Origin of the sequence: Pseudovibrio sp. WM33, assembly GCF_001623165.1 — a bacterium.
Lineage (GTDB): Bacteria > Pseudomonadota > Alphaproteobacteria > Rhizobiales > Stappiaceae > Pseudovibrio.
The window spans coordinates 1-42,333 of the sequence record NZ_LMCK01000092.1; the positions used below are offsets into that span (position 1 = coordinate 1).

The 42,333-nt window shown below is 52.2% G+C and carries 29 protein-coding genes, 1 pseudogene and 1 riboswitch; of the genes and pseudogenes, 5 read left to right on the forward strand and 25 right to left on the reverse strand.

Annotation, left to right across the window (positions count from 1 at the left end):
* Window positions 1-305 precede the first annotated feature (305 nt).
* From PsWM33_RS18150 to PsWM33_RS18210, 15 genes and pseudogenes are all read right to left on the reverse strand, one after another.
* On the reverse strand, window positions 306-719 hold the full coding sequence (locus tag PsWM33_RS18150; protein ID WP_342585937.1) for a thioredoxin family protein: 414 nt from the start codon (window positions 717-719) through the stop codon (window positions 306-308).
* Window positions 720-827: 108 nt separating this feature from the next.
* Window positions 828-1,229: a Cu(I)-responsive transcriptional regulator gene (cueR, locus tag PsWM33_RS18155; protein WP_063292212.1), complete on the reverse strand. Its 402-nt coding sequence runs from the start codon at window positions 1,227-1,229 to the stop codon at window positions 828-830.
* Window positions 1,230-1,245: 16 nt separating this feature from the next.
* Window positions 1,246-3,705, reverse strand: coding sequence for a heavy metal translocating P-type ATPase (locus PsWM33_RS18160; protein ID WP_208994625.1), 2,460 nt, complete (start codon window positions 3,703-3,705; stop codon window positions 1,246-1,248).
* Between the two features lie 120 nt (window positions 3,706-3,825).
* Complete coding sequence (locus PsWM33_RS18165; RefSeq protein WP_063301150.1) at window positions 3,826-7,005, reverse strand: efflux RND transporter permease subunit; 3,180 nt, start codon at window positions 7,003-7,005, stop codon at window positions 3,826-3,828.
* Complete coding sequence (locus tag PsWM33_RS28685) at window positions 7,002-7,301, reverse strand: copper-binding protein (protein ID WP_275078565.1); 300 nt, start codon at window positions 7,299-7,301, stop codon at window positions 7,002-7,004. The genes PsWM33_RS18165 and PsWM33_RS28685 overlap by 4 nt, the downstream gene beginning before the upstream one ends.
* Before the next feature lie 48 nt (window positions 7,302-7,349).
* Window positions 7,350-8,123 (reverse strand): annotated as a pseudogene (locus PsWM33_RS18170) (efflux RND transporter periplasmic adaptor subunit); the annotation flags it as partial.
* 12 nt (window positions 8,124-8,135) lie between these two features.
* Window positions 8,136-8,510 carry a heavy metal-binding domain-containing protein gene (locus tag PsWM33_RS28065; protein ID WP_208991774.1) on the reverse strand — a complete coding sequence of 125 codons (375 nt, stop codon included), beginning with the start codon at window positions 8,508-8,510 and terminating at the stop codon, window positions 8,136-8,138.
* A 276-nt stretch (window positions 8,511-8,786) separates the two neighbouring features.
* On the reverse strand, window positions 8,787-9,164 hold the full coding sequence (locus PsWM33_RS18175) for a carboxymuconolactone decarboxylase family protein (protein ID WP_063295772.1): 378 nt from the start codon (window positions 9,162-9,164) through the stop codon (window positions 8,787-8,789).
* Window positions 9,165-9,178: 14 nt separating this feature from the next.
* Complete coding sequence (locus PsWM33_RS18180; RefSeq protein ID WP_063301151.1) at window positions 9,179-10,630, reverse strand: NAD-dependent succinate-semialdehyde dehydrogenase; 1,452 nt, start codon at window positions 10,628-10,630, stop codon at window positions 9,179-9,181.
* A 108-nt stretch (window positions 10,631-10,738) separates the two neighbouring features.
* The gene (locus tag PsWM33_RS18185) at window positions 10,739-12,412 is read right to left on the reverse strand and encodes a BCCT family transporter (protein WP_063295770.1); all 1,674 of its coding nucleotides are present in this window, start codon (window positions 12,410-12,412) and stop codon (window positions 10,739-10,741) included.
* Between the two features lie 110 nt (window positions 12,413-12,522).
* Window positions 12,523-13,989: an aldehyde dehydrogenase gene (locus PsWM33_RS18190; protein WP_063301174.1), complete on the reverse strand. Its 1,467-nt coding sequence runs from the start codon at window positions 13,987-13,989 to the stop codon at window positions 12,523-12,525.
* Window positions 13,989-15,035, reverse strand: a complete 1,047-nt coding sequence (locus tag PsWM33_RS18195) for an LLM class flavin-dependent oxidoreductase (RefSeq protein ID WP_063301152.1) — start codon at window positions 15,033-15,035, stop codon at window positions 13,989-13,991. The genes PsWM33_RS18190 and PsWM33_RS18195 overlap by 1 nt, the downstream gene beginning before the upstream one ends.
* A gap of 3 nt (window positions 15,036-15,038) precedes the next feature.
* Window positions 15,039-15,956, reverse strand: coding sequence for a flavin reductase family protein (locus PsWM33_RS18200; protein WP_063301153.1), 918 nt, complete (start codon window positions 15,954-15,956; stop codon window positions 15,039-15,041).
* A gap of 17 nt (window positions 15,957-15,973) precedes the next feature.
* Complete coding sequence (locus tag PsWM33_RS18205) at window positions 15,974-16,780, reverse strand: alpha/beta fold hydrolase (protein ID WP_063301154.1); 807 nt, start codon at window positions 16,778-16,780, stop codon at window positions 15,974-15,976.
* Window positions 16,746-17,354 (reverse strand): amino acid synthesis family protein, encoded by a 609-nt coding sequence (locus PsWM33_RS18210; protein WP_063301175.1) that lies wholly within the window; start codon window positions 17,352-17,354, stop codon window positions 16,746-16,748. Before PsWM33_RS18210 ends, PsWM33_RS18205 begins: the two co-directional genes overlap by 35 nt.
* Window positions 17,355-17,465: 111 nt before the next feature.
* Between PsWM33_RS18210 and PsWM33_RS18215 the strand changes: the two genes are divergently transcribed.
* Window positions 17,466-18,164 (forward strand): GntR family transcriptional regulator, encoded by a 699-nt coding sequence (locus tag PsWM33_RS18215; RefSeq protein ID WP_057464606.1) that lies wholly within the window; start codon window positions 17,466-17,468, stop codon window positions 18,162-18,164.
* Window positions 18,164-18,454, forward strand: a complete 291-nt coding sequence (locus PsWM33_RS18220) for a DUF1330 domain-containing protein (RefSeq protein ID WP_063301155.1) — start codon at window positions 18,164-18,166, stop codon at window positions 18,452-18,454. The genes PsWM33_RS18215 and PsWM33_RS18220 overlap by 1 nt, the downstream gene beginning before the upstream one ends.
* 6 nt (window positions 18,455-18,460) lie before the next feature.
* On the opposite strand, the gene PsWM33_RS18225 is transcribed toward PsWM33_RS18220, so the two are convergent.
* From PsWM33_RS18225 to katG, 4 genes are all read right to left on the reverse strand, one after another.
* Window positions 18,461-19,153, reverse strand: coding sequence for a thiamine ABC transporter ATP-binding protein (locus PsWM33_RS18225; RefSeq protein ID WP_063301156.1), 693 nt, complete (start codon window positions 19,151-19,153; stop codon window positions 18,461-18,463).
* The gene (locus PsWM33_RS18230) at window positions 19,140-20,687 is read right to left on the reverse strand and encodes an ABC transporter permease subunit (RefSeq protein ID WP_063301157.1); all 1,548 of its coding nucleotides are present in this window, start codon (window positions 20,685-20,687) and stop codon (window positions 19,140-19,142) included. Before PsWM33_RS18230 ends, PsWM33_RS18225 begins: the two co-directional genes overlap by 14 nt.
* A complete protein-coding gene (gene thiB / locus PsWM33_RS18235; RefSeq protein WP_208994627.1) occupies window positions 20,663-21,655 on the reverse strand; it encodes a thiamine ABC transporter substrate binding subunit in 993 nt (330 codons plus the stop codon). Before thiB ends, PsWM33_RS18230 begins: the two co-directional genes overlap by 25 nt.
* Window positions 21,656-21,676: 21 nt before the next feature.
* A riboswitch (TPP riboswitch) is annotated at window positions 21,677-21,783 on the reverse strand.
* A gap of 116 nt (window positions 21,784-21,899) precedes the next feature.
* The gene (gene katG, locus PsWM33_RS18240; protein WP_063301158.1) at window positions 21,900-24,077 is read right to left on the reverse strand and encodes a catalase/peroxidase HPI; all 2,178 of its coding nucleotides are present in this window, start codon (window positions 24,075-24,077) and stop codon (window positions 21,900-21,902) included.
* A 326-nt stretch (window positions 24,078-24,403) separates the two neighbouring features.
* Here katG and PsWM33_RS18245 point away from each other — a divergent pair, with 326 nt between their 5' ends.
* Window positions 24,404-25,963, forward strand: a complete 1,560-nt coding sequence (locus PsWM33_RS18245; RefSeq protein ID WP_063301159.1) for an L-serine ammonia-lyase, iron-sulfur-dependent, subunit alpha — start codon at window positions 24,404-24,406, stop codon at window positions 25,961-25,963.
* Window positions 25,964-26,408: 445 nt separating this feature from the next.
* On the opposite strand, the gene PsWM33_RS18250 is transcribed toward PsWM33_RS18245, so the two are convergent.
* Window positions 26,409-26,630, reverse strand: a complete 222-nt coding sequence (locus PsWM33_RS18250; protein ID WP_063287743.1) for a hypothetical protein — start codon at window positions 26,628-26,630, stop codon at window positions 26,409-26,411.
* Between the two features lie 351 nt (window positions 26,631-26,981).
* Here PsWM33_RS18250 and PsWM33_RS18255 point away from each other — a divergent pair, with 351 nt between their 5' ends.
* Window positions 26,982-27,428, forward strand: a complete 447-nt coding sequence (locus PsWM33_RS18255; protein WP_082827068.1) for an RrF2 family transcriptional regulator — start codon at window positions 26,982-26,984, stop codon at window positions 27,426-27,428.
* Window positions 27,429-27,769: 341 nt separating this feature from the next.
* Window positions 27,770-31,702 (forward strand): autotransporter domain-containing protein, encoded by a 3,933-nt coding sequence (locus PsWM33_RS18260; RefSeq protein WP_063301160.1) that lies wholly within the window; start codon window positions 27,770-27,772, stop codon window positions 31,700-31,702.
* Window positions 31,703-31,776: 74 nt separating this feature from the next.
* Here PsWM33_RS18260 and PsWM33_RS18265 read toward each other — a convergent pair whose 3' ends face one another.
* The 5 genes from PsWM33_RS18265 to PsWM33_RS18285 form a co-directional block, all read right to left on the reverse strand.
* Window positions 31,777-34,614 (reverse strand): valine--tRNA ligase, encoded by a 2,838-nt coding sequence (locus PsWM33_RS18265; RefSeq protein WP_063301161.1) that lies wholly within the window; start codon window positions 34,612-34,614, stop codon window positions 31,777-31,779.
* 983 nt (window positions 34,615-35,597) lie between these two features.
* A complete protein-coding gene (gene ptsG, locus PsWM33_RS18270) occupies window positions 35,598-37,307 on the reverse strand; it encodes a PTS glucose transporter subunit IIBC (protein ID WP_063301162.1) in 1,710 nt (569 codons plus the stop codon).
* A 100-nt stretch (window positions 37,308-37,407) separates the two neighbouring features.
* Window positions 37,408-39,960, reverse strand: coding sequence for a phosphoenolpyruvate--protein phosphotransferase (ptsP, locus tag PsWM33_RS18275; protein ID WP_063301163.1), 2,553 nt, complete (start codon window positions 39,958-39,960; stop codon window positions 37,408-37,410).
* 579 nt (window positions 39,961-40,539) lie between these two features.
* Window positions 40,540-41,580 carry an oxidoreductase gene (locus tag PsWM33_RS18280; RefSeq protein WP_063301164.1) on the reverse strand — a complete coding sequence of 347 codons (1,041 nt, stop codon included), beginning with the start codon at window positions 41,578-41,580 and terminating at the stop codon, window positions 40,540-40,542.
* 1 nt (window position 41,581) lies between these two features.
* A partial coding sequence (locus PsWM33_RS18285; RefSeq protein WP_244276711.1) for a PfkB family carbohydrate kinase occupies window positions 41,582-42,333 on the reverse strand: 752 nt, incomplete at its 5' end.

Here is a 42,333-nt window from a genome sequence, read left to right on the forward strand (position 1 = left end):
TTGCTCAATCAGCCGACGGTCTTCTAATCTCAAATGCGAAAAATTTCGTGTCGTTTTCAATTCGATGCTAACAGCTCATTAATCTAACATACTGATTTATATAGCTGTCGCACTTCAGATGTGAACCCGCCCACCTGCATTTTTTATTTCGCAGAACCAATCTTATGAAACTAATTTTACCACTTAATCGAACATCCCATGCTTGGGATCTGTTCTTCAGGCCCTCGACCTGTTTCTGCAATTAACTGCATCGCGTCCAAAAGATCGGTTTTGCGTCCGGCGTGGTCGTTAAATCCTGCATCATCTCAGCGGCCACGATATTGTAGCTCACCTTTACTGTTGAGACCAAAGAAGTCTGGCGTGCAAACTGCACCATATCTCTTTCCTACTGTTTGGTTTTCATCAACCAGATAAGGAAATTCAAAGTCATACAATTGCGAAAAGTCTTTCATCTTACGCGGAGCATCTGCGGGAACAGAGTGATAGTCATTGGACATCACTGCTAAAACCCCAAAGCCTTCAGAGATGAGCAAGCTGGTATTTGCCGCCAACCGATCTCCAATCGCCTGCACATAAGGACAATGGTTGCAAACAAACGCAAGCAGGAGCCCCTTTTCACCAATACATTCCGACATGGTGAAACTATTTCCATCAGGGTCCTTAAGCGCAAAATCCGGCGCCTTCCAACCAAAGTCACAAACAGGAGTATTCAGAAGCACAATGCCACCCTTTAACTAGTTGATCTATCAAGAGGTTGTCATAAGAAAGGCTGAGCTGTCCATAAGAATTGGATGAAAATGTCCAGGCCTGTGGTCACGATTTCCTGATCACCGCGGCTCCCCCTTCCCGTTACTCAAATTATCCAGGATTGGGCAGTCGGGGCGGTGGTCGCCGGCGCAGGCGGTTATTAGGTGGGTTAGGGTATCGCGCATGGCGATGAGGTCGGCAATTTTGGCTTCGATCTCTTTGACGTGTTGTTGCGCAATCTTTTTGACGTCAGAACTGCCGCGCTCTTTGTCTTCATAGAGTGCCAGCAAGGCCCGGCACTCTTCGATGTTGAACCCGAGTGAACGGGCGCGGCCGATGAATGTCAGCTTGTGCAGCTCTGTTTCTTCAAAGATCCGGTACCCATTTTCATTCCGTTTGGGATGAAGAAAGCCGATATCCTCGTAATAACGGATGGTCTTGGTCGGGATGCCGGAGCGTTCTGCTACTTCACCAATATTCATCGTCGTTCCATCCCTTTTAGTGGGCTGTTGTCGCTTTGATCCAGCGTAACCGCAAAGCGTTGGTTAAGACAAACACGCTTGAAAGTGCCATAGCACCAGCTGCCAGAACAGGAGACAGAAGCGGGCCACCGAATGGATATAACACGCCAGCAGCAACCGGGATCAGCAGTGTATTGTAACTGAATGCCCAGAACAGGTTCTGGCGGATGTTACGCATGGTTTGCTGGCTGATGTGGAACGCATTGACCACACCGTTCAGGTCTCCAGCCATCAGAACGACATCTGCTGCTTCAATTGCCACATCAGTGCCGGTGCCAATGGCAATACCAACGTCTGCTGCTGCCAAAGCAGGCGCATCATTGATGCCATCGCCTACGAAGGCCAGTTTACCGGAAGCGTTCTTACGCAAGTCTTCCAGCGCACGGACTTTGCCGTCAGGCAGAACTTCAGCAACCACGCTGTCGATACCAAGTTCGGCTGCAATGGCATTGGCCGTCTTCTGGTTATCACCTGTGATCATCACAACTTTCAAGCCAAGCCCATGAAGGGACTTGATCGCATCTGGAGTTGTTTTCTTGATTGGGTCAGCAACTGCAATTACCGCTGCAATTTTTCCATCAATAGCGACGTAAAGCGGGGTTTTTCCTCTAGTTGCAAGTACGGTTGCATCAACAGAAAGCTGTTCCAGTGCAATACCTTCACGGTCCATCAACCGATCTGCACCAACCAGAACATCGTGCCCCTGCACAACCGCGCTGACACCAAATCCAGTCAGAGAGTTAAAGCTCTCTGGTTTTGGAAGCGCAATGCCACGTTCTTCGGCGGCCTGCACGATCGCCTTTGCAATGGGGTGTTCGGAGCTTTGCTCAACAGCTGCGACCAATCGCAGAACATCTTCCTCCTCAAAACCTTCATGCAGGATAATATCTGTCAGTTCCGGATGTCCGGCAGTGAGCGTGCCAGTCTTGTCCAAGGCAACCACCTTGGTTTCCTGAAGCATCTGCAACGCATCGCCTTTGCGGAACAGGACACCAAGTTCGGCTGCGCGACCTGTACCAACCATAATAGAGGTTGGCGTTGCAAGCCCCATGGCACATGGGCAAGCGATGATAAGCACAGCAACACCCGCGACCAAAGCAAGACTAAGCGCGGGATCGGGACCAAACAGGAACCACACAGCAACGGTGAGGATCGCAATAGTAATCACGGCTGGCACAAACCACGACGTGATTTTGTCGACCAATCCCTGAATTGGCAGCTTGGCACCCTGAGCCTGTTCCACCATCTGAATGATTTGGGAGAGAACGGTATCATTGCCAACTTTGCTTGCACGCACGCTTAAGGCACCTGTGCCGTTGATTGTTGCGCCGACAACATCGTCACCAGAGGCCTTTTCAACCGGAATTGGCTCACCTGTAATCATGCTCTCATCCACGAAGGAGGAACCTGAGACAACGGCACCATCCACGGCGATCTTTTCACCTGGGCGCACCTGAATGACATCACCCACAATGATCTCTTCAATCGGGACTTCTGTCGCCACGCCATCGCGCTCAACACGCGCGGTTTTAGCCTGCATGCCAACGAGTTTCTGGATCGCCTCGCCAGTTCTGCCTTTGGCGCGTGCCTCCAGAAAGCGGCCTAGCAAGATGAGGACGACAATTACAGCTGCGGCCTCGTAATAGACGTTTACGGTTCCCGCCGGGAGCAATTGCGGCGCAAAAGTTGAAACGAGAGAGAATACATAAGCGGCGGAGGTCCCAAGCGCGACCAAAGAGTTCATATCCGGCGCGCCTTTTAAGAGCGACGGAAAGCCCTTGGTGTAGAAATGTCGGCCAGGTCCAAAGAGCACAACAGTCGTCAGGACGAACTGCAAGTAATAACTGTTTTGCAAACCAAGAGAATTCTCAACAAGCATATGGACGCCGGGAATGAAGTGACTTCCCATTTCGATCAGAAAAACTGGAAGTGCCAGCACGGCAGCGAGCAACACCTTGCTCTTAAGCTGACGGATCTCATCTGTTTTGCGGTGAGCTGCTTCAGCAGGCTCGGTCTTGTCCAATGTAGCAGGATACCCTGCTGAGGTGACCAGTTCAGCAATCGCAGAGGGTGTTGTCGCCCCCACTGCGTAATGCACTGTTGCACTTTCTGTTGCCAGATTAACATTGGCTTCCAGAACACCATTCCCGGCTCGCAAAGCCTTTTCAGCTCGTCCCACACAAGACGCGCAGCTCAGGTTCCCAACACCAAAGGTGATGCTTTCTGTGAGTGCTGGATAGCCAGCTTTCTGAAGCGCGTCGGCCACATCTTGCGGCGTGAGGGTCTCATCGTAATTGACCTGTACGCTTTCTGTTGCAAGATTGACAGAAGCGTTCGCCACACCGGAAATACTCTTGAGTGCCTTCTCGACACGACCGACGCAAGACGCACAATTCATGCCTTCGACTTGCATTTTCAGTGTTGAACTGTGGGACATAATTTCACCATTTCATTGTCTATTGAAGGCACCCTAAGGGTTCCAGCGACTGGAAGGTCAAGACTAAAATCATCAGGAAAATGAAAAGACTTTGGCCATCATGTAAATGACAGCCAAACATCACTTAGTCTTTGTTTTCTCCAGACTTTCACTGGCTTCTTCTGCGGTGATTTTATTCAAGGCAGATAGTCGGGCTCTCTTCCAAAGCACATAAATTGCCGGAATAACGAAGAGTGTCAGCAATGTTGCGGTGATCATGCCGCCAACCATTGGGGCTGCAATCCGTTTCATGATCTCTGAGCCTGTTGCACTGCCCAGCATGATCGGTATCAACCCGGCAAAGATGGTTGCCACGGTCATCACCTTTGGCCGCAATCGTAACAGGGCCCCCTCGACCACGGCTTCAAGGATATCTTTTGTGGTGAGGACCTTGTGTTCTTTCCGGGCAAACGCCACGCGCTTGTCCCAGGAAAGGTTCAGATACAGCAACATGACAATAGCCGTTTCAACAGCAACACCTGCCAAGGCGATGAAGCCAACCAGCACGGCAACCGACAAGTCAAACCCTAAGGTGTAGACAAACCAGACGCCACCTGTCAGCGCGACTGACAGGGAGGTCAGAATAATCGCAACCTCTCCTACGCGGTTGAAAGCAAGGAAGAGCATCAGGGTGATGATTAGCAATGTTACCGGTGCAACCAGCTGCAAGCGTTCCTGAACACGCTCGATATACTCATACTGTCCGGACCATGTGACCGAGTAACCAGCGGGGATTTTAACTTCGGAAGCGACCAGTTGTTGTGCTTCGCTGACATAACCACCAAGGTCTCGTCCCTCGATATCGATGAAAACAAAACCAGTTGGGCGTGCATTTTCTGAGCGGATCATACCGGGGCCGTCAACAATGTTGATATCTGAGACGGCTCCCAGCGGGATATGCGCACCGGATGGTGTCACAACGGGGAGTTTTTCAAGCTGATCCGGGCTGCTTCTCCAATCCTGAGGATAGCGTAAGTTGATGGGGTATCGCTCCAGTCCCTCAACGCTTTCGGCGATATCCATTCCACCAATTGCGGTTTGCACCACATCCTGAACATCCTTGATATTCAGCATATAGCGAGCCGCGGCATTACGATCGATATCAATCTCGATAAAGCGCGCACCTCTTGGGCGCTCTGCGTAGGAGGATAGCGTCCCCTCAACACCTTTCACGAGACCCTCAATTTTCACTGCAATGTCTTGAATGACTTGTAAGTCAGGTCCAGACACTTTGACGCCGACAGGTGTTTTCATGCCAGTCGCAAGCATATCAATGCGGTTCTTGATTGGTTGAATCCAGACGTTCGTCAGGCCGGGAACCTGCACTGACTTATCCAGTTCCTGCCGAATTTTCTCAAGCGTCATCCCTTCACGCCACTGATCTTGCGGCTTCAGCTGAATGGTGGTTTCAAACATGGTCAGTGGAGCTGGATCTGTTGCTGTTTCGGCGCGGCCAAGCTTGCCGTGAACGGTCTTTACCTCAGGCACCTGCATGATCATACGATCCGTCTGCTGAAGCACCTCACGCGCTTTGCCAATGGAGACACCGGTGTACAGCGACGGCATGTAAAGGAAGTCACCTTCCTTCAACTCCGGCATAAACTCAGATCCAATCCGGTTCAACGGCACAAGAATGGACGCAACCAGAACCAGCGCAAAGATGATCGTTGTTTTGGGCCAGGCAATAACGCCTGCAAGTGCGGGCCGATACAAAGCGATGCATAACCGATTGACCGGATTTTTAGCCTCAGGATGAATGCGTCCACGCACGAAATAACCCATCAGCACTGGCACAAGCGTGATGCTGAGAATGGACGCTGCCGCCATGGCATAGGTTTTGGTGAACGCAAGTGGCTTGAACAGGCGACCTTCCTGCGCTTCCAGCACAAACACTGGCAGAAAGCTAATGGTGATGATTGCCAGCGAATAGAACAGTGCTGGCCCAACCTCGGAACAGCATTCGGCGACAATCTTCCAGCGGTTCTTATCGGGATTCGGTTCCTTCTCAAGTCGTCGATGCATGGCCTCGATCATCACAATGGCTGCGTCAACCATCGCACCAATGGCGATGGCGATCCCACCAAGGGACATGATGTTCGCATTCACCCCTTGCAGGCGCATCACCAGCAGTGCCGTCAAAATGCCAAGAGGAAGCGAAATCAAGATGACCAGCGAAGACCTGAGATGCAGGAGAAACACTGCACACACCAGGACCACAACTAAAAACTCCTCTGAGAGTTTGGTGGTTAAGTTGTCAATTGCTCGCTCAATCACCCCAGCCCGGTCATAGGTGGTCACAATCTCCACGCCTTCTGGCAGGTTTGGCTTCAGCTCCTCCAACTTGGCATGCACGCCCTCAAGTGTTCTCAGCGGGTTTTCACCCCACCGCATGATGACAACCGCACCAACGGAGTCGCCTTCACCGTTCAGGTCAGCCACACCACGGCGCATTTGCGGACCAAGGCGGATATCTGCCACATCGCTCAAAGTGAGAGCTGCACCACGCTCATTCACCTTGAGCGGGATTTGCTCCAGATCCTCAATAGATTGGATATAGCCCGTCGCACGGACCATGTACTCCGCTTCAGCCATCTCAATCACACTGCCGCTGGTCTCGCGATTCGCGTTCTGGATCGTGCTCATGAGAGCAGGCACTGTCACGCCATAGGCTCGTAGTTTGTTGGGATCGACGACGACCTGATACTGCTTGACCATACCGCCGATGGTTGCCACTTCCGACACGCCGCTGACAGTTTGAAGCTCATACTTCAACCACCAGTCCTGCAAGGAGCGCAGCTGTGCCAGATCGTGTTGACCGGTTCGGTCAATCAGGGCGTATTGAAAAATCCAGCCAACTCCTGTCGCATCTGGACCCAGTTCAGGCGTAACGCCTTCAGGTAATTGGGCTCCAACCTGAGCAAGGTATTCCAACACCCGGCTTCTGGCCCAATAAAGGTCTGTGCTGTCTTTAAAGACAACATAGACGTAGGAATCGCCATAAAACGAGAACCCACGCACGTCGATCACGTCCGGCACCGACAGCATGGCTGTAGCGATCGGATAAGTTACCTGATCCTCAATGACCTGAGGGGCTTGCCCGTCATAAGGGGTTTTGATAATGACCTGCACATCAGACAGATCCGGAATTGCATCAACCGGTGTTTCTTTCAGCGCCCAGATGCCGCCAAGTGTCAGCATCACAGCGGCCATGAGCACGATCACGCGGTTCCTGATGGATGCACGTATGATGGAGCCAATCATTTTTCATCGGCCCCCACCGTGTCAGCAGGTGCTGTTTTTGAAGCTTGATCTTTGACATCTCGCAGATCGACAAGGCTGAAGCGCTTGTCAGACCCCTTTGAGATAGCAAACTCAATAGGCCTATCATATTGGAATGCATGGTTCTTCAGGTTTGCACGGACCGCAAACGTTGTTTCCATCGCTGGCCACTGCAACTCCTCAATGGCATCATGTCGAATAGTGACGGAGTTTGTCTCAGCATCGAAATTAGTCACTGTGCCATTAACCCAGATGGGACCGTCTTGCGCAGAAGACATGCGGGCCACGCCCGCCGAAAGTGAACTCTCACTATCAATCAGAAACTGAGCGGAGGTTACGACTTCTTCCCCTGCTTCAAGCCCCTGTAAGATCTCGGTCCTGCTCCCTCCTCCAAAACGCCCCGTCAGGCCCGGCGTCACCATGCGTGGCTGAAACGTGCCCTCCTCAGTTTGCAGGATAACCCGATCAGATGAACCTGTACGGATCAGCGCGCTGGCTGGAATTGTCACTGCACGTCGCATTTCAGATGGGATGATGGTTACGCGGCCAAACATATTTGGACGTAAAACACCCTCTGAGTTGTCAAAATGCAGACGGACCGGCAGTGTGCGTGTCACCGCATCCAGTTCCGGGTAGATATAATCGATGCGGCCCTCAAGCACTTGCCCGGGCAGATGCTCAAAGCTCGCAAGCACATCGCTGTTTTTGCTCAGACGGGCAATGTCCTGCTCAAACACATCCACCATCAACCACACAGAGGACATATCAGATAGGGTAAGCGCTATAGAATCCGGTTGCAGGTACATACCATCCGCCGCTTCCAACGTGGTCACCACGCCGGATTGAGGAGCGTACACCTTGAAGACCCTAGCCGGAGTATTCGCCCGAGCCATCTCGTCAATCTGGGCGCTATCAATACCGTAATTCTGAAGCTGGATTCGGATATTCTGCTCGGCTTGCTTATCATTCCGGCGCACGGCCCGGATCAGATCAGCACTCGCCACAGTCACCTCTGGCGCATAGACAGTGAAAAGCAGATCTCCCTTCTTAACGGGGTCACCAATTGCACGGATGTTGAGTTTCTTGATCCACCCTTCCGTGCGTAAATGAACCTAACTGGAGCCATACTCGTCATAGCCAACAAACCCAACACTTTCGATTTTCTCTGAGATAGGCTCAACGCTGGCGGTGGCCGTGCGTACACCGATGCTGTTAATCACATTTGGAGACAACACAACAGAACTCCCGGATTGCATCGCATCCTGCCCTGCATAAACGGGAACGAGGTCCATCCCCATGGGAGATTTTCCAGGTGCATCACGCCGGAAACTTGGGTCCATCGGCGCAACCCAATACAAGATTTCACTTTCAGCACTGCCTGGTCCAGCAGAAGTCCAGTCCATCGAACTTCCAATAAAGATCCCTAGCCCAGCCGAAACACTTGCTACAATCGCAAGCCCAGCCACAACCGCGTATCCACGACGCATCGGTCCTGTCCTGATTTACCAAACATCATTCAGACCTGAAGGTGCTTTGCTACCGCCGGGATACTCACCATCCCAACCAAATCCCTCCAATCCCACAAAACAGCACCACTTTTCCTTATTCCTTCTGGCACTGCTTAACTTAGTGTCCGTCATTCTAATCCTTCCAGTGACTGGAAGATCAAGTCTAATACTGAAGCCCAGTGCTTGTCATCATCAGAAAAGCCCTGCCGATATCATCAGCAGGGCTCCAAAAAAGACTTCTTAGTAACAGAGGCTCTACAACTCCCCCGCCTCTTCCAGTACCTTTCTTGCACTGCGGAAGCATTCTACTCCGGCGGGGACGCCGGCGTAGATGGCTACGATGTGGCAGGCGGCGCGGATTTGTTCTTTGGTGACGCCGTTGCGCAGCGCGCCTTTACAATGCAATTCCCATTCGTGCATTTTTCCGAGAGCGCCGATCATGGCCAGATTCATCAGACTGCGAGTTGGTGCATCGATAGCGTCATCTCCCCAGCCGAAACCCCAGCACCATTCGGTCATGGCTTCCTGAAACGGACGATTGAAGTCGTCCGCCTTTGCCAGGTTGGCCTCTACATAGTCAGCGCCAAGGGTTGCTTTGCGTTGTTTCAGGCCTTTTTCAAACCGGTCAGACATTCTTGTTTTCTCTCTTAAACGCTGATGCAGATGTATTTCATCTCAACATAATCTTCGATGCCGTACTTGGAGCCTTCGCGGCCAAGTCCGGATTGCTTGACGCCGCCAAATGGTGCAACTTCAGTGGAGATCAGACCGGTGTTGACACCTACCATGCCGTATTCCAACTCTTCCGCCACTTTGTAGACTGTGGAGAGATCATTGCTGTAGAAGTAGGAGGCAAGGCCGAACTCGGTATCGTTCGCTGCTGCTATAGCTTCATCAACTTCCTTGAAGCGGAACAGTGGGGCAAGCGGGCCGAAGGTTTCTTCTCTTGCCACGTCCATATCACTCGTCACATTGGCAAGAACAGTTGGCTCAAAGAAGGTGCCGCCCTTGTCACTACGCTCGCCGCCACACACAATACTAGCGCCGTTTTCGAGTGCATTTTTGATGTGGGATTCCACTTTTTGAACAGCGGCTTCTGTGATGAGGGGCCCGATGGTTACGCCGGACTGGAACCCATCTCCAACATTCAGATTACGGACTGCATCTGCAAGTTTTTTGGCGAAAGCATCGTAAACACCGTCCTGTACATAGATACGGTTGGAACAGACGCAGGTTTGGCCAGCGTTGCGGAACTTAGAAATCAAAGCCCCTTCAACAGCCTTATCCAGGTCCGCATCATTAAACACGATAAACGGTGCGTTGCCGCCCAGTTCCAAGGAGAGCTTCTTAATCTGGTCAGCACTTTGACGCATGAGAATGCGGCCAACATTTGTGGAGCCAGTGAAGCTGATTTTCTGGACAATGTCGTTGGTGCACAGCTCTTCACCAACGGCTACTGCATCTGTCGATGAAAGGATGCTCAGCACGCCTTTCGGGATGCCTGCCTGCTCAGCCAGCAAAGCCAGCGCCAATGCGGAAAGAGGTGTTTCAGCGGCTGGTTTTACGATCATGGCACAACCAGCAGCCAGTGCAGGCGCAGCTTTGCGGGTGATCATGGCATTGGGGAAGTTCCATGGTGTGATAGCACCAACAACCCCGACTGGCTGCTTGATCACCATGATACGTTTGTCTTCCTGATGCCCCGGAATAGTATCACCGTAAACACGCTTTGCTTCTTCGGAAAACCATTCAATGAAGCTGGCGCCGTAGAGGATCTCACCTTTTGCTTCTGCAACTGGCTTCCCCATTTCTGCGGTCAGGATAGCCGCGAGGTCATCAGCATTATCAATCAGCAAGTCGAACCAGCGTCTCAGAACCTGCGCGCGGTCCTTGCCTGTGCGCTTGCCCCATGCTTTTTGCGCAGTCTTCGCGGCGTTGATGGCATCGGCCACATCAGAGCGCGAGCAATCTGCAACATTGGCAATCAGTTCACCTGTAGAGGGGTTGTTGACTGCAAAGGTTTTCTGGCGCGAAACAAAGCTGCCATCGATATATGCACCGGATTGCAACAGGCTTGGGTTGTTCAGCTTCAGGTCCATGGCGACACCCTTTGTCTTTCATTGTTGTCACATCGGCATAGTCATCACGCCGGAAAAGAATGGGGACCAGATGTGGCCCCCATTCCGTTCATTTTCCGTTAAGTCGGATTAGGCTCGCAGTTCACGGTCCAGCGCAGTTCCGTCCGGAGCAACCTCTTCATGAGGGTCTCTCACCGCACTTGAATCTTGCATGAGCGACTTCACAATTCCCCATGACATAAGAACCACAAGAGCACTGATCGGCAAGGCAGCCGCAATAGCAGCAGTTTGCAGAGCGGATAATCCACCAGCCAACAAGAGCGCCGCAGCAACAACACCTTGAGCAACACCCCAGATCACACGGTGCTGTTTAGGTGGGTGTGCGTTACCCATAGACAGGATGGTCGTGATAACCAAAGTGCCGGAGTCGGACGACGTGATAAACCATGTTGCCAGCAAGAAGGTGGTGAGTGCTGCAATCAACCAGCTGATTGTGCCATTAGAGGTCATCTGCTCAATGGTGCCATAGAGCGCGCCACCAAGGTTCCAGCTGTTGACGGTATCAATCAGACCTGCAGTACCAACACCGCCTGGTGCATTCATTTCGATGAACAATGCATTGCCGCCGAAAATGGTGATCCAGAGGAAAGCCATCACAGTTGGTACCAGCATGGCGCCGAACATGAACTCGCGAATGGTACGACCACGGCTGATGCGTGCAATGAACATGCCTACGAATGGTGCCCAGGACAGCCACCAGCCCCAGTAGAACATGGTCCAGCCACCCTGCCATTTCACGTCACCTGGTTCACTTGCAGTCCAGAAGCCCATGGACAGGAAGTGGGACATGTAATCGCCAACGGATGTGAGGAAGAAGCTTGCGAGCCACTGAGATGGACCTGCTACAACAAAGAACAGGATCAGCAGCAGTGTAAGAGCGATGTTCCACTCGGAAAGAATACGAATACCCTTACCAATGCCAGAGACAGCAGACAGTGTCGCCACAATGGAAATACCGATAACCAAAGCGATCTGAGTAAGCGTACCCGGATCAACGCCAAACAGCACGTTCAGGCCCTGTGCCATCTGGTTTACGCCAAGCCCCATGGATGTCGCGATGCCGAACACGGTGCCAAACACGGCAAGCAGATCAACCGCATGACCTGCCGGACCGTAGATGCGCTCGCCAAGGATCGGGTAAAGAGCACTACGGAACGTCAGAGGCAGCTTTTTGCGGAATGAGAAATACGCAAGGCAAAGTCCGGTGATGGTGTAAATCGCCCAGCCATGCAGTCCCCAGTGGAAATTGGTCACGCGAACCGCATCAACTGCACGGTCCATGTTCATCTCATTGTGGCCAGCCATATCCGCAAACGGGTTGTTCGGATAACCCCAGCCCGCGGAGTTGTCGAAGTAGAACAACGGCTCAGCAACACCAAAGAACATGATACCGATGGATACACTTGCGGAAAACAGCATCGCAAACCATGCAAAGTTGCTGAATTCCGGACGTGCATCATCATCGCCTAGACGGATGGAACCAAATCGGCTGACCATCAAGCCAATACAAATGAAGAAGATGATCATGACTGAGGAGATGTAGTACCAGCTCAGCGCTGTTTCGACCCAGCTGCGTACCGCCCCGTACAGCTCACCAGCATAATCAACATTCAAAATCGTGAACACAACAAATGCCGCAACCATAGCCTTGGCCGCGATCGACATCCCGTTGTGCAAGCCCTTAAAGAGCCCCGTTTCGGCAACATTCAGATCTTTCTGAATGTGCTCTTTTTCGATAGCCATAGTTCCCTCCCAGGCTAAATTAATCGGACATTGTGTCCATGCCGGGTTTCACCACCGGCTTATCTCCAGCCCCTGCTGAACAGGAGCTACGGATGGGGTTCTCCCTGTTCTCAGCGCATAACGAATGGATCCGGTATCGGATCATCAGAGGTGCGCAACCAAACTGTTTTGACTGTTGTGTAATCCAGGGCTGCCTGCAGTCCGCCTTCACGGCCATGACCGGAAAGTCCCTGTCCACCAAACGGAGCGACAGGAGAAACTGCGCGATAGGTGTTCACCCACACGATGCCGGAGCGAATGCCCTTTATCATGCGGTGTGCCCGCGTCAGGCTTTGTGTGAAAATGCCGGAAGCCAGGCCAAATTTTGTGTCGTTCGCCATCTGCAGAGCTTCAGCCTCTGTCTCAAAGGTAAGAACAGAAAGCACTGGGCCAAACAGCTCGGTTGTCACACAAGGAGCATTCGGCACCTCTGAGCAATCCAGAATGGTCGGTGGGAAGTAGAAGCCATCACGGTCGCAATCCACACCACCGGTCAGCACCGTCGCACCAGCCTCAACGGAAGCTTTAATCACTGTATTGATGTGATCGCGCTGGCGCTGACTGCACAAAGGACCAACCTCTGTTGCCATATCCTGCGGATGTCCAATGACAACGGCTTCAGCTTTGGCCTTCAAACGAGCAAGAAACTCATCCTTGATGCTCTTTGCGATTATCAGACGTGAACCTGCAACACAGCTTTGGCCTGTCGCTGCGAAAATGCCGGATATCTGCGCATTTACGGCGCTGTCGATATCAGCATCCTCAAACACGATAAACGGAGATTTGCCGCCCAGCTCAAGTGACGTGCTGGCAAGGTTTTCCGCAGAATTGCGCACGATGTGCTTTGCCGTTTCCGGTCCACCAGTAAACGCGACATGAGCCACGGACGGATGCGATGTCAGCACCTGCCCACATTCAGCACCAAACCCGGTGATGATATTGACCACACCTTTGGGGAAACCAGCCTCTTCAATCAGCTTGGCAAACTCCAAAAGAGGCGAAGGCCCTTCTTCTGATGCCTTCACGATCAACGTACAGCCAGCGGCCAATGCAGGACCGATCTTAACAGCGGACAGGAACAGCTGATTATTCCATGGAACAATGGCAGCCACCACGCCAACAGGTTCACGGCGTAGCCAGACTTCCATGTCCTGCTTGTCGATTGGAAGGTGAGCCCCTTCAATCTTATCTGCCAAGCCAGCATAATACCGATAGTAGTCCGCCACATACGCCACCTGGGCAGATGTTTCGCGGATGATCTTCCCGGTGTCCTGCGTTTCCAACTGTGCCAGCTTAGGCGCATTCGCCTCAACCAGATCCGCCAGTTTGTAAAGCAGCTTGCCGCGCTGTGTTGCGGTCAGGCTGCTCCAGGCAGGATAAAAGAAAGCCCGCTCAGCTGCAGCAACAGCACGGTTTACATCCTCAGTCCGCGCCTCGGGCATTTCTGCCCAAGGCTGACCTGTTGCCGGGTCCAGACTTTGAAATTGCGCTGAGCCATCTTCAAAACAACCATCGATATAGTGCTGGAAGCGTTTCATCATGCATCCTTTTGGAAAGCAGGCATCACTTCATTGATGAAGCGTTCAAGAGAGGCTTTCTTGCGCTCAAACGTCATGCCGCTATCAATCCAGAATGAGTATTCATCGTAGCCAAGGTCTTCGTAATGCTTGAGGCGCTCGATGACTTTTTCAGAGGTACCGATCACATTGTTGGTGCGCATCTGCTCTGCGCTGTAGAACGGGTGGTTCGCAATGTCTTCGTCGCTGAGCGGCTCAAGAAGACCCTGAGTGATTGGGCGTTCGTTTTTGAACCATGCACCAAAGTAGTTGTAGAAACGGTTGACCTCTTCAGCACCCTGCTGAACATCCGCTTCATCACCACCAACATAGGTGTGGCGCAGCAACATAATTTTCGGGCGTGGAACAGACGGGCTCTTCTCACAAGCATCGTTGAAGCGCTCCATGAGGCTTTCAACTTCATCGTCGCCGTTCCAAAGCGGCGTAACTTGCACGTTACAACCATGCGCCACAGCGAAATCATGGGAGTTCGGATCACGCGCAGCAACCCAGACAGGTGGGTGCGGATCCTGCATTGGTTGTGGTGCAGACGTTGTTTTCGGGAACTGCCAATACTCACCTTCGTGAGCATAATCACCATCCCAGAGCTTTTTGACGGCAGGAACCAACTCGCGCATGCGCTGACCAGCTTCCCACGCATCAAGGCCTGGGATCATGCGTTCATATTCAAAACTGTAGGCACCACGAGCAATACCCAGCTCAAGACGGCCATCCATAATGATATCCGCCATAGCTGCTTCGCCAGCCAGTTTGATTGGATGCCAGAAAGGGGCGATGACAGTTCCTGTTCCAAGACGTACATTTTCGGTCCGCCGTGCCAGATCTACAAGGTTAATGAAAGGGTTCGGCGCAATGGTGAAGTTCATGCCATGGTGTTCACCAGTCCAGATCGCATGCATGCCGCCTTTGTCTGCAATCTCACAAAGCTGCAGAAACTCGTCATAGAGCTTTTGCTGGCTCTCATCGGCGGAAATGCGCTCAAGATGGATGAAAAGTGAAAATTTCATGGCTTACTCTCCCAGTGCGATTTTGCGCACTTCGCCGTTTTCATGATTTCCAAAATAGATGCCGAAATTGCCCTTCTGCGTCTCCTTCGCAAATCGGCCCAGCATTTTTTGTGTAGCTGCATCCTGCACCCGCGCCAGCACATCATCTGTCAGTGCAAGGAAGTTTCCAGATTGGCTGGCCCCTTCACCGGCTGAGCAATGGAAAGCCAGATGCTGGGCATTCGCTTCTTCATCTTCGTAGACGGAGTAAATGAAGCCGACAGAAGACGGGACACCGACCTCTTCCAGTAATGCTGTAAGTTCTTTGGTTGGTGTGCCTTTGCTGACATTGCGCGTTGGCAACCGCAGTTGTCCTGCATCATCTTCAAAAAACAGCACTTTTTTGTCTCGTTCCAAGAGAGCGCTAACAACGGTTTCGCTATCTACTTGAATGGAGCTGACTTCTTGTGTGGCAGTAAAATACGCACCGCGTGCGTAACCCAGACCGTTGGCAACACCGGTCTCAAAAGCCTTTACTTCACCAATCAGAATTGCATGGTCACCCGCGTCCATCACATTGTGCATTGAGCAATCAAACCACGCAGCAACATCGGAAAGAACCGGCGACCCGTGAGGACCAACTTTCCAGTCAACAGTTGCAAAACGGTCTTCAACACGGCTGGCAAAGGTGTTGGACACATCCTTCTGGGTTTCTGCCAGAATATTGACAGCAAAACCGGATGCATCAGTCAACGCATCATAATTGCTGGAGCTCTTCGCAAGACACACCAGCAACAATGGCGGATCCAGAGAAACGCTTGAAAAGGAATTTGCTGTAAAGCCAAGCGGCTCACCATCCTGGCCGTGGGCTGTCACAACCGTAACACCGGTAAGGAATGTACCAAATGCATTCCTCAATGTACGTGGGTCCATCGCTGTCATCGGGTAGATCTCCCTTTCTATCCGTTTGTTCTTATTGGCTGTTTTAACCAGCTTGCCATTGCGGCGTTGACTTGTTCCGGTGCTGTCAGATTGACCATATGACGATGGCCTTCAATGATGCAGACCATGCCGTCCTGCGCTGCCTTGGCCATGTCCACCGCCATTTCCTTGGTGGAGTTCGGATCACCATCACCCGTCAGCAAAAGCGCCGGGCATCTGATCTCCTCCCATTTGTCAGCATAGGTCGCGTCCCCATGTGCAAATGCGTTGTAAGTGACCGCATAGCCAACCGGATCAACCTCCCGGAGCCAGTTGCCGACTTTTTCTTTCGCCTGCTGATCCGCAGTGCTCTCACTAAACCAACGGCTTAAAGGTCCGTCGATGTTGATGTGGCCCTCTGTGATTTCCTTAGCTCGCGCCTCCACAGCACTGCGAGCTTCAGGAGATCTGCGGTAAACGCCGTTCAACAAAGCAACGCGTTTTACGCGTTCCGGGTGCGTTGCTGCGTAACCACCGCTGATCAATGCACCCATGGAGTGACCGGCAAGATTCACCTGCTCAAATCCAAGCGCTGAGATTGTCGCATGCAGCCACGCTACATAATCTTCCAACTGAGAGCCTTGAGGAAGCGCAGTGCTTCCTCCATGCCCCGGCATGTTTATCGCAATAACACGATGCGTTTTCGCAAAGTGCTCGATTTGCGGTTCCCAAGAAGCATCCTGCATGCCAACCCCGTGGACCAGCACAAGCGGCTCACCTTCACCAACCTCACGGTAGCAAACAGTGCCCTTAGGATGTGACAGCTGCAGGGTTGTCAACGTCATGTCCCAGCTCCTTAAGGTCCTGATAGCGATCACCAATCCGGTGGTGCGGGCGTCCTGAGAGTGAAGCTCCCAGCGCGATGACGATTTCATCTGGGCCCGGTGCATCGGGAATAGCAAGCTGAATGGTGAGATAGTGTGAACGGCGACCACCATCATTCTTGTCCATCAGCGGAATCATGATCGGAGCGTTTGCACCAGCGCGGGTGTTACAGAACGCCAGATAGGTTTTAGCGCCAACAGCTTCACGGTAAAAATTGCCAAATTGCAGCGTGTGAATGAGCGCGGAGGCGTGCTCAACTTCACCATTCACACCAACGACAGCTGCCTTGCCGTAGCCTTCAACAGCCTCACCAGAACCTGCAAAGTTGATAATCATGTCCGTCAGCAACTTGCCAACAACGGGTGCAACATCATGGATGCCCGGACGCAGATCTTCAACAAAGCCCTGCCCAGCCCATGGGTTTTTGACGACAGCAACTGCCGCAATCATCCGCAATGGGGTCTCTGCTTTTTTGCCACCTTCAATCAGCGTGTCTTCCACGTGAAGAAGTGTCTTGCGTATCTCTGCTGGCATTGGTCTTCCGTTCATTCCACTGTCAAATTCAATGGTGATAAGATGGTATACCATAATACTGAATGTCAATACCTTCTTGCGAATGAAGTCAACGCAAGCTAGATTGCTGCCATGATCTCTACTGCAAATAATCCTTTGAAAATTGAGCGTCCCACCATGACGCTTCGCGATATGGCTCTTGAGAAAATGAGAGCCGCTATCATTGCCGGGCACTTCCAGTCAGGAGACCGTTTGGTCGAGCGGCCACTTTGCGACCAGCTTGGCGTAAGCCGTTCAGTTGTAAGGGAAACAATCCGATACCTTGAAGCAGAAGGCCTTGTTGAAATTCTGCCAAACAAAGGCCCGATCGTTGCCAAACTGGATTGGGAAAACGCGCAGCAGATCTACGAAATCCGCATGCTTTTGGAGACCAGTGCCGCACAAAAATGTGCTGAACTGGCCAAAGATGGGGATAAGAAAAAACTTGCTAAAGCGCTCGCTCAGCTCAAGTTGGCCTACAGCAGTGGCGAAACAAACGACCTGTTTGAAGCAACAACATTATTCTATCAGTGCATTTTTGATATCAGCGGCCAGAATGTTGCATGGGAAGTGGTACAGCGACTCAACGGTCGCATCAGCCGCCTGCGCGCAATGACTTTGGGTACTCGTGATCGCCATGATGCTGGTTACAAACGGATCGAAAAAATCTACTCCGCAATCGAAACCAACGACCCTCAGGCCGCTGCTGCTGCCATTCAGTTACATCTGACGGAAGCTGCAAATATTGCCAAGACCCTTCTGACTGCAGAGCTGAGCAAAAGCGAAAAATAATGCCTAAAGCCTACTGGATTGCCCACGTCACAGTCACGGACGCTGACGCCTACACAAATTACACCCAGGCCGCTCCAGCCGCCTTCCAAAAATACGGCGCCCGTTTCCTCGCCCGCGGTGGAAAAACAGAACACCTGGAGGGCACCTCACACCCCCGCAACGTGGTCATAGAGTTCGACACCATGGAACAAGCCCTGGCCTGCTACCACTCCCCAGAATACCAAGAAGCCAAATCCCACCGCAAATCCGCTGCCTTGGCAGACATTATGATCGTCGAGGGAATGGAGTAAGCTCCCCTACCCCAAATACTCCCGCAATGCTGGCGGAGGGTTGTTGAGGAGTTGATCGGTCTCAGCGGGTGGGTGCGCTGACCCGTTGGCGACTAGGATTGCTTGATTGGTAATGCGGCGGGCGTCTTGTGGGTCGTGGCTGACCATAAGAAGCGTCGTGCCAGTTTCTGCGATGAGCTCCGCGACAAGATCCAGCATCTCAGCCTTAAGAGCAGGGCCGAGGGCGGCGAAGGGTTCGTCGAGTAACAACAGATCACGGTGCTGAACCAAAACGCGGGCAAGGGCGACGCGGCTCTGTTGACCACCGGATAGCTCAGCTGGCTTACGCTCTCCCATAGCTGCCAGTCCAACCCGTGAAAGAGCAGCTGTGACTTGCTCTTGCTCAGGCTTTGAGAGCCTTCCGTTAGGCCGCAAACCAAGAGCCACGTTTTGGGCGGCAGTTAAGTGAGGAAACAGGTTGCCATCTTGAAACAGCATGGCGATTGGGCGGTTTCCCGGAACCTGTTTGGTGAGTTCACCTTCTTTCCAGAAAAGCTGTCCCTGCGATATCTCGCGAAATCCGGCGATGGCCTCAAGCAGAGTTGATTTCCCCGCGCCAGAAGGACCAATAACGGCGACGCTGCTGCCAGCTTCAACGTACAAATTGGCATGCAACTCGAACGCGCCATTGGCAATGAGACAAGAGCTAAGCTTCAGCATGCCAGCGACCTCCCCGGTCTAAAATCCAGAACAGTACCATTGAAAGCACAAGCAATAAAAGAGCTCCGCCGGCTGCTGCCTGCATTTTGTATGCCCCCATCAAGCGGTAAATCTGTAAAGGCAGCGTTGCAATTTCCGGATCTGCAAACAGGGCAATCACGCCAAGGTCTCCCATGGAAAGTGCTGCTGCAAGCCCCGCAGCAAACCCGATCTGTGGCCGCATACGTGGAATGAGGACACGTGAGAAGAACACCCAGCCTTCCATATTCAGAGACAAGGCCAACCGTCCATGTCGCGAAACCGTATCTCGTGCAGCAGGGACAAGAATGCGAAGTGCAAACGGCAATGCCATCGCCGCGTTGACAAGTGTCGTCACTGGAAGAGCAAGGTCAGACGGGTTTGCCCATGGACGTATAATGATAAACAAGCCCGTTCCAATCACCAGCGGGGATGCCGCTAATCCCAGAATTCCAGCAAGTTCAACCACACTATGCCGGCGAACGGCGATTGCGGCTGCCATAGGCAACGCGAACAGCAACAAGATCACCGTGCTGGCTGCGGCGACAGCAACGGAAACGAGTGCCGCCTTCAACACAATAAACGGTACCAGAAACAGACCACTAAGCCCTGACAGAACAACGGCGCTGAGCGGCAAAAGCAAAAACAGCGTTGCAAGTGAAATCCAGAGGATGTCTGCGACAGGTGCACCACCATCCCAGCGCTGGATCGCTCGGTCCAGTCCTGCACCAAACCCTTCACCACGTGAAAGCTTCAGTGCTGCGAAAGCTGCAGCAGCAGTGAGCATGAGTTGCAATGCAGAAAGCAGCGCGGCCCGCCCAAGATCAAAATCGTATGTAAAAGCCTGATAGATCGCCAGCTCAATAGTTGTCGCCCGCGGTCCACCACCAAGCGTCAGAGCAACAGCAAAGCTTGTCAGGCAGATCGCAAAGATCACAGCCAGTGCACCAGGCAAGATGCGCGCGAGCATCGGGAGTTCTATCAGTCGAAATAAGGCTTTTCCATCACACCCAAGCTGCGCCGCAAGGCGAAAGCGCTCTGAGGGAACCTCTTGCCACCCCTGCAAGATCAATCGGGTTGCCAGCGGAAGGTTGAAGAAAACATGAGCCAGCACAACACCGTGGAGACCATAGATGCGAATGGGTGAAGCACCGAAATAGACAAGCACATCAGATATCCAGCCCGCACGGCCAAACACCTGTAGCAACCCAAGAATGGCAACGATAACTGGTAGAATGAAGGGGGCACCAAGCAGTGCAATGAGCAAACTGCGGCCCGGAAACCGCCGTCGCGCCAGGGCGCGCGCAACCGGCACAGCCAGCGCAACACTGATCACGGCAGAAAGCACAGCCTGCGTGAGCGTAAACTTGAGAGCGGCCCAATCGGAAGAGGAAAAGCCGTGACCCGCTTCTGCTCGCAGAGCAACCGTGGCCAACGTGCCAAGTATGAGTGCCGCGACAAGAAATGCCGCGGCAACACCGGGAAGCGAACTTACTGGCTGAGCGCTTCTAGCCATTCCGGCAGAGCCTCACGTCTTGCAGCAGCAGCTTCTTCAGGCTTAAAGAACAAAGCTTTTTCCGGCACCTGCAGTGTGTCAAAGCCAGCAGGTAAACCACCTTTAGGTGTCACAGCAGGGTACATCCAGTTGGTTGTTGGAATGATTGTCTGGAAAGCATCTGAAACCATGAAGTTCAGGAACTTGTCTGCCAACTCTGGCTGATCAGTCCCGGCAAGCTTTGCCGCTACTTCAACCTGCATGTAATGGCCTTCTTCAAACGCGGCAGTGGTCTTGCTGTTATCTTCCTCGGCAATCAGGTGGTAAGCCGGAGACGTGGTGTAACTGAGCACCATGTCCGCTTCTCCATCAAGGAAAAGACCGTAGGCTTCAGACCAGCCTTTTGTAACCGTCACGATGTTATCGGAAAGATCCGCCCACACATCAGCAGCTTCGTCTCCGTAAGCCGCTTTCACCCAAAGCAGCAGCCCGAGGCCGGGTGTAGAGGAGCGTGGATCTTGAATAAGGATCTTGGCATCGCTCTTCGCAAGCTCGCGGAAGTTGGTTGGTACGGTTTCGCCAGCCTTGTGTACGAAGGCAAAGTAGCCCCAGTCGTACGGCACAAAGGTTTCGTCAGCCCACTCCACTGGCAGTGTGTATTGGGCCTCAACAGTGTGTGGTGCAAACAGGCCAGTTTTCTTGGCAGTCTCTACCAGATTGGTGTCCAGACCCAGCACCATATCGGCATCCGAGTTCTTACCTTCAAGACGAATGCGGGAAAGCAGTGCTGCGCCATCTTCGACGCCAACAAGTTTTAGGTCACATTCACATACAGCCTCAAACGCTTCTTCCACTTTTGGGCCTGGGCCCCAGTCAGAAACGAAGCTGTCGTATGTGTAAACTGTCAGTTGAGGCTTCTCAGCAGCCATCGCTGATGTTGCAGTGAGTAATCCCGCAGCAATTAACAGATGTTTCAAGTCATCCTCCATTGCGGCGAGAGGGCAAGGATGGATGAAACCGGTACCCTTCCCTCCGCCGGTTCTAGCCGGTTCAGGTTCAACGGGTTCGCCACTAAAGCATCTCAGCACGACAAATACGCGCACCCCGAGGTCAAGCGGTTCTTAACCGGAAAAACACAGGAGCGCAACTGGATATAGCCAACGTCTGGAGAGCACCTGTAGGGAGTTGCAATAAAAAGCCCAGGCAGTTTCCTGCCCAGGCTCGTCGCATTTATTAGGCTGTCAGGTCGAAGCGGTCGGCGTTCATGACCTTGGTCCATGTTGCCACGAAATCGCGGACGAACTTTTCGTGGTTGTCATCCTGAGCATACACTTCAGCATAAGCGCGCAGGATTGAGTTGGAGCCAAACACAAGGTCTGCACTGGTTGCAGTCCACTTTGGCTTGCCAGATTTCCGGTCGCGGATCTCATAGGTGCCATCCTTGAGTGGGTGCCAGCTGTTGTCCATATCGGTCAGGTTGACGAAGAAGTCCGTCGTCAACTGACCTTCACGATCCGTGAAGACACCGTGCTTTGAACCGCCATAGTTGGCACCAAGAACGCGCAGACCACCAACGAGTGCAGTCATTTCCCAGCCAGTCAGGCGGAGGAGCTGTGCACGATCCAGCATCATTTCTTCCGGGCTAACAGCGTACTCTTGCTTCTGCCAGTTACGGAAGCCATCAGAAATAGGCTCCAACACTGAGAAGGATGTCGCGTCTGTCATCGCATCTGTTGCATCACCGCGACCAGAAGCAAATGGAACTTCCACGTTGAAACCAGCTGCCTTGATGGCATTTTCTACACCAACGTTGCCTGCCAGCACGATCACATCTGCGATTGAGGCTCCTGCCTGTGCTGCGATTGGTTCAAGCACAGCCAGAACTTTGGCAAGCCGGTCTGGCTCATTGCCAACCCAATCCTTTTGAGGAGCGAGGCGGATGCGAGCACCGTTGGCACCACCGCGCATATCAGAACCGCGATAGGTACGTGCGCTGTCCCAGGCGGTTTTGATCAGGTCTTCATTGCTCAAACCACTTGCCGCAATTTTTGCTTTCAGCGCAGTAACATCATAGTTGGTGTTGCCTGCTGGAACAGGATCCTGCCAGATAAGGTCTTCTTTCGGCACATCCGGGCCAAGATAATTGGCTCTCGGTCCCATGTCGCGGTGTGTCAGCTTGAACCATGCACGCGCAAACGTATCTCTGAAGTACTCAGGATCTGCGATGAACTTCTGGCAGTATTCGTTGTAGATCGGGTCAACCTTCATCGCCATGTCCGCATCCGTCATGATTGGGTTGTGGCGAACAGATGGATCCGTTGGGTCAACAGGTTTGTCTTCTTCCTTGATGGAAACAGGTTCCCATTGCCATGCGCCGGCAGGAGATTTTACCTGCTCCCATTCATGGCCGAACAGCATATCAAAGAAACCCATATCGAATGTGGTTGGGTGTGTGGTCCACGCACCTTCGATACCAGAGGTAAAGGCATTTGTTGCCTTGCCATCCTGTCCGGGGTTAGACCAGCCAAAGCCCTGCTCTTCAAGACCAGCAGCTTCCGGTGCGACACCGATGTTATCGACAGCACCGCGTCCATGGGTTTTACCAACGGTGTGACCACCGCACGTCAGCGCAGCAGTTTCCTCGTCATTCATTGCCATACGAGCAAAGGTTTCGCGGATCTGATCAGCTGTTTTTTGCGGACCGGGAACGCCATTCACGCCTTCAGGGTTCACGTAGATCAAACCCATATGGGTTGCTGCAAGCGGGTTTTCGAGCGTTGAAGGGTCATCTAGATCGTCATAGCGCTCTTCACTGCGCGCAAGCCATTCTTTCTCAGATCCCCAATAGGTGTCGATCTCCGGACCCCAGATATCCTCACGGCCAAACCCGAAACCAAAGGTTTTCAGACCCATAGAGTCATAGGCGATAGTGCCTGCGAGAATAATCAGATCAGCCCAGGAGAGAGCGTTGCCGTACTTTTTCTTGATAGGCCAAAGCAAACGGCGTGCTTTATCGAGGCTTGCGTTATCAGGCCAGGAGTTAAGCGGAGCGAAACGAATGTTGCCGGAACCGCCGCCACCGCGACCATCTGCAAGACGATAAGAGCCAGCTGTGTGCCACGAAAGGCGGATCATCAGGCCACCATAATGACCCCAATCCGCTGGCCACCAGTCCTGACTGTCGGTCATGAGCGCATGGACGTCTGCCGTCACCGCTTCGAAGTCGAGTGATTTAACAGCATCATGATAGTTGAAGCCTGGGTCCATCGGGTTGGTACGCGCACCATGTTGATGGAGGATGTCGAGATTCAAAGCATCAGGCCACCATCGGGTAACCGGCTTATCCATCGATGTATTCGCGCCATGTACCACCGGACAAACACCGACTGTCTTGACATCGTTACCGTGCATTGCTGTCTCCACTATCTAATTTGGCTCTTGCTGGTTTTGACGTTGCGTTTACCTTAAGCGGTGAGACGAAACGATGCATCCAGCAAATTCTAGACTGAATATAGGTCGCCAAACACATTAAGTGAAATTGCATCTTCTACGCATATCAATAAGTTTTTCTTATCGTATAAATTTGAAGGTAAACGAAGGTGCTTAGATTGCTCCTCTGAGCTCTCCTCATCACACACGGAAATGCTTTTCGCGAGGTGAGGAAAGCATCAGGTCTGCCCTTCAATGCAGCAACAATCCGTGTAAAATATCACATTGATTTTCGCGGAGAAATTTGCATGAGCACTATCAGTCTTCTCAATTCCATAATTGGTCCGGTGATGAGAGGACCCTCGAGCTCTCACTCTGCAGCGCCATACTTCATAGGAAAGACTGTTCGCCAACTTTCCCTTTGTGATGGCGATAAAATTGTGAATGTTGAAATTGCGTTCGATCCAGAGGGCTCGTTTGCCCAAGTCTATACCAACCAAGGCAGTGACGAAGGCTTTGCTGCAGGCTTGATGGGAGAAGAGGTCACCTCACTTAAGTATCGACAAGCTCTATCTGATCTGATGAACGGCAAGCCATTTACGCTAGAGATCAACATTAGAAATTTAGACACCAAAGATCATCCAAACCGAGTGGAAATTGCAATCACGGTTGAAGACAGCGAAGGCGCACTTCGGGAAGATCACTTCAAAGGCCTTTCAATAGGCGGCGGGATGTTCAAGCTCGATAGCTTTAACTCTTTCGCAATTGATGTGACTGGGAGCGATTTTATACTTCTTCTGGAATGTGGAGACAATTCACCTCTTCAGCAGCTTCCCTCAAATGCAAAGGTACAAGCTCGTGTCTGTGCAGGTTCGAAGAATAGCCACCAACTTATTGAGATCAAATCCAGTTCGCCACTATCACCTCAACAACCAGAGTTGAAAGACATGATAGAACAGAGCTGGAAGGTCAGGTCCTGCATACCTGTCCAATTCTCTGTCCACGATGAGGCCCCTCTTTTTGCCAGCCCAAAAGCTTTGGTCCAACAAACCAGCAGAGGACACAGTCTTGCAGATCTTGCTTTGTCTTTGGAAGCCAAACGGTTAGGCTTGACTGAACCTCAAACGCGAAAGGCCTTTGCAGACCGTTATGATGTGATGATGGACGCAGTTCAGGCAGGCCTAGCGCTTACCAATCAATCATCCACTATGAAGTTCCTGAAACCGAGCGCAAAGCAGGTTGGTGCAGCAAATCCCGTGGAGATTATCGGCTCACCGTTCTTGCAGGATGCGCTTAGCGCTTCTCTCGCAGTTATGGATGCAAACGCAAATCGGGGAGTGGTTGTCGCTGCTCCAACAGCTGGAAGTTCTGGCATCGTACCGGGCACGCTATATTCCTTGAAACAACAAGGTGTTGATCGTGAAAGGATTATCGACGCCCTTCAAGTCACAGCACTTGTGGGAGCCGTCTTTGCTGAGTATGGAAGTTTTGCCGCTGAAACGGGAGGATGCTCAGTGGAGACTGGTGCCTCAGCCGCGATGGTCTCAGCTGGATTGGTCCATCTGTTTGGAGGAACAGCACAACAAGCCTTTAATGCGGCATCACTTTGTCTGATGAATACGCTTGGTTTGGTTTGCGACCCAGTTGGTGGGGAAGTGGAAATTCCCTGTCATGCGCGCAATATCGCTGGGATCGCGCATGCGCAATCGTCTGCGGTTGCTAGCCTTTCTGGTTTTGACGCTGTTTTGCCATTTGATGAGATGGTCATCAGCACACAAAAAGTAGGCAAACAGATGCACTCTGACTTGCGCTGTACCGCTCGCGGTGGATGTGCGGCAACACCGACTGCCTGTGCAATGTGCGGATGAGGTTGATCCATAGATCTCAATGCCTTAACCGCTAATACTCCCTACAATCGTCTCCTTACAGCTGTTCAGGGGCTTTATCATCTCGGAGGTGTCTGGGTTGCAATCTGAGGCGGCTGGCGCATCAGTCACCATCTGCCGGACGGCACGTGAATCCGCGTCATTGAACTGCAAGCTCAATCGTTCCACCTTCGGCTGCAGAATCTGGACACCTTCTACCTCACCAATACCTGCCTCCCAGCCTACCTAAGGCTCCCCTCTTCGCCTGTAAGTCGGGTGAGAAGGACATCCATAGATCGGATTTTGAGGGAATGGCGTAAGCTCCTCTCACCCCTCTCAAACAAACCAGATCAGGCCAAGCCAGATCCAGAGGGGGGCTGGGACTATGGCCCAGATGAAGATGGCGGGGAGGTACTCGTAGATTTTCATGGGGCTCTTCCGATTTCCGTCAGATCAATTCAAATGCTTCTGCCAGTGTCACAACGCAGGCAACTGATATGCCGAGTGTTACGAAGACACGAATGTGTTTGAAGAAAGCTAGCTCTGCCTTGGGTTTCACGCCTGAGCCATATCCTCTACCATCCAGGTAGATGCTTGTGATCATGGTCAAAAACAGTAGGAACCAGAGAGCAACCAATCCTTCTGCGATCAAGACAATGGCGGGCAACATAACAGGTCTCCGTAGTTTAAAAGTTTCAGAGCAGACGGTGGTACATCAGAGAAATCAGAGTTCTTTACGAGGAAGAAATTGACAGCTTAATTCGATGCCAAACACTGGTGAAACAGCCCCTGCCCTCTATCGTGACAACTTTCCGACTCATAATATCTATTTTATATATATCTTTATCATCACACATAACAAAAGACATATATTATTTGCATCTTTTCTTAAAAAGAGCTGAGCGAGCGAAAAATAGTGTGTTATTTCAAAATCTTAAGATATACACAGCCCACACTGCTTTCGGTGTTCAGCACTCTCTGATTTTATGATATACGCACGATATATCTTTGGAGCGTCACTATGCGTTTAAATCAGGCAAGCGATTTTGCTTTGCGGCTCGTTATGCAATGCGCCATGCAACCAGACATTCTTCAACGCATCGATCAGGTCGTTTTGCAGCAAGGTTTCTCACGTGGCCATGTGATGAAACTCGTCAACCAACTCTCCCGTGCCGGTATTCTTGAGACCATGCGTGGTCGTGGTGGAGGGTTTAAACTGGGCCGTCTCGCACAAGACATCAGCGTTGGAGATGTTGTCCGCGCGGCAGAGAATGATTTTGCCGTGGTCGAGTGCCTGCGACAGAGCGAATGTGGAGAAATCCAATGCTGCTTCCTCCCCTCTTGTCGCCTAAAACCATTGATGCAAAGAGCATCCAGCGCCTTCCTGAGCGTGCTCGATGAAATGACAATTGAGAGTGCAGTTATCGATTTGCCAGTACCATCTGCTTTGGTGGCACAACAAAGCTAGCAGGAAGAATACTTCGGAGACTCTATTGACCTTCTCATTCGTATATTTGACCAATCCTATATTGAATTCACAATTAAATCTAATTTAACAAATAAAAACTCTATTAATAACTATATTCGATTCAGTTAATCTATAGCTCATGAGAAGAGTATTGCGTATCACTTCGTAGCTCCTTAGTCGAATACAGCATAATTGTGTAGCGCGAAGAAATCTTAACGGATTACTAATGTGATTACTCAAACTGAAGCTGCGTTTTGCACTGCGCAGCCTTTGGTAACGGCTGTGCTCGACCGAACAACTGTCTCAGAACTGCTGTAGCTGGCAAATGTGTGAGGGTTGAAATGTGGTATAGTGAGCGTCTTCTCGGAACAACTGTACTTGCGGGCCTTGCGTTTGCCTGCCTGCTTGCCGTCACCATCAGTTTAGCTCCTGCTCAGGAGATTGTCACGGGAACCGTAAACGTACCACCAGACGTCATAGATGCGACCAACGGCATTTATGTGGGCTTTGGGACTGACGGAACGTTAAATATCTCTCAGGGTGAAACAGTCAGCTTCAGCGATTTCGTAGGTATCGGGCAGATCAATGCCAACGGAGTTGTGAATATCACTGATAGCGCTTCCATGATGCAAACCAGTTCAGTCTTTTCGCTCCAGATTGGGACTTCTGTAAATCAGGGAACTCTCAACCTTTCAGACAATGGTAGTTTCCTAGCCTCGCCAACCAGCATTGTCATTGGCAGCGGCGGGACGATTAATATTGGCGGAGAACTCGGTGACCCAGCAACAACACCGGGCTTAATTGAAGCAAGAGACTTGATCTTCTTCGATGGCGCGACAGTGGTCTTTAATGCGACCAGTAGTGGAGGTGAACATATTATTGCTCAGCTCGCCTCTGCCGAAGATGGTGCCGGTGATATCTATTTTGAAGAAGGAACTACGCGACTTACCTCCAACAACAAGCTGTTTCGAGGCAAGATGAGCGTTGATGAAGGAGCCAACGTCGAGTTCATTAACACCAACTCTGCCGGGCAAGGCCAGTTTGAGTTTACCGGTGGCAGTATCACAACAATCGGAAGCACAACTATTGATGGAGACATTCTTGTTGTGGATGGGCCAGAAGCAAGTGACGCTAACTTCATTACAACCTCTTCAGGCAATTTCAATCTCGTAGGCGACATTACTGGGAACGGAGCCCTCCGGTTTGCAGGCAATGGTGTAACCATTCTGTCGGGCAACAATTCTTGGACCGGTGGAACGGATATTGATGGCACAGAAGTTCAATTTTCAAGCGCGTCCAATCTGGGCAACAGCGCGATTGAATTGAACAGCGGCCACCTCACATTTACCGGCTCTACAGCAACAATCAACAACCTCATCGATCTGGATGGAACCTCCTCAATTGAGGTTGGTACGAACGACACCCTCACTGTGAGCAATGATATCAGCGGATCTGGCCGCTTGAAGAAACTGGACAACGGAACGCTCGTTCTTGGAGGGGCGGGTAGCAACTTCAGCGGTGGTTTGGATCTGGCAGCCGGTACTGTGGAGTTTGGAGCGGCAGCTAACATCGGCACAGGTGACGTTCTCTTTTACGGTGGTGATCTGAGTTATATTTCCGGTACAGACGCGACCATCGCCAACAATTTCAAGATGCACGATGACGGTACGCTTGATGTGCAATCCGGACGCACCCTGACACTGACTGGTGACATCACAGATGGCGGCGGCACACCAGGCTCTCTCACCATTGGGTCTGGCGGTACGGTCAATCTGCAAGGCGACAACAGTTTTTCTGGTGGCCTCATTATTCAGGAAAACAGTTCCATCGAGTTTACCGACCCGGACCGCCTTGGGCTTGGCACAACCACCCTCAACAATGGTAACCTGCTCTATCAGGGCTCCACAGACGTCAATCTCTCAAGGATTGCTATCGCCAGTGGCACAAGCAACACAATCGACATTGATGACAATACGGTCGATCTGGAAATCTCCTCCAACCTTTCCGGTTCTGGCAACTTGTCCATCGATGGTGGCCAAACAACCACCCTAACCGGCACCAACAGTTCATGGACCGGTGATCTTGGCGTAACCGATACCGAGTTGATCTTCAATGACGGCACCAACATCGGCAACGGCAATGTCGGCATCACGCTGAACTCCTCAACTCTGACCTACACCGGCGGCAGCACGGTCAACATCAATGAACTGGCGTTTTCCGGCGCCGGGAACGTGGTTGGAGCGACCGACATCGTTGGCCAGATCAACATCATGTCCGGGCTGACCGGTTCAGATCAGGTTACCTTCACCGGCCCGGGTGAAGTCAATCTGCTTGGTGACAACTCAGGCTACACAGCAGATATTGAAATCGACACCGGCACGCTTGGTCTGGAAGGCTTTTCTACCTCGGCCATTGGGTCTGGCAACGTGATCGTAAATGGTGGAACTCTTTTCTATCTGGGCACAGGCAGCGAAACTGTTGATACGACCAAGCTGCAAGTGAACAGCAATGATAATACCATCGACATGGCAAACGCAGGTGCAACCCTCACCTGGACCGGAGATGCCACTCCCGGTGGAGGTACCTTCCTAAAGAACGGTGCAGGTACGCTTATCCTATCAGACGGCACCAAATCTCTGGTCAGCTCCACCATTAACGGCGGCACCATGCGGATTGGTACGTCCTTAACGGATAGTTCTACTCTTTCAGGTGATCTGACCGTGAACGCCGATGGTCGGCTCGAGGGGTACGGCACAGCCAGCGGCAGTGTGACACTTAACGGGGGCATCATCGCACCCGGAGCGTCCTTCGGTACAATTACGCTCGGCAGTCTGGACGCGACTGGCACTGGCGGCACGTTGGAAATGGAGATCGGCTCTGATCCTGTATCTGGAATGGCAAACGCGGATCAGATCCAGATCCTCGCAGGTGGTAGCGTGGACCTGAATGATGTTGCGCTTGATCTCGTCAACGTCATGGGTCCAACACCGGTCAAAATCGGCGATGAGTTCGTCATTATCGACAATCTCTCCGCTCCAGGGACAGAGCCACCGACAGGCACATTCAGTTCAGTCAGCCACGATATGTTTATGCTTGATGTAAACGTGCTCTACGGTATTCCCGGAGACGGTAACGACGTTGCGATCCAGTTCATCCGAAGTTCCAACAACTTCAATGGCCTGGCAGATACACGCAACGAACATTCAGTCACTCTGGCGCTTGATACTATCAATGAGAGCGGCGATCTCTTCACACAACTTGCGCCCATGAACAATGCTCAGATTAAAGCTCTTCTCGATCCCCTCGCAGGTGAGATCAACGCTTCAACCCGTGCAATCCTTCTTGCCGACAGCCGCTTCCTGCGACAAGCGGTGAATGACCGCCTTTACAAGGCCCACAGTGCTTTTGCTGCGGACGTGGATGACAACACCGTTTCCCGCACGGTCAGCAACTTTGCGATGTGGGGACAGGTCTACGGCAGCTGGGGGCAATTCTTCTCCGATGGCAATGCCCGCACCACAGGCAGAAGCGTCGGCGGCGTTCTGGTTGGTGTTGATGCGACCTACTTTGACATGGTGCAGCTGGGTGTGGTTGCAGGCTTCGGCAGAACATCCATCGACATCAGTTCCATCGACGCCTCATCTGACAGTGACAGCTACAGTGTCGGCGGCTACGCCAGTGCTAATCCAATCGACAACGTCAAATTGCGCGGAGGTGTTGCCGGTACATGGTACAACATTGCAACTGATCGCGATATAAGCCTCTTCCCGGAAGAAACACTGTCATCTGACCAGTTCGCCGGTTCTGTGCAGGTGTTTGGTGAGCTTGGATACACGTTGGAAAGCACCTACGGCAATCTGGAACCTTTTGCAGGAGTTGCCTATGCTTACCTGTCTGGTCCCGGCTTCAATGAAACCGGTGGTGCAGCAGCACTCAAAGCAGATGGACAGTCCAACTCCCTCACTTTCCTGACACTGGGAACACGCGGCGAGTTTGACCTTTCCAACTACCTTTATGGGGACACAAGCTTTGTTGGCTTGGCAGCCTGGCAATACTCTTCCGCTGATACGCTCGACTACACCCAAAGCTTCATCGACAGCGGCAACCCCTTCACCGTCGCCAGCGTCCCAATCGCCCGCAACGTGGCCCTGATCGAAACCGGCCTTGAATCCCGGCTGGCCGAGCACATCCAACTCAACATCAACTACTACGGCCTCCTCGCCGACCAAACCCTAGACCACGGCGCCAACGCAAGACTGTTCGTGCAGTATTGAGGGAAGAGAAAGCCTAAGCAAAAAACGCGGCCCCGAAGAGCCGCGTTTTGCAAAATTCAAAGGATGAAAGAGCCTTAGCCCAGAGCTGCGAGGCGCTCCAGAGCGGCATCCATCTTTTCCTTGCGCTCAGCAAGTTCAGCCACTTTTTCTTTTTCAGCAGCAACAACGTCTTCCGGAGCTTTTGCAAGGAAACGTTCGTTTTCAAGCTTCTTGGAGATCTTGGTGAGCTCACCAACAATCTTATCCAAAGACTTGCCAAGACGAGCCTTTTCAGCATCCAGATCGATAACACCAGCAAGCGGCAGGCAAACGGTCGCTTCGCCGACAACAATCTGAGCAGAGCCCTGTGGGATCTCATCAGCAGTAGTGACCGTTTCAGCACGCGCGTTCTTCATGATCGCCGCTTCGTGGATTTCCAGACGAGCTTTGGTCTGCTCAGAAGCACCACACAGAACAACAGGAACCTTCGCCCCAGCCGGAACGTTCATTTCAGAACGAACAGAGCGGATCTGGACAATCATGTCGATCAGCCAGTTGATCTCAGCAGCAGCCTCGCCATCTTCACCAATGGAAGTCGGCCAGGCAGAAAGCGCCAGAAGCTTCTCACGCTTATTCTCGCCATCTTCAACCGTACGCATCCAAAGCTCTTCCGTAATGAACGGCATGAACGGGTGCAGAAGCTTCAGGATCTCATCACGAGCCCAGGCCGTTGTGGCACGAACTTCTTCCTTGGCCGCTTCATCATCGCTGTAGAAGATCGGCTTGGTCAGCTCAACGTACCAATCACAGAATGTATTCCAGACAAAGCGGTATGCACCACCGGCAGCATCGTTGAAGCGGTATGTATCAATCGCCTCAGAAACTTCGCGAATAGCACGGCTTGTTTCAGTCACGATCCAGCGGTTCACGGTCTGCTTAACAAGCGCAGGATCAAAGCCATCTACTGCATGACACTCGTTCATTTCCGCAAAGCGGCAAACGTTCCAGAGCTTGGTGGTAAAGTTACGATAACCAGCAACGCGAGAGGTCGCCAGCTTGATATCGCGTCCCTGTGCAGCCATCGCAGCAAGCGTGAAGCGCAGAGCATCCGCACTGTATTCTTCAATCAGCGCCAGCGGATCAATCACATTGCCCTTGGACTTGGACATCTTCGCGCCCTTCTCGTCACGGACGAGGGCGTGAATGTAAACCGTGTCGAATGGCTCGGTCTTCATATAGTGCTTGCCCATCATCATCATGCGGGCAACCCAGAAGAAGATGATGTCGAAGCCGGTAACAAGAACAGACGTTGGGTAGTAGCGTGCAAGCTCAGCGGTTTTATCCGGCCAGCCCATGGTCGAGAACGGCCACAACGCAGAAGAGAACCAGGTGTCCAGAACGTCTTCATCGCGGTACATGGCAACAAAGTCAGCTTCACCGGCATCATGCGCAGCCAAAGCATCGTTCTGTTCCATCAGCTTAACAGGCTTACCGTAAAATTCTGCAGCAGCAGCCAAAGCTTCTTCTTCGCTCTTTTCAACGAAGAACTTACCTTCCGGGCCATACCACGCCGGGATACGGTGTCCCCACCACAACTGACGGGAAATACACCACGGCTGGATGTTTTCCATCCATTCGTAATAGGTCTTGTCCCAGTTGGCAGGAACAAACTTGGTGCGACCTTCACGAACGGATGCAATGGCAGGCTGCGCCATGGTCTTGGCATCAACATACCACTGGTCAGTCAGCATAGGCTCAATCGGAACGCCGCCACGGTCACCGTGTGGAACCATGTTGACGTGATCAACAACCTCATCCAGCAGACCGCGCTCTTCCAACATGGAAACGATCAGCTTGCGCGCCGCAAAGCGCTCAACACCTTCAAGTGTTTCCAGTGTTTTGTTGAGCTCATCGGTCAATTCCAAACCATCCATAAAGCCTTCTGCTTCACGCAGAACAATGTTGGCTTCACGGTCCATGATGGAAATCTGACGCAGTGAATGACGCTTACCAATGTCAAAGTCATTGAAATCGTGCGCAGGCGTAACCTTCATCGCGCCTGTGCCGGTTTCAAGATCAACATAGTCGTCAGCAAGGATTGGAACACGGCGGCCAACCAGCGGCAGGATAATGTCTTTGCCCTGCAGCTCTTTAAAGCGCTCATCATCCGGATGAACGATAACAGCCGTATCACCCAGCATGGTTTCCGGGCGAGTGGTCGCAATCACGATGTAATCACGCGTCTCAAACTCGGTCGCCTTGCCGTCTTCATCAAACGCAACAGGGTGCTGGTACGTCACACCATCCGCCAGCGGATAGCGGAAATGCCACATGTTGCCCTGCATTTCCTTCTGCTCAACTTCCAGATCAGAAATCGCAGTCAGAAGTTTAGGATCCCAGTTCACAAGGCGCTTGTCCTTGTAAATCAGGTTCTCTTTGTAAAGAGAAACAAACACTTCCAGAACAGCCTTGGAGAGGCCTTCGTCCATGGTGAAACGCTCACGGGACCAGTCACAAGACGCACCAAGGCGCTTGAGCTGGTTAAAGATCATCCCGCCGGACTCACCTTTCCATTTCCACACACGTTCAATAAACGCTTCACGACCAAGGTCACGACGCGTGATATTGCCGTCGTCAGCAGCCATCTGGCGCTCAACGACCATTTGTGTCGCAATACCTGCGTGGTCCATACCCGGTTGCCACAGAACGTCGCGACCGCGCATACGCTGGTAGCGAACCATAATATCCTGCAAAGTGTTGTTGAGAGCATGGCCCATATGCAGAGAGCCTGTCACATTCGGCGGCGGAATCACGATTGAGTAGGTCGCAGCTCCATCTTCTGCGCCCGCACCTGCCTTAAAGGCCCCTGCCTGTTCCCAAGCATCGTAAATCCGCGGCTCAACAGAGGCCGCCTCATATGTTTTATCCAGCATACCTAAAAGCTCTTCCACTTATGGAGTTTGTCTGGTGTAAATCGGAAGCACTCGCCTAAGTCAACCTTTCATGCGGCTGAAGGATGCAAATTATGCATCAGACGCGTGTTGTTCACCGCTCCAGCAATCACATATACAACAAAACACCCAAAAACTGCTGAGATATAATTTGAGAATGAATTACGAAGCCTTGTACCTCAAGACCTATGCCTAAATGCGGTGATAGAAGTTAGTAGGTTTAGCAGAATACAAATCGCTGCTGTCTGTACAGCAAGACGGTAACTAAAAGGTTGAAGCGAGAAGAGAGTTTGCAACTCAAAGGGGTAATCAGCAGGTTTTAACAAGCTCTCTGGGAACTCCTCGGGAAAGTTGATCGGTTAAACAACAAGCTTAGCGCACTCTACCCAGCATGAAACTACTCAACATAGTCCTTATAAGGAGTGTACCATCCATGAGCGAAAGTGGTTCTGTAATTCTTAAATGTGCGTATTTCAGCCTGCCTAGAATCTGGCTCGACAGATCGATGGCCAGTACGTTTTCGACCAAATACAAATTTACTGAATGCTTCACATATTAAGACCATCAAAATGACAATCTGAAACTGAAGCTAGACTTACGTAAGAAAAACCCTAATCACACTAATTTAATTCATATATCTAACCTTAGAAAGGCTTCTATTTTTAAATACACCTCATTACTATGAATAAAATTCACATTTCAATTACCCAGTATGTTACTTATATTTATTTTAATTTATTATCACTACATCACCCACTCTCGTTTTCAGAGGGTAGAGTTCTGCAACCCAATGTACTTCAATTACTTTGATTTATTTTCTCAACTCCTCAAACGCTCCTTTTGAATAGATTCCCAAACACAAAAAAGCAGCACTCGCCGGGCGGGGAGTGCTGCTTTTGGTGGTGGGTGCCCCTGAAAGTTCGGGAGGAGGGTAAACCTTCAAAGGCACCTTATGTCTCTGTCAGTTAAATCTGAGCAGAGAGATCCTTGGCGAGTTTGGTGTACTTGTCGCCAACGATGAGATGGAGCGCTTTGTCTCCCGCTTTCATGACCTGAATGCCAGCCTGTGCCAGCTCTGGCATGGACACGCCGGCGATATCGCGCAGTTCCACGCGTACGCGGGTATTTGCAACAGCTTCAACAGCTACCACGTTATCCTTGCCGCCAAGCTGACCAAAGATGGCTGCTGCATCAAGGCTTTGCTCGGCAGCAGGTTGTGCAGAGGCACCGCCACCTTGCAGGTAGATCTCCATGTCGGTCTTCAGGTTCTCAGAAGCCGTTCCGAAGATGGCCTGAGCACCATTACCAACGCGGATCACACCGCGAGCACCGAGTGCTTTCAACGCAGCATCATCAACCTTGGAAACATCAGCAGTGCTGACACGCAGACGGGTGATACATGCATCCAGATTGGTGATGTTGTCTGCACCGCCGAAGGCTTTCACAAGCGCTGCGGACATTGCATCTTCATCGCCGCTGGCAACCGCTGCGGAGGCTTCAGTTGCAGCTTCGCGGCCCGGAGTTTTCAGGTTCAGGGCTACAATGAGAACACGGAATACAGCGTAGTACAAAGCTGCGTAACCCAGACCGAACACGACCAGCATCCAGCCGTTGGAGGAGAGTGGGTAAAGCAGAACGTAATCGATGAAACCGTGTGAGAAGGTCATGCCGTGCTTGATGCCGAGCATGATCATCAGGGAGTAGCCAACACCTGCCAGAATGGCGTGTGCGATATAAAGAACTGGCGCAACGAACAGGAACGCAAATTCGATTGGCTCGGTGATACCGGTCAGGAAGGAGGTCAGCGCAGCGGAGATCATGATACCGCCAACCATGGTGCGGTTTTCAGGCTTCGCGCAGTGCCAGATTGCCAGTGCAGCAGCAGGTAGGCCCCACATTTTGAAGAGGTAGCCACCAGCCATGTTACCAGCAGTTGGGTCACCAGCAAGGTAACGCTGGATTTCGCCGGTTACGGCCTGGCCAGTTGCCGGATCAATGTAGGAGCCAGCTTCAAAGAAGAATGGAACGTTCCAGATGTGGTGCAGGCCGAATGGGATCAGCGCGCGCTCAATCACACCGTAGATGAAGAACGCAACTTCTGGGTTTTCTTCAGCTGCCCAACGGGAAAACGCGTTGATGGCACCACCGATTGGAGGCCATACGAACGACAGGATAACACCGAGGAAAATACAGGCAAATGCGGTGATGATCGGCACAAAGCGCTTACCCGCGAAGAAACCTAGATAATCCGGTAACTTGATGCGGTAGAACTTGTTGAACATGAACGCAGCCAGCGCGCCCACGAGGATGCCGCCGAACACGCCGGTATCAATGGAGGTGATCCCGAGGATCGGCTTGGTTTCGATTGCAAGCGTCTCAGCAACAACGCCCATTGTTGCAAGAAGAACACCGTAACCAACCACGGCTGCAAGGCCGGCAACACCATCGTTTTTGGCGAAGCCGAGTGCAACGGCAACTGCGAAGATGATTGGCAGGTTACCGAAGATCGAGCCACCAGCCTGAGCCATCAGGTGGTTGATGAATTCCGGAATGAACGGTAGGTCAGCTGCGCCGACGCCGAGAAGGATACCAGCAGCTGGAAGAACCGACACTGGCAGCATCAGGGACTTACCAACCTTCTGTAAGGCTCCAAATGCGTTTGAGAATGTACTCATTGTTTTTCCCCCAGAGTTGCATGGTGTGCGAGCACGCCATGCCCCCTGATTTTGTTAGGTATTCCCGACTGGAACACCAACTCCCACATTTACTCCTGCATCACTGCTGTGATTTGAGGAGATCTTTCACGTCACTGGTATCCGCGCAGTCCAAAGCTGCTTGCGCGAGCTTGCGGGACTCCTCCATGGATACAGTGCGAACTGTGTGTTTCACTTCCGGCAAAGCAGGTACGCTGACGGAAAGTTCTTTGATGCCGAGGCCAATAAGGATCGGCACGGCTTCAATCTGACTGGCAAGACCGCCACAAACGCCAACCCATTTGCCTGCATCTTCTGCGGCGCGAACGGTGAGTTCGATCATGCGCAGAACGGCTGGGTGCAGCGCATCCGCACGGGATGCGAGGCCCGGATGGCCGCGGTCGATCGCCATGACGTACTGGGTGAGGTCATTGGTGCCGATGGAGAAGAAGTCCACTTCCTGTGCCAGCTTGTCGGCCATGAGGGCGGCAGACGGCACTTCAATCATGATGCCGACTTCAACGTGCTCAACACCAAGGCTCTTCTGCTCTTCACGCACCAGCGCGTTGACGGCTCGCAGCTCGTCCAGCGCACTGATCATCGGGTACATGATGCGTGCATGACCCTTGTGTGCCTGAGAGAGAATGGCACGGACCTGACGGCGCAGGATGCTTGGGCGCTCAATACCGATACGTACACCGCGAACACCGAGGAATGGGTTTTCTTCATGCGGCATAGGCATGTAAGGCAAAGGCTTGTCGCCGCCCACGTCCAATGTGCGGATGATGACAGGGCGTTCTTTGCCCATAACCTCAAGAATTGCGCCAACTTTTTCGGCCTGCTCTTCTTCTGTCGGCTCGTTGAGGCGCTCCATGTAGAGGAACTCGGATCGCAGCAGACCAACAGCTTCAGCACCAGCTGCAACAGCCTTTTCAGCATCTTCTACGCTACCGATGTTAGCGGCAATTTCCACCCGAAAACCGTCTTTGGTGATGGCTGGTTTATGCGCATCGCGCTGGTATTCTTCGGCTTGTTTGGCTGCGTTTTCGATCTTCCTGGTGAAGGCAGCTTGCTCGGCGTCAGTCGGAGAAACTTTGATTTTACCGCGCTTTGCATCCAGAAGAAGGACGGTGCCGTCTTCGAGGTCCTTCATGGCGTCTTCGACATTGACGAGGTAAGGCAAGTCATTAGAGCGGGCGATGATGGCCGCGTGAGAAGAAGACCCGCCATGGGTGGTGCACAGACCGACGATCTTGGTGAGGTCCAGAGCAACGATCTCGGAAGGTGTGACGTCTTCCTGAAGAAGGATGGTGCCTTCCTCTAAAATTTCACCGCCATCATCAACGCCAAGCAGCTTTTTCAGTACGCGCAGGCCGATATCACGGACGTCAACGGCGCGGCCAGCGAGCAGCGGGTCGTCCATTTTGGCGAGGGTTTCAGCCTGTGCTTCGTAAGCCAGCTTCCAGCTCCAGGCTGCGCCTTGGCCCTTGGCGATGTCTGCCAGTGGCTTTTCGGAGAGTTCTGGATCGGAAAGCAGTTCGATGTGGGCGTTGAAGACCTCGGCCAGTTCTTCCTGACTGTTGTTGTTCAGGCGGTCGATGATGCTTTGCAGGTCTGCGATGGAGGATTTGACGGAGGCTTTGAACGCGGCACGCTCTTCAGCTGGACCGATGCTTTCGCGAGTGACCTCTGGTAGAGTCTTGTTGTGCTTGACCAATTTACCGATAGCGCGACCCGGAGAGGCGGTGAAGCCGATGAGAACGCCATCTTCGCCGGACTTGACCTGAAGCAGAGGTGCTTCCTCGATCACGTCTTCCTGCGGAGCCTCGGAGAAGCTGGTGATTTCTTCGCCAAGACCAGCTTTCACAGCAGCGATAACATCAGCCACCACTTGCTGTGCATCCGGACCAACAGCTTCAATCTCCAGCTCGTCACCAAGCTTTGTTTTCAAAGACATAATGCCGGTAACAGAAGAGCCGCTGCAGGTTTTGCCGTTGACCGTAAAGGTGACTTTTGCATCCGCTTTACGCACTTCAACAGCCAGACGGGCGGCTGGACGGGCGTGGAGGCCGGTGGCGTTGGGAATCTTTATGGAGCCGGTGATGGCTGGGCCGGTTGGCTCAGTTGCAGTTTCCTGCACTGGGGCTGCGGTGCCTTGAGGATCATTGCTGCTTGGGACAGTGAAGACGACCTGATTGAGGTCTGTCTGAACGGTGCCGAGAGGAGCGAGGGTCGTGATTTCCTGACCGCTGGTGATGACGATTGCGGATTGAACGGAAACACATTCGCGGGCGATGAGGTCTGCATCGAAGGTGATAAGGGGTTGACCTTGCTCGACCTGATCTCCCTCAGCGACGTGCAATTCGAAGCCGCGGCCTTTCAGGGCGACGGTGTCGAGGCCGATATGCATCAGCAGCTCAACGTCGCCTTGTTGCAACGTAACTGCATGATGTGAATTATGAATTTGAGTTATCTTGCCAGCGAACGGGGCGTAAAGAACATTGTCTGTCGGGTCGATGGAAACGCCATCACCCATCATCTTTTCGGCAAACACCGGATCGGGCAGGTCGGTGACAGCCTGAACAATGCCCTTCAAAGGCAAATTGATGGAAAATTTGTTTTTTGGATCCTTCACCGTTTTATCTCCCGATTATATTAGGTGAATGCGCGCCTTCTTAAGCTTCGGCTAAGTCTTGAAGAGACAAGAGGCGATTTTTACGCGAGGATCATTTGCGTAAGGCCGCACAACAATACGTAAAAAGACTAGTGTTACGGGGTGTTACGAATTGTTACAAAGGGAAATATTTCTCATTACATAGAGAATGACTTGCTGATGGATATCAGTGCTAATCGACTTGTTGTATAGATAAGATTAACTCGAATTATATACTAATATACATCATGCAATTACATGAGGTCGGCGGCACCTTCCCATGCATTTGCAACAATGCTGTAACAACAGCTTGATACATTACAGAGCCGCCAGTCCGCGCTGTTTCATCCGTAATGAGGATCTGCACACGCTCCAGCTTCCCGAAATCCTAAAAGCGCCCATACCTGAAGGGACTACAGAACCGGATTCAGCCTTGCGTTTTTATTTGCGTTGTTTTGTGATTTTTGCGTTCAAAGCGTTTTTTGGTGCGCGCTTATGTGCTGAACCGCGGGGAGAGGAACCTGCGCCAGCAAAGAGCCGCCGCAGGTCAAAATTCGATCTTCAGAGCAAGACAGTTCTGGCTTCTTTTTCGCTCAGATATGCAGCCTCAATAATCCGGATGGTCTGCATCGCGTCACGTGGGGAAACTGGGACTGCGGTATCATCGCGAATGGCGTCCCGCATACCTGCGTAGAACCGTTCGTATCCACCTTTCTGGCTTGGTACCGGCGTACCTTCACCCGTCTCGTCATAAAGCGTGCCCCACTCGTCTTCAGCTTCAACGCCCCAGGTCGGGCTCGCAGGTCCACCGCCAGCCTTCAGCATGTCCTCTTGCGGGTCCATGCCATAGGTGATGTAGGTGGCTTTATCCCCGCTCACCTGAAAGCGTGGACCTTGCTCTGTGCTGAGGCAGTTGCCGTGCAGGATGACATCACAGTCGTCATAGCCGAGCACGAGGTGGAAGTGATCCACCGCTGCCGCTTCTTTGCGCTGAACGCGAAGCCTCGCCTGAACTGATTTTGGCGTGCCAAACAAACTCAGCGCCTGATCGATGCCATGGGCACCCAGATCATACAGGATGCCAGCACCGGGGATATCCTGCTCGCGCCAACGGCCTTTAATGTCCGGGCGGTAGCGGTTGTAGTTGCACAGGTACGAGTGCACTTTCCCGAGCTTGCCTGTTTCCATCAAGTCCTGAACCGTTAGGAAATCACAGTCGAACCGGCGATTATGATAGACTGAGAGCTTCAGGTCTTTCTGCTCTGCTATGTCGATCAGCTCTTCCGCTTCTGCACTGGTGATGGTGAAGGGCTTTTCAACTACCACATGCTTACCAGCCAGCAGCGCTTTTTTAGCGTGATCGTAATGCAGCGTGTTGGGCAAGCTGAGAACGACAAGCTCGATTTCCGGCTGCGCCAATACCTCTTCAAAGGAAGTGTACGGCGTGCAGTCGGGCAACTTGCTTTTGACGAGATCCGGCTTGCTGGAAACCACCGCGGCAAGGTCGAGCCCCTCCACAAATGTCAGCAGGGGTGCGTGGAAGCTTTGGCCAGAAACACCAAAGCCCACAAGAGCCGTTTTCACAGGCTGAACAGAACTCATATTACGCATCACTCGCTGGAAAATTCTTCTGCACGTTGTCGAGGTCAAGAACGGTTGGCAGGGAGGCCTCGTTGCCGAGGAACTGAATGGCGTGGGCAGAAGCTGCGCGGGCTGTTTTGAAGTGATCTTCCCAAGAGCCTTTTGGGTCTGCCAGATACGCATAGACATAGGCACCGTGGAAAGTATCACCCGCACCGTTGGTGTCGATAACCCGGTCTTTTGGCACCTTCAAAGCTGGTTGGCGCTTAATCGGGCACTTGTCTTCGTACCAAAGCAGGCCTTTTTCGCCCTGAGTGACACCACCGACCTTCACGCCTTTGGCACGCAAAGACTCCAGTGTGTCTTCTGGTGATTTGCCAAGCTGCTCACAGAACAGCTCAGAAATGATCGCCACATCAATGTAGTCGAGCAGTTCCTCGGTGTTCTCACGAACGGCACCACCATCCAGAGATGTCAGGATGCCGTGTTTGCGGCAAAGTTTGGCGTAGTGCAAAGCGGCATGAGGGATGTGACCGTCTACGTGCAGCGCCTGACAGCCAGCCAGATTAAGCTCAGGAACCGGATGCAGGAAGTCATTGTCGCGACAGCGCACGATGGCGCGTTTGCCGTCTTTTGGCATGATGAAGGACAGAGAGCTTTCCTTCACTTTGCAGCTGTGGATCGGAATGGCATACTTGGCCGCCATATCGCGGAACATGCGGGAGAGCCAGTCATCTGCCATGGAGCACAGCAGGTCAGGTGAGATGCCCAGCT

Bases quoted from the DNA above. Each gene is read 5' to 3' on its own strand.
- cueR (WP_063292212.1), bottom strand. From the start codon at position 1,229: ATGAATATTGGTGAAGTAGCAGAACGCTCCGGCATCCCGACCAAGACC.
- PsWM33_RS18160 (WP_208994625.1), bottom strand. From the start codon at position 3,705: ATGTCCCACAGTTCAACACTGAAAATGCAAGTCGAAGGCATGAATTGT.
- PsWM33_RS18165 (WP_063301150.1), bottom strand. From the start codon at position 7,005: ATGATTGGCTCCATCATACGTGCATCCATCAGGAACCGCGTGATCGTG.
- PsWM33_RS28685 (WP_275078565.1), bottom strand. From the start codon at position 7,301: ATGTCTTCTGCGCAAGACGGTCCCATCTGGGTTAATGGCACAGTGACT.
- PsWM33_RS28065 (WP_208991774.1), bottom strand. From the start codon at position 8,510: ATGCGTCGTGGATACGCGGTTGTGGCTGGGCTTGCGATTGTAGCAAGT.
- PsWM33_RS18175 (WP_063295772.1), bottom strand. From the start codon at position 9,164: ATGTCTGACCGGTTTGAAAAAGGCCTGAAACAACGCAAAGCAACCCTT.
- PsWM33_RS18180 (WP_063301151.1), bottom strand. From the start codon at position 10,630: ATGGACCTGAAGCTGAACAACCCAAGCCTGTTGCAATCCGGTGCATAT.
- PsWM33_RS18185 (WP_063295770.1), bottom strand. From the start codon at position 12,412: ATGGCTATCGAAAAAGAGCACATTCAGAAAGATCTGAATGTTGCCGAA.
- PsWM33_RS18190 (WP_063301174.1), bottom strand. From the start codon at position 13,989: ATGAAACGCTTCCAGCACTATATCGATGGTTGTTTTGAAGATGGCTCA.
- PsWM33_RS18195 (WP_063301152.1), bottom strand. From the start codon at position 15,035: ATGAAATTTTCACTTTTCATCCATCTTGAGCGCATTTCCGCCGATGAG.
- PsWM33_RS18200 (WP_063301153.1), bottom strand. From the start codon at position 15,956: ATGACAGCGATGGACCCACGTACATTGAGGAATGCATTTGGTACATTC.
- PsWM33_RS18205 (WP_063301154.1), bottom strand. From the start codon at position 16,780: ATGACGTTGACAACCCTGCAGCTGTCACATCCTAAGGGCACTGTTTGC.
- PsWM33_RS18210 (WP_063301175.1), bottom strand. From the start codon at position 17,354: ATGCCAGCAGAGATACGCAAGACACTTCTTCACGTGGAAGACACGCTG.
- PsWM33_RS18215 (WP_057464606.1), top strand. From the start codon at position 17,466: ATGATCTCTACTGCAAATAATCCTTTGAAAATTGAGCGTCCCACCATG.
- PsWM33_RS18220 (WP_063301155.1), top strand. From the start codon at position 18,164: ATGCCTAAAGCCTACTGGATTGCCCACGTCACAGTCACGGACGCTGAC.
- PsWM33_RS18225 (WP_063301156.1), bottom strand. From the start codon at position 19,153: ATGCTGAAGCTTAGCTCTTGTCTCATTGCCAATGGCGCGTTCGAGTTG.
- PsWM33_RS18230 (WP_063301157.1), bottom strand. From the start codon at position 20,687: ATGGCTAGAAGCGCTCAGCCAGTAAGTTCGCTTCCCGGTGTTGCCGCG.
- thiB (WP_208994627.1), bottom strand. From the start codon at position 21,655: ATGGAGGATGACTTGAAACATCTGTTAATTGCTGCGGGATTACTCACT.
- katG (WP_063301158.1), bottom strand. From the start codon at position 24,077: ATGCACGGTAACGATGTCAAGACAGTCGGTGTTTGTCCGGTGGTACAT.
- PsWM33_RS18245 (WP_063301159.1), top strand. From the start codon at position 24,404: ATGAGCACTATCAGTCTTCTCAATTCCATAATTGGTCCGGTGATGAGA.
- PsWM33_RS18250 (WP_063287743.1), bottom strand. From the start codon at position 26,630: ATGTTGCCCGCCATTGTCTTGATCGCAGAAGGATTGGTTGCTCTCTGG.
- PsWM33_RS18255 (WP_082827068.1), top strand. From the start codon at position 26,982: ATGCGTTTAAATCAGGCAAGCGATTTTGCTTTGCGGCTCGTTATGCAA.
- PsWM33_RS18260 (WP_063301160.1), top strand. From the start codon at position 27,770: ATGTGGTATAGTGAGCGTCTTCTCGGAACAACTGTACTTGCGGGCCTT.
- PsWM33_RS18265 (WP_063301161.1), bottom strand. From the start codon at position 34,614: ATGCTGGATAAAACATATGAGGCGGCCTCTGTTGAGCCGCGGATTTAC.
- ptsG (WP_063301162.1), bottom strand. From the start codon at position 37,307: ATGAGTACATTCTCAAACGCATTTGGAGCCTTACAGAAGGTTGGTAAG.
- PsWM33_RS18280 (WP_063301164.1), bottom strand. From the start codon at position 41,580: ATGAGTTCTGTTCAGCCTGTGAAAACGGCTCTTGTGGGCTTTGGTGTT.